This window comes from Pseudomonas sp. OV546, assembly GCF_900116845.1.
Taxonomy (GTDB): Bacteria; Pseudomonadota; Gammaproteobacteria; order Pseudomonadales; family Pseudomonadaceae; genus Aquipseudomonas; species Aquipseudomonas petroselini.
In genome coordinates this window covers 1-56,511 of record NZ_FPCE01000021.1, presented here as the reverse complement: position 1 = coordinate 56,511, position 56,511 = coordinate 1, and the positions used below count along the sequence as shown (strand labels likewise).

General features: G+C 61.0%; 52 protein-coding genes and 8 tRNA genes (1 of these 60 only partly in view). 32 read left to right on the top strand and 28 right to left on the bottom strand.

Features of this window, described 5'->3' with window-relative positions:
- The 3 genes from soxR to BM403_RS29695 form a co-directional block, all read left to right on the top strand.
- A protein-coding gene (gene soxR, locus BM403_RS29710) for a redox-sensitive transcriptional activator SoxR (RefSeq protein WP_012723299.1) crosses the window boundary here: on the top strand, window positions 1-25 show its end. 425 nt of this gene lie to the left of the window's left edge; only the last 25 of its 450 coding nucleotides appear in the window; its start codon lies off the left edge, out of view; it ends in the stop codon at window positions 23-25.
- A 335-nt stretch (window positions 26-360) separates the two neighbouring features.
- Window positions 361-1,236 carry an alpha/beta fold hydrolase gene (locus tag BM403_RS29700; protein WP_046036540.1) on the top strand — a complete coding sequence of 292 codons (876 nt, stop codon included), beginning with the start codon at window positions 361-363 and terminating at the stop codon, window positions 1,234-1,236.
- 54 nt (window positions 1,237-1,290) lie between these two features.
- Entirely contained in the window at window positions 1,291-2,205 is a 915-nt protein-coding gene (locus tag BM403_RS29695; RefSeq protein ID WP_218189873.1) for a LysR substrate-binding domain-containing protein, read from the top strand.
- A 126-nt stretch (window positions 2,206-2,331) separates the two neighbouring features.
- On the opposite strand, the gene leuD is transcribed toward BM403_RS29695, so the two are convergent.
- Complete coding sequence (leuD, locus tag BM403_RS29690) at window positions 2,332-2,946, bottom strand: 3-isopropylmalate dehydratase small subunit (protein ID WP_093546680.1); 615 nt, start codon at window positions 2,944-2,946, stop codon at window positions 2,332-2,334.
- Window positions 2,943-4,361, bottom strand: a complete 1,419-nt coding sequence (leuC, locus tag BM403_RS29685) for a 3-isopropylmalate dehydratase large subunit (protein ID WP_093546677.1) — start codon at window positions 4,359-4,361, stop codon at window positions 2,943-2,945. The genes leuD and leuC overlap by 4 nt, the downstream gene beginning before the upstream one ends.
- A 288-nt stretch (window positions 4,362-4,649) precedes the next feature.
- On the opposite strand from leuC, the gene BM403_RS29680 reads away from it, so the two are divergent.
- The 8 genes from BM403_RS29680 to BM403_RS29645 are packed head-to-tail and all read left to right on the top strand — an operon-like array spanning window position 4,650 to window position 10,806.
- Window positions 4,650-5,852, top strand: a complete 1,203-nt coding sequence (locus BM403_RS29680) for a PepSY-associated TM helix domain-containing protein (RefSeq protein ID WP_046036538.1) — start codon at window positions 4,650-4,652, stop codon at window positions 5,850-5,852.
- Window positions 5,849-6,385 (top strand): hypothetical protein, encoded by a 537-nt coding sequence (locus BM403_RS29675; protein ID WP_046036537.1) that lies wholly within the window; start codon window positions 5,849-5,851, stop codon window positions 6,383-6,385. The genes BM403_RS29680 and BM403_RS29675 overlap by 4 nt, the downstream gene beginning before the upstream one ends.
- The gene (locus BM403_RS29670) at window positions 6,382-6,711 is read left to right on the top strand and encodes a hypothetical protein (protein ID WP_012723292.1); all 330 of its coding nucleotides are present in this window, start codon (window positions 6,382-6,384) and stop codon (window positions 6,709-6,711) included. The genes BM403_RS29675 and BM403_RS29670 overlap by 4 nt, the downstream gene beginning before the upstream one ends.
- Window positions 6,708-7,268 (top strand): DUF6162 family protein, encoded by a 561-nt coding sequence (locus BM403_RS29665; RefSeq protein ID WP_046036536.1) that lies wholly within the window; start codon window positions 6,708-6,710, stop codon window positions 7,266-7,268. The genes BM403_RS29670 and BM403_RS29665 overlap by 4 nt, the downstream gene beginning before the upstream one ends.
- A gap of 19 nt (window positions 7,269-7,287) precedes the next feature.
- Window positions 7,288-8,208 carry a metal ABC transporter substrate-binding protein gene (locus tag BM403_RS29660; protein ID WP_093546674.1) on the top strand — a complete coding sequence of 307 codons (921 nt, stop codon included), beginning with the start codon at window positions 7,288-7,290 and terminating at the stop codon, window positions 8,206-8,208.
- Window positions 8,205-8,951 (top strand): metal ABC transporter ATP-binding protein, encoded by a 747-nt coding sequence (locus tag BM403_RS29655; RefSeq protein ID WP_093546671.1) that lies wholly within the window; start codon window positions 8,205-8,207, stop codon window positions 8,949-8,951. Before BM403_RS29660 ends, BM403_RS29655 begins: the two co-directional genes overlap by 4 nt.
- Complete coding sequence (locus BM403_RS29650; protein ID WP_012723288.1) at window positions 8,948-9,847, top strand: metal ABC transporter permease; 900 nt, start codon at window positions 8,948-8,950, stop codon at window positions 9,845-9,847. Before BM403_RS29655 ends, BM403_RS29650 begins: the two co-directional genes overlap by 4 nt.
- Window positions 9,847-10,806: a metal ABC transporter solute-binding protein, Zn/Mn family gene (locus tag BM403_RS29645; protein ID WP_093546668.1), complete on the top strand. Its 960-nt coding sequence runs from the start codon at window positions 9,847-9,849 to the stop codon at window positions 10,804-10,806. The genes BM403_RS29650 and BM403_RS29645 overlap by 1 nt, the downstream gene beginning before the upstream one ends.
- 156 nt (window positions 10,807-10,962) lie before the next feature.
- On the opposite strand, the gene BM403_RS29640 is transcribed toward BM403_RS29645, so the two are convergent.
- A complete protein-coding gene (locus BM403_RS29640; RefSeq protein WP_043205112.1) occupies window positions 10,963-11,676 on the bottom strand; it encodes a UTRA domain-containing protein in 714 nt (237 codons plus the stop codon).
- Between the two features lie 347 nt (window positions 11,677-12,023).
- Here BM403_RS29640 and BM403_RS29635 point away from each other — a divergent pair, with 347 nt between their 5' ends.
- The 6 genes from BM403_RS29635 to BM403_RS29610 all read left to right on the top strand — a co-directional run bounded on the left by BM403_RS29635 (window position 12,024) and on the right by BM403_RS29610 (window position 17,384).
- Entirely contained in the window at window positions 12,024-13,100 is a 1,077-nt protein-coding gene (locus BM403_RS29635; RefSeq protein ID WP_012723285.1) for an ABC transporter substrate-binding protein, read from the top strand.
- A gap of 187 nt (window positions 13,101-13,287) precedes the next feature.
- A complete protein-coding gene (locus tag BM403_RS29630; protein ID WP_043205111.1) occupies window positions 13,288-14,094 on the top strand; it encodes an alkaline phosphatase family protein in 807 nt (268 codons plus the stop codon).
- Window positions 14,091-14,927: an ABC transporter permease gene (locus tag BM403_RS29625; RefSeq protein ID WP_012723283.1), complete on the top strand. Its 837-nt coding sequence runs from the start codon at window positions 14,091-14,093 to the stop codon at window positions 14,925-14,927. The genes BM403_RS29630 and BM403_RS29625 overlap by 4 nt, the downstream gene beginning before the upstream one ends.
- A complete protein-coding gene (locus tag BM403_RS29620) occupies window positions 14,914-15,714 on the top strand; it encodes an ABC transporter permease (protein ID WP_093546665.1) in 801 nt (266 codons plus the stop codon). The genes BM403_RS29625 and BM403_RS29620 overlap by 14 nt, the downstream gene beginning before the upstream one ends.
- Window positions 15,711-16,700, top strand: coding sequence for an ABC transporter ATP-binding protein (locus tag BM403_RS29615; protein WP_093546662.1), 990 nt, complete (start codon window positions 15,711-15,713; stop codon window positions 16,698-16,700). Before BM403_RS29620 ends, BM403_RS29615 begins: the two co-directional genes overlap by 4 nt.
- Window positions 16,701-16,730: 30 nt before the next feature.
- The gene (locus tag BM403_RS29610; protein ID WP_093546659.1) at window positions 16,731-17,384 is read left to right on the top strand and encodes an HAD family hydrolase; all 654 of its coding nucleotides are present in this window, start codon (window positions 16,731-16,733) and stop codon (window positions 17,382-17,384) included.
- A gap of 133 nt (window positions 17,385-17,517) precedes the next feature.
- Here the strand turns inward: BM403_RS29610 and BM403_RS29605 are convergent, their stop codons facing one another.
- Entirely contained in the window at window positions 17,518-18,480 is a 963-nt protein-coding gene (locus tag BM403_RS29605; RefSeq protein WP_012723279.1) for a zinc-binding dehydrogenase, read from the bottom strand.
- Between the two features lie 138 nt (window positions 18,481-18,618).
- On the opposite strand from BM403_RS29605, the gene BM403_RS29600 reads away from it, so the two are divergent.
- Window positions 18,619-20,700 carry a carboxy terminal-processing peptidase gene (locus BM403_RS29600; RefSeq protein ID WP_012723278.1) on the top strand — a complete coding sequence of 694 codons (2,082 nt, stop codon included), beginning with the start codon at window positions 18,619-18,621 and terminating at the stop codon, window positions 20,698-20,700.
- A 118-nt stretch (window positions 20,701-20,818) separates the two neighbouring features.
- Window positions 20,819-22,588: a bifunctional diguanylate cyclase/phosphodiesterase gene (locus BM403_RS29595; RefSeq protein WP_012723277.1), complete on the top strand. Its 1,770-nt coding sequence runs from the start codon at window positions 20,819-20,821 to the stop codon at window positions 22,586-22,588.
- Here BM403_RS29595 and BM403_RS29590 read toward each other — a convergent pair.
- The 4 genes from BM403_RS29590 to BM403_RS29575 form a co-directional block, all read right to left on the bottom strand.
- Window positions 22,585-22,956 (bottom strand): hypothetical protein, encoded by a 372-nt coding sequence (locus BM403_RS29590; protein ID WP_005786715.1) that lies wholly within the window; start codon window positions 22,954-22,956, stop codon window positions 22,585-22,587. The genes BM403_RS29595 and BM403_RS29590 overlap by 4 nt on opposite strands.
- Entirely contained in the window at window positions 22,953-23,294 is a 342-nt protein-coding gene (locus tag BM403_RS29585) for a helix-turn-helix domain-containing protein (RefSeq protein WP_093546693.1), read from the bottom strand. The genes BM403_RS29590 and BM403_RS29585 overlap by 4 nt, the downstream gene beginning before the upstream one ends.
- Window positions 23,295-23,388: 94 nt before the next feature.
- A complete protein-coding gene (locus BM403_RS29580; protein ID WP_025859432.1) occupies window positions 23,389-23,847 on the bottom strand; it encodes a YkvA family protein in 459 nt (152 codons plus the stop codon).
- A gap of 387 nt (window positions 23,848-24,234) precedes the next feature.
- Window positions 24,235-24,966: a BamJ family beta-barrel-assembly machinery protein gene (locus BM403_RS29575; RefSeq protein ID WP_012723274.1), complete on the bottom strand. Its 732-nt coding sequence runs from the start codon at window positions 24,964-24,966 to the stop codon at window positions 24,235-24,237.
- A gap of 258 nt (window positions 24,967-25,224) precedes the next feature.
- Here BM403_RS29575 and BM403_RS29570 point away from each other — a divergent pair, with 258 nt between their 5' ends.
- The 3 genes from BM403_RS29570 (at window position 25,225) to BM403_RS32325 (ending at window position 28,428) form a co-directional block, all read left to right on the top strand.
- A complete protein-coding gene (locus BM403_RS29570; RefSeq protein WP_046036531.1) occupies window positions 25,225-27,033 on the top strand; it encodes a di-heme-cytochrome C peroxidase in 1,809 nt (602 codons plus the stop codon).
- Complete coding sequence (locus BM403_RS29565) at window positions 27,030-28,196, top strand: catalase family protein (RefSeq protein WP_012723272.1); 1,167 nt, start codon at window positions 27,030-27,032, stop codon at window positions 28,194-28,196. Before BM403_RS29570 ends, BM403_RS29565 begins: the two co-directional genes overlap by 4 nt.
- A gap of 109 nt (window positions 28,197-28,305) precedes the next feature.
- On the top strand, window positions 28,306-28,428 hold the full coding sequence (locus tag BM403_RS32325) for a hypothetical protein (protein ID WP_012723271.1): 123 nt from the start codon (window positions 28,306-28,308) through the stop codon (window positions 28,426-28,428).
- Here BM403_RS32325 and BM403_RS29560 read toward each other — a convergent pair.
- The 7 genes from BM403_RS29560 to BM403_RS29530 form a co-directional block, all read right to left on the bottom strand.
- Window positions 28,419-29,369 (bottom strand): LysR substrate-binding domain-containing protein, encoded by a 951-nt coding sequence (locus tag BM403_RS29560; protein ID WP_093546656.1) that lies wholly within the window; start codon window positions 29,367-29,369, stop codon window positions 28,419-28,421. The genes BM403_RS32325 and BM403_RS29560 overlap by 10 nt on opposite strands.
- A gap of 83 nt (window positions 29,370-29,452) precedes the next feature.
- Entirely contained in the window at window positions 29,453-31,462 is a 2,010-nt protein-coding gene (locus tag BM403_RS29555; protein WP_012723269.1) for a CocE/NonD family hydrolase, read from the bottom strand.
- 87 nt (window positions 31,463-31,549) lie between these two features.
- Window positions 31,550-33,133, bottom strand: a complete 1,584-nt coding sequence (locus BM403_RS29550; RefSeq protein WP_043205103.1) for a BCCT family transporter — start codon at window positions 33,131-33,133, stop codon at window positions 31,550-31,552.
- 305 nt (window positions 33,134-33,438) lie between these two features.
- Window positions 33,439-33,515 (bottom strand) — tRNA-Asp (locus BM403_RS29545).
- A gap of 19 nt (window positions 33,516-33,534) precedes the next feature.
- Window positions 33,535-33,610 (bottom strand) — tRNA-Val (locus BM403_RS29540).
- Between the two features lie 176 nt (window positions 33,611-33,786).
- Window positions 33,787-33,863, bottom strand: a tRNA-Asp gene (locus BM403_RS29535).
- Between the two features lie 19 nt (window positions 33,864-33,882).
- Window positions 33,883-33,958 (bottom strand) — tRNA-Val (locus tag BM403_RS29530).
- A 159-nt stretch (window positions 33,959-34,117) separates the two neighbouring features.
- On the opposite strand from BM403_RS29530, the gene rdgC reads away from it, so the two are divergent.
- The 3 genes from rdgC to sugE all read left to right on the top strand — a co-directional run bounded on the left by rdgC (window position 34,118) and on the right by sugE (window position 36,564).
- A complete protein-coding gene (gene rdgC, locus BM403_RS29525) occupies window positions 34,118-35,038 on the top strand; it encodes a recombination-associated protein RdgC (protein ID WP_093546653.1) in 921 nt (306 codons plus the stop codon).
- A 139-nt stretch (window positions 35,039-35,177) separates the two neighbouring features.
- Complete coding sequence (locus tag BM403_RS29520; protein WP_093546650.1) at window positions 35,178-36,143, top strand: bile acid:sodium symporter family protein; 966 nt, start codon at window positions 35,178-35,180, stop codon at window positions 36,141-36,143.
- A gap of 106 nt (window positions 36,144-36,249) precedes the next feature.
- Window positions 36,250-36,564: a quaternary ammonium compound efflux SMR transporter SugE gene (gene sugE, locus BM403_RS29515; protein WP_010211634.1), complete on the top strand. Its 315-nt coding sequence runs from the start codon at window positions 36,250-36,252 to the stop codon at window positions 36,562-36,564.
- A 110-nt stretch (window positions 36,565-36,674) separates the two neighbouring features.
- On the opposite strand, the gene BM403_RS29510 is transcribed toward sugE, so the two are convergent.
- The 4 genes from BM403_RS29510 to BM403_RS29495 all read right to left on the bottom strand — a co-directional run bounded on the left by BM403_RS29510 (window position 36,675) and on the right by BM403_RS29495 (window position 41,417).
- A complete protein-coding gene (locus BM403_RS29510) occupies window positions 36,675-38,543 on the bottom strand; it encodes an MFS transporter (RefSeq protein WP_093546647.1) in 1,869 nt (622 codons plus the stop codon).
- A 67-nt stretch (window positions 38,544-38,610) separates the two neighbouring features.
- Complete coding sequence (locus BM403_RS29505; RefSeq protein ID WP_093546644.1) at window positions 38,611-39,759, bottom strand: TDT family transporter; 1,149 nt, start codon at window positions 39,757-39,759, stop codon at window positions 38,611-38,613.
- 107 nt (window positions 39,760-39,866) lie between these two features.
- Window positions 39,867-40,178: a cupin domain-containing protein gene (locus BM403_RS29500; RefSeq protein WP_012723137.1), complete on the bottom strand. Its 312-nt coding sequence runs from the start codon at window positions 40,176-40,178 to the stop codon at window positions 39,867-39,869.
- 45 nt (window positions 40,179-40,223) lie between these two features.
- On the bottom strand, window positions 40,224-41,417 hold the full coding sequence (locus BM403_RS29495; protein ID WP_093546640.1) for an MFS transporter: 1,194 nt from the start codon (window positions 41,415-41,417) through the stop codon (window positions 40,224-40,226).
- Window positions 41,418-41,508: 91 nt separating this feature from the next.
- Between BM403_RS29495 and BM403_RS29490 the strand changes: the two genes are divergently transcribed.
- Window positions 41,509-42,048, top strand: coding sequence for a TetR/AcrR family transcriptional regulator (locus BM403_RS29490; protein WP_064052279.1), 540 nt, complete (start codon window positions 41,509-41,511; stop codon window positions 42,046-42,048).
- Window positions 42,049-42,179: 131 nt separating this feature from the next.
- Here BM403_RS29490 and BM403_RS29485 read toward each other — a convergent pair whose 3' ends face one another.
- The 4 genes from BM403_RS29485 to BM403_RS29470 all read right to left on the bottom strand — a co-directional run bounded on the left by BM403_RS29485 (window position 42,180) and on the right by BM403_RS29470 (window position 45,358).
- Window positions 42,180-42,959: an ABC transporter permease gene (locus BM403_RS29485; RefSeq protein ID WP_012723134.1), complete on the bottom strand. Its 780-nt coding sequence runs from the start codon at window positions 42,957-42,959 to the stop codon at window positions 42,180-42,182.
- Window positions 42,956-43,888 carry an ABC transporter ATP-binding protein gene (locus BM403_RS29480; protein WP_012723133.1) on the bottom strand — a complete coding sequence of 311 codons (933 nt, stop codon included), beginning with the start codon at window positions 43,886-43,888 and terminating at the stop codon, window positions 42,956-42,958. The genes BM403_RS29485 and BM403_RS29480 overlap by 4 nt, the downstream gene beginning before the upstream one ends.
- A gap of 135 nt (window positions 43,889-44,023) precedes the next feature.
- Complete coding sequence (locus tag BM403_RS29475) at window positions 44,024-44,641, bottom strand: glutathione S-transferase family protein (RefSeq protein ID WP_093546690.1); 618 nt, start codon at window positions 44,639-44,641, stop codon at window positions 44,024-44,026.
- Window positions 44,642-44,698: 57 nt separating this feature from the next.
- The gene (locus tag BM403_RS29470; protein ID WP_093546637.1) at window positions 44,699-45,358 is read right to left on the bottom strand and encodes a transglutaminase-like domain-containing protein; all 660 of its coding nucleotides are present in this window, start codon (window positions 45,356-45,358) and stop codon (window positions 44,699-44,701) included.
- 191 nt (window positions 45,359-45,549) lie between these two features.
- On the opposite strand from BM403_RS29470, the gene BM403_RS29465 reads away from it, so the two are divergent.
- Both BM403_RS29465 and BM403_RS29460 read left to right on the top strand, forming a co-directional pair.
- A complete protein-coding gene (locus BM403_RS29465; RefSeq protein ID WP_093546634.1) occupies window positions 45,550-47,997 on the top strand; it encodes an acyl-CoA dehydrogenase in 2,448 nt (815 codons plus the stop codon).
- 75 nt (window positions 47,998-48,072) lie between these two features.
- On the top strand, window positions 48,073-48,480 hold the full coding sequence (locus BM403_RS29460; protein WP_010211653.1) for a PA2817 family protein: 408 nt from the start codon (window positions 48,073-48,075) through the stop codon (window positions 48,478-48,480).
- A 106-nt stretch (window positions 48,481-48,586) separates the two neighbouring features.
- Here BM403_RS29460 and BM403_RS29455 read toward each other — a convergent pair whose 3' ends face one another.
- Window positions 48,587-49,570 carry a LysR family transcriptional regulator gene (locus BM403_RS29455; protein ID WP_093546631.1) on the bottom strand — a complete coding sequence of 328 codons (984 nt, stop codon included), beginning with the start codon at window positions 49,568-49,570 and terminating at the stop codon, window positions 48,587-48,589.
- Between the two features lie 89 nt (window positions 49,571-49,659).
- On the opposite strand from BM403_RS29455, the gene BM403_RS29450 reads away from it, so the two are divergent.
- The 3 genes from BM403_RS29450 (at window position 49,660) to BM403_RS29440 (ending at window position 54,291) form a co-directional block, all read left to right on the top strand.
- Window positions 49,660-50,286: an alanyl-tRNA editing protein gene (locus BM403_RS29450; protein WP_093546628.1), complete on the top strand. Its 627-nt coding sequence runs from the start codon at window positions 49,660-49,662 to the stop codon at window positions 50,284-50,286.
- Window positions 50,287-50,601: 315 nt separating this feature from the next.
- Window positions 50,602-52,341 carry a dipeptidase gene (locus tag BM403_RS29445; RefSeq protein ID WP_046036831.1) on the top strand — a complete coding sequence of 580 codons (1,740 nt, stop codon included), beginning with the start codon at window positions 50,602-50,604 and terminating at the stop codon, window positions 52,339-52,341.
- Window positions 52,342-52,554: 213 nt separating this feature from the next.
- Window positions 52,555-54,291, top strand: a complete 1,737-nt coding sequence (locus tag BM403_RS29440; protein ID WP_093546625.1) for a dipeptidase — start codon at window positions 52,555-52,557, stop codon at window positions 54,289-54,291.
- A gap of 100 nt (window positions 54,292-54,391) precedes the next feature.
- Here BM403_RS29440 and BM403_RS29435 read toward each other — a convergent pair.
- From BM403_RS29435 to BM403_RS29420, 4 genes are all read right to left on the bottom strand, one after another.
- Window positions 54,392-54,467: transfer RNA gene (locus tag BM403_RS29435), tRNA-Gly, on the bottom strand.
- A 3-nt stretch (window positions 54,468-54,470) separates the two neighbouring features.
- Window positions 54,471-54,546 (bottom strand) — tRNA-Glu (locus BM403_RS29430).
- A 104-nt stretch (window positions 54,547-54,650) separates the two neighbouring features.
- Window positions 54,651-54,726: transfer RNA gene (locus BM403_RS29425), tRNA-Gly, on the bottom strand.
- A 4-nt stretch (window positions 54,727-54,730) separates the two neighbouring features.
- Window positions 54,731-54,806 (bottom strand) — tRNA-Glu (locus BM403_RS29420).
- A 359-nt stretch (window positions 54,807-55,165) separates the two neighbouring features.
- On the opposite strand from BM403_RS29420, the gene BM403_RS29415 reads away from it, so the two are divergent.
- Entirely contained in the window at window positions 55,166-55,936 is a 771-nt protein-coding gene (locus BM403_RS29415) for a hypothetical protein (protein ID WP_012723124.1), read from the top strand.
- Window positions 55,937-56,511: the final 575 nt, after the last annotated feature.

The following is a 56,511-nucleotide window of genomic DNA, read 5'->3' as shown; positions in this document are numbered from 1 at the left end:
GCTGGAGCCCACTCCACACCGCTGACCCGTTCCCAGTGCTTGGAGAGCACCGCGTCGGTTGCCTATAGGCCGCGCAATACGTGGCCTATAGTGAAAAAGCCGTCCCTCCGCCACCACCGTCAAGGAGAACGATAGCGAGCCATGGAGAGGTTCAAGCAAAGCTGAGATCGGCTGCACACCACACACATTAACGGTGGGAGCGACGCACCGCCGCTCCCACAGGTGACCTCCATTGCTGGAAAGATCGAGTCGTCACTCACCGCGCCTACACACTTCATGAACACCCCCTCCACGCTTTCGCCCTTGCCCCGAACGCCGCGTGATTCCAGGATGCAAGCACTCATCACAAGGAGCCATTCCATGTTCGCCGGATTCCAGAAAGACCAGTGCCACGTCAACGGCGTCAGCATCAGTTACCGCACAGGCGGTACAGGTCCCGGCCTGCTCCTGTTGCACGGGCACCCGCAAACCCACGTCATCTGGCACAAAGTCGCCGAGCAACTGGCTGAACACTTCACGGTAGTGGCTGCCGACCTGCGCGGCTATGGCGACAGCAGCAAACCGCCCGCCAACGACGATCACTCCAACTATTCGAAACGGGAAATGGCCCGCGACAGCGTGGAGCTGATGAAAGCCCTTGGCTTCGAACAGTTCTCGGTGCTGGCCCACGACCGTGGCGCCCGCGTGGCCCATCGCCTGGCCCTGGACCATGCGGCCGCCGTGCAACGTATGGTGCTGTTGGATATCGCCCCCACCCTCTCGATGTATGCGCAAACCGACGAAGCCTTCGCCCGCGCCTACTGGCACTGGTTCTTCCTGATCCGCCCGGCGCCGCTGCCGGAGGCCTTGATCGAGAGCAACCCGCAGCTGTACCTGCGCAGCGTAATGGGCAGCCGCAGTGCCGGGCTCAAGCCGTTCACCGATGAAGCCTTCGCCGAATACCTGCGTTGCCTGAAACTGCCGGGCACCGCCACCGGCATCTGCGAAGACTACCGTGCCGCTGCCGGTATCGACCTTGAGCACGACCAGGCGGACATCGACGCCGGCCATCACCTGAACCTGCCGCTGCTGGTGATGTGGGGCGCCGAAGGCACCGTCGGCCGCTGTTTCGAGCCGCTCAAGGAATGGCAGAAAGTCGCCACTGATGTGCGCGGCAAGGCCTTGCCGGCCGGCCATTACATCGCCGAAGAAGCCCCAGAGTTGTTGCTGGGCGAAGTCCTGAGCTTCCTGCGCTGAGCCGTGGCCAGCGCGATGCTATTCTGGCGGCTCATGCCGCCACGCTTGTTTCTGATGACGAATAAGAAAGATACCGTGCCCCTACCTGAAGACCTGCGGGTGTTCCTGACCGTGATCCGCAAGGCCGGCTTCGCTGCGGCAGCTGATGAGCTCGGGTTATCGCCTGCGTATGTCAGCAAGCGCATTCAGATCCTTGAAACCACCCTGGCCACCCGCCTGCTGCACCGCACCAGCCGGCGCATCGCCCTGACCGAAGACGGTGAACGGGTGCAGCGCTGGGCCGTGCGCATCCTGGAAGACTTCCAGCAACTTTCCGATGAACTCAGCGACGCGCATGACAGCCCGCGTGGCCGCCTGCATATCTGCAGCACGTTCGGCTTTGGCCGCAACCATGTGGCGCCTGCCCTGTCGTTGCTGGCCGAGCAGTACCCGGACCTGGAGATCCGCCTGGACCTGCTCGACCGTGTGGTCGATATCGTCAGCGAAGGTTTCGACCTGGAGATCCGCGTGGGCGACGACATCCCCGGCCAGCACATCGGCCGTCGACTGGTGAGCAACCGTCGCGTGCTATGCGCCGCCCCGGCGTATCTGCAACGACGCGGCACACCGCACCAATTGAGCGACCTGGAGCAGCACGACTGCCTGGTCCTCAAGGAGCGCGACAACGCGTTTGGCATCTGGAACCTGGAACACGACGGCGCCCAGGAAAGCGTGCGCGTGCGGGGGCCGCTGTCGTCGAACAATGGCGAAATTGTGTTGCAGTGGGCGTTGGATGGGCGCGGGGTGTTATTGCGTTCGATGTGGGATGTAAAGCCGCTGCTGGAGCAAGGCCAGCTGGTGCAGGTGCTGCACGGTTATACCCAGAGCGCCAACGTGTGGGCGGTGTACCCGACACGGCTTGCCTATTCCGGGAAGCTACGCGCCTGCGTGGAATTCTTGCAGGCGCACTTCAAGGGGCTCTCAATCTGAGGTCACAAACCCAATCAAAAATGTGGGAGGGGGCTTGCCCCCGATTGCAGGGTGTCAGTCACTCAAAAGTTGACTGACCCACCGCCATCGGGGGCAAGCCCCCTCCCACATTTGGATTTAAGTGTGTCAGTTGAGCCAGGGATTGGCTTGCAGGTGGCGTTGTTCGAACGCTTTGATTTGCTCGCTGCGTTGTAACGTACTGCCGATGGCATCCAGGCCAAGCAACAACGCCGTCTTGCGCAGGGTATCGATCTGGAACGGGATCACCTGGCCATCCGCCAAGCGGATCTGCTGGACTTCAAGGTCGATACTGATCTGCGCCTGTTCCGCCTGGCTGACAGTCTTGCCCAACGACTGCAACACCGCCTCGTCCAGGGTGATCAACAGCACCCCGTTACGCTGGCAATTGTCATAGAAGATCCCGGCAAAGCTGCTGCCGATCAAGGCGCGGATGCCCATTTGCTTCAGCCCCCACACCGCATGCTCACGGCTGGAGCCGCAACCGAAGTTCGGCCCTACCACCATGAAACGTGCGCCCTGCCAGGCCGGCTGGTTCAGCACGAACTCGGGGTTGGGCTCGCCGGACGGTAGGAAGCGCAGGTCGAAGAACAGCCCCCGATCCAGGCCATTGCGGTCAATGCCCTTGAGGAACTGCTTGGGCATGATCACATCGGTGTCGATATTGGCCGCCAGCATCGGCGCGGCCTTGCAGGTGACCAGAGTGAAGGGTTGCAAGCTCATGGGCGTGCTCCAAAGTGGCGGACATCTGTGAGGCGGCCGGTAATGGCGGCAGCGGCAACCATCGCCGGGCTCATCAGGTGGGTGCGTGCGCCCGCGCCCTGGCGGCCTTCGAAGTTGCGGTTGGTGCTGGAGGCGCAGCGATCGCCGGGGGCCAGCACATCGTCGTTCATCGCCAGGCACATCGAGCAGCCGGACTGGCGCCATTCAAAGCCGGCGTCGATAAAAATCGCTGCCAACCCTTCGGCTTCAGCCTGGTCACGCACTTCAGTGGAGCCCGGCACGATCATCGCCCGTACGTGCTCGGCCACCTGCTTGCCGCGCACCACGCGGGCGGCGTCGCGCAGGTCTTCGATGCGGGCGTTGGTGCAGGAGCCGATAAACGCATGGCTGATGACGATATCGCTCAACGGCATGCCGGCTTCCAGGCCCATGTAGCTGAGGGCGCGGCGCATGTCCTGGCGCAGGATCAGGTCGCTGACCTCCTGCGGGTCGGGCACGCGGGCGCCGATGGGGGCGACTTGGTCGGGGCTGGTGCCCCAGGTGACCATGGGTTCCAGGGTGGCGACATCGAGTTGCACCTCATGGTCGAAGACCGCGTTGGCATCCGAGTGCAGCAAGCGCCAGCCCACCAGCGCCTGCTCCCACAGCGCGCCGTGTGGCGCGCGCGGCTTGCCCTTGAGGTAGGCGAAGACTTTTTCGTCCGGCGCCATGAACGCGCCGCGCGCCCCGGCTTCCACCGCCATGTTGCAGAGGGTCATGCGCGCCTCGACGCTCAGCGCATCGACAGTGGCGCCGCAAAACTCAATGGCATAACCGGTGGCACCCGAGGCGCCGATCTTGCCGATCAGCGCCATGATCACGTCCTTGGACGTCAGGCCTGGCGCCAGGTCGCCGTATACGCTCACGCGCATGGTTTTCAGGCGTTTGTAGACCAGGGTCTGGGAAGCCAGCAGGTGTTCGATTTCCGAGGTACCGATGCCAAAACCGAAGGCCCCCAGGGCGCCGTACGTGGTGGTGTGGCTGTCGCCGGCGGCAATCACCATGCCCGGCAGGATAAAGCCCTGTTCCGGGGCGACCACGTGTTCGATGCCTTGGCGCTTGTCGAGGATGTCCAGCAGTTCGATGCCGAAGTCGCGGCAATTCTCCGCCAGGTAAGACACTTGCCGCGCGCCGCCGGCATCCGGCATCGCCGCGATGCGCTTGGGCGTAGTCGGGTTCACATGGTCGACCACCGCCAGCGCCGTGCCCGGGCGCCAAACGTTGCGCCCGGCCTCACGCAAGCCGCTGAAGGCCTGGGGGCTGGTGTACTCGTTGATCACCTGGCGATCTATATAAAGCAGGACATGGCCCTGGTCATCCAGGGCACACACTGTGTGGGAATCGATGTGTTTGTCGTAGAGGGTTCTGGCAGTCATGTTCCTGGGCTCACTTTTGTAGGCGCTCGCTCAACGGCATGCGCCCATCCTACGCAGCCGCCCCGCCCCATCAATGCCGCCAGGGTGATGGCTTGGAACATGTTTCGTGTTCGATCGAGGCGTTAAAGCGCCCTGAATGTGAACCTGAAACATTTTCTTTCATATACGCCTTAGGGATTTCTCATTCTCATCCGTCTTAACTTAGATACAGCCTGTCGCGTCAGCAAAAGCTACGACTGGCCTTTTTCGGGCCTTCACTGCCCCCCTCCGATCAAGACCCTCATTCACATGTCGAAGAAGTCGCGCTCCAAACTCTGGTTTCTCGTGCATAGCTGGCTGGCATTGCCCATCTGGTTCTTTGTACTGATCGTCTGCGTCACCGGCACCCTGGCGGTGGTCAGCCAGGAGATCGTCTGGCTGGCCAACCCGGATATCCGTGCGAGCAAACCGTCGGATGACGCCGAACCGCTGAGCTTTGACCAGGTGATCGCCGCGATCAAGCGTGACGAGCCCCAGGTGATCGTCCGCTCGATCATCCGCCCCGACGAATCGCACTTTGCACTCAGCGTCGGCCTGAGCTACCCCGACGGGCGTTCGGTCGAGGCATACGCCAACCCCTACACCGGCGCGATCCAGGGCATCAGCCCGGCATTCAACTTCCAGCAATTCACGCGCGCACTGCACGGCTGGTGGCTGGTGCCGTTTACCAACGGCTATAGCTGGGGCTGGTACCTGGTGTCCTTCCTCGGCTTGCCGTTGTTGGCGTCACTGGTCACCGGGCTGGTGGTGTACAAGCGGTTCTGGAAAGGTTTTTTCCGGCCGACCCTGCGTATCCGCCACGGAGCGCGGATCTTCTGGGGCGACTTCCACCGCCTGAGCGGCATCTGGTCGATCTGGTTTATCGCGGTTATCTCGATTACCGGCACCTGGTTCCTGATCCAGGCATTCCTGGGGGACAACCAGATCTCCATCTCCAGCGAGCCGATTGTCCCGGTGATTGCCCGCGAGAAAGTGCCGACTTCCGCCCCTGGCGTACCGGCGCCCATGATCCCGCTCGACGACGCCATCAAGATCGCGACCCAACGCATTCCGGGCCTGGACGCAACGTTCGCGTTCCTACCGCTCAACGCTTACAGCCATCTGCAGATTGGCGGGCGCGGTTGGTACCCGCTGATGTTCCAGACCGCGCAACTGAACCCCTATAACGGTGAAATCGCCGTCTCGCACCTGCTCTCCGACCGCACCACCCTGGAGTTCGTCACCGAATCCATGCGCCCCCTGCACACCGGCGACTTCGGTGGCCTGTGGATCAAGCTGATCTGGGCATTTTTTGGCCTGGTACTGAGCATGATGGTGTTGAGTGGCCTGCTGATCTGGACCAAGCGCACCGCCCTGGCAACGCTCAATGCGCTCAAGCGTGAAGCCAAGGCCCAACACAAGCCCGTGGCCATCCCGGCCATGCAGGCTGAAACCTCGGAGGTCCACCGATGAGCAAGGTCGCTGCTGTACCGCCGTCGCCGTTGCGCGCCTTCTGGCTGAAATGGCGCTTCCATATCAATGTGCTGTTGTTGCTGGTGCCCCTGGGCTTCATGCCCAAGTACTTCGCCGATGCGGCGCTGTTTCGCGGCGATGCCGGCATCGGCGAGCGCGTGGCCGGCGAGGTGCAGGTCGGGCCCTGGAGCCTGACCCTCGCGGAATTTCGCAATGAAGGCCCGAGCCCCGACCCGGCCGGCCCGATGAAGTTTTTCAACGCATCCCTGTGCGACACCTGCGCCAACCAGGTCAAGGCCACCTACCTGCGTATCGGCAAACCGCGCAGCCTGCGGGCCGCTGGGGTGATCTTCTTCGGCACGCCGTACCGCATGGGCGCCGCCCTGCCGATTCCGGAACGCACGCCAGCCGATGCTGAAGTCTGGATCACCATGGAAGGCTGGGACGGCAGCATGCACCAGGGTTCCATCCCGTTGAGCCAGGCCTCGCCTGCCACTATTGCCTGGCTGAACAAGCAAGGAGTTAAACCATGACTTTGATGCGCCTGACCCGCGCCTGCGGCGTGCTGTTGCTGAGCGCCGGTTTCAGTACCGTCGCCCTGGCCCACAACCCGATGTGCGAGTGCAAGGAAATCCCCGGCGAGCAGATCCAGTGCAAAGGCGGTTTCTCCGACGGCAGCGGCGCGCCCGGCGTGACCCTGGATGTGATCGGCTACGACGAAACCATCCTGCTGCCCGGCAAGCTTGGCGAGGACTCCACGCTGACCTTCAAGAAGCCGTCCGCCGAGTTCTATGTGTTGTTTGATGCAGGCCCCGGCCACGTGGTGGAAATCGACCAAGCGGATATCCAGCCACAATGAGTACCACACAGGTTGTACGCCCCGCCGGTGCCGGTCACGAAACCCTCTACGTGCTGTTGTTGTGCCTGATCATCCTGGCGGTGGCGGGTTCGGTGATCGCGCTGCACGGTGAATCCCAGGAAGTGGCGGCCGTCCCCAGCCATCAATTGGACGCCCGCCGCGACCTGAGCGCCGCCGAGCAAGGCATCTACGCCGACCTGCGGGTGACCCTGGATGAGATCCAGCTGTTGCAGCAAGAGCAAAGCGCGCTACCCAGCCCGGCGCAATTGGCCGAAGAAGGCTTCGCGCCGTTTGCCCAGGACGCCAGCTCGGTCAGCCGTGGTGATCATCGTTGGCAATTGCTAGCCCCCTCGGCCTACCTGGGCTTGAGCCAGGCGCCGGGTACCAGCGGCTCGCTGCTGATGCGCGTGCACGGTGCCGAGCCGGATATCTGGCTCAACCGCCAAGCCAACCTCGCCGCCCCTTCCGACCTCTCTGACCAGGCGCTGATCGCAGCCGGCTGGCAGCAGGTGGTCGCGCAATTCGATGCCGGCGTCACTCGCCAGCACCGCCACTGAACGAGAAGACCGATTGCCCATGTCTACTTCATCCCCCCTGTTGCGCCTGTTGCTGGTTGGCCTGTTCAGCCTGATGCTCGCCCCGCTCGCCAATGCCGAAGCGAGTAAACGCCTGCGAATCGGCATCACCCTGCACCCTTATTACAGCTACGTGGCCAATATCGTCGGCGACAAAGCCGAGGTGGTGCCGCTGATTCCGGCCGGTTTCAACCCCCATGCCTACGAGCCACGCGCCGAAGACATCAAGCGCATCGGCACCCTGGACGTCATCGTGCTCAACGGCGTCGGCCATGATGACTTCGCCGACCGCATGATCGCCACCAGCGAACGCCCGGACATCCCGGTGGTCGAGGCCAACGCCAACGTGCCGCTGCTGGCCGCTACCGGCAATGCCGCACGCGGTGCGGGCAAGGTGGTCAACCCGCATACCTTCCTGTCGATCAGTGCGTCGATTGCCCAGGTCAACAACATCGCCCGCGAACTGGGCAAGCTCGACCCGGACAACGCCAAGGCCTACACCCAGAACGCCCGCGCCTACGGCAAGCGCCTGCGCCAGATGCGCGCCGATGCCCTGGCCAAGTTGACCAACGCCCCCAACCCCGACCTGCGCGTGGCCACCGTACACGCCGCCTACGACTACCTGCTGCGCGAATTCGGCCTGGAAGTCACCGCCGTGGTCGAACCGGCCCACGGCATCGAGCCCAGCCCCAGCCAGTTGAAGAAAACCATCGATGAACTGCGGGCCCTGGACGTGAAGGTGATCTTCTCGGAGATGGACTTCCCGTCCACCTACGTCGACACCATCCAGCGTGAATCCGGGGTCAAGCTGTACCCGCTGTCGCATATTTCCTACGGCGAATACAGCGCCGAGAAGTACGAAGTGGAAATGACCGGCAACCTCAATACCGTGGTGCGGGCGATTCAGGAGTCGGGCGCATGACGGCGGTGGAACAACTGAAGGCGGTCAGCGTCGGCCCGACGATTGAGTTCGATAAGGTCTCCCTGACCTTGGGTCGCACCGCGATCCTGAATGACGTGAGTTTCCAGGTACAGCCGGGCAGCATCCATGCGCTGGTCGGGCCGAACGGCGGCGGGAAAAGCTCGCTGATCAAGACATTGCTGGGGCAAACCCCGCATCAGGGCACGTTGAGCCTGCACTGGCCGACCACGCCCGGCACCATCGGTTATGTGCCCCAGGCCTTGGAGTTCGATCGGGGACTGCCGATGACCGTCGATGACTTCATGGCTGCCATGTGCCAGCGACGCCCGGCGTTTCTAGGCCTGTCCAAGCAGTACGCCGGTGCTATTGGCGAGGCGCTGGAGCGAATCGGCATGCAGGACAAACGCACGCGCCGCATGGGGGCGTTATCTGGCGGTGAGCGCCAGCGCGTGTTGCTGGCCCAGGGGCTGATCCCGGCGCCGCAATTGCTGGTGCTGGATGAGCCGATGTCGGCCCTCGACGAAGCCGGTATCCAGGTGTTCGAACGCCTGCTCAATGATTGGCGCCTGGCCGGGATCACCGTGCTGTGGATCGAGCACGACCTGGAAGCCGTGGGCCGCCTGGCCGACCGCGTCACCGGTCTCAACCGCCGTGTGCTGTTCGACGCCACGCCCAAGGAGGCGCTGACCCCGGACCGCCTGCTGACCCTGTTCTCCACCCACCCTCGGAGCCCGGCGCAATGAGTTATGAAGCCTTTCGCTTGATGGTCCAGGGCTGGGCCTCTTCCGGCTATTTGCCGGAGGCACTGGCCTACGGTTTTGTGGTCAACGCCCTGCTCGCCGGTCTGCTGATCGGCCCGGTGCTGGGCGGCCTGGGCACGCTGGTGGTGGTCAAGCGCTTCGCGTTTTTCTCCGAAGCGGTCGGCCACGCCGCGCTGACCGGGGTCGCCGTGGGCATTCTGCTCGGCGAACCCTACACCGGGCCCTACGGCAGCCTGTTCGGCTACTGCCTGTTGTTCGGCATCCTGCTCAACTACCTGCGCAACCGCACGGGCCTGGCGCCGGATACCTTGATCGGCGTGTTCCTGTCGGTGTCGCTGGCATTGGGGGCGAGCCTGTTGCTGATCCTGGCCGGCAAGATCAACGTGCATATCCTGGAAAACGTGCTGTTTGGCTCAGTGCTGACGGTCAATGGCAACGATCTGGCGGTGCTGGCAATTGTCGGCGCGCTGGTGATGGCCCTGGCGTTGCCCTTGTACAACCGCATCATGCTCGCCAGCTTCAACCCGCAACTGGCGGCAGTGCGCGGCGTGGCGGTCAAGACCCTGGATTACCTGTTCGTGATCCTGGTGACGCTGATCACCGTGGCGGCGGTCAAGGTGATCGGCGCGATCCTGGTAGGCGCGCTGTTGGTGATTCCGGCCGCAGCGGCGCGCCTGCTGAGCCAGTCGCTCAAAGGGTTCTTCTGGGTCTCGGTGGTGATTGCCACCGTCAGCACACTGTGCGGGATCCTGCTGCCGATCATCTTCGACCTGCCGATCCCATCCGGCGCCGCGATCATTCTGGTTGCCGGTATCGCCTTCGCCCTGGCCGCCATCGCGCGCGGCACCGTGCCCAGCCTCAAAGGGAATCTTGGATAATGCGCCCTGTCTTTCGTCCATTGGCCCTGGCCATCGCTTGTTTGATCAGCACTTCGGCACTGGCTGTCGACGGTGCAGAACCCAAGACCCTCAAAATCCATCCCGGCCTGGGTCACGCCGCCCTGAGCAAGGCCAAGTCTGTAAAACCGGTGAAGGTCCTTGCCTCGCTGCCGATCACCTACGGCCTGGCCGAGGTGCTGCTCAAAGGCACCGACGTGCAATTGGAGCGAGCCGCTCCGGCCAACTTGCCCGGTTCGCGCCAGGTGTCCTACTTCACCGGCCGCGGCGCGCAGGCCCTGAGCACGTTGGCGCTGGACGCCGACGCCGCCATCGGCCTGCGCTCGCTGTGGGCCGATGACCCGCTGTACCCAGTGGCGCGACGCAGCAATATCCGCATCGTTGAAGTCGACGCCGCCCGCCCGGTGGATGGCGGTTTGCCGGGCATCGCGGTGCAGCCAGGCGTCACCGATGGCCTGAACAGCCAGCCGTGGCAGTCGAGCAACAATATGGGCCGCATGGCCGATGTGCTGGCCGCCGACCTGAGCCGCCTGGCGCCCACCGCCAAGCCGAAGATCGACGCCAACCTCGCCGCCCTCAAGCAACGCCTGCTCAAGCTCACCGCCGACAGCGAAGCGCGACTGGCCAAGGCGGATAACCTGAGCGTGGTTAGCTTGAGTGATCACTTCGCGTACCTGGTCAGCGGTTTAAACCTGGAAGTGCTCAGCACCGACGCACGGCCTGACGCCGATTGGACACCCGAGGCGTTGCAGGCACTCAGTGCCGAGTTGAAGGACAACGACGTCGCGGTGGTGCTGCATCATCGCCAGCCGAATGAGGCGGTCAAGGCCGCGGTTGCAGCCGGCGGTTCGCAGTTGCTGGTGCTGAATGTCGACGGTGCGGAGCCGGTGACCGAGCTGGAAACCAATGTGGACCAGGTGATCAAGGCGCTCACACCCTAACATCTGAATAAGATTGTTGTAGTGAGCGGGCTTGCCCCGCGCTGGGTGGCGAAGCCGCCCCAAAACCCGACACCGCGGTGTACCTGACACACTGAAGGGGGCTCGGTTGGGGCGGCTTCGCCACCCAGCGCGGGGCAAGCCCGCTCACTACATGTCTCAGACCACATCCACGCCGACGTGGATGGCATCGTGCCGCCAGAACTCCAGGTCGCAGTCGATCAAACGCTGGTGCTGGTCATAGTTGACCCGGGCGATCCGCAAGCCTGGGCTGCCCACCGACACGCGTAATGCGGCGGCGGCTTCGACCGGCAGTGACGTCGGCACGATTTCAAAGCGTACGCGCCCGTAGTGCAGGTCGTACTTGCGCGCATACAGTTCGGTCATCGACTGATTCAAATCGCAGTCCAGAATCCCCGGAAAATACTGCGGGTTCAGGTAGTGCTCCACATACAACACCAAGCGCCCATCAATCCGCCGGCCCCGACAAATCTGGATCACGCTGGACAGCGCCGGCAGCTGCAACCACGCACACACCGCCGCCGAAGCCGGTTGCAGCCGTGCAGAGATCACTTCGGTGGACGCCACGCGCCCCTGATCGCTGACCATCGCGTGAAAATGGCTGCGCTGCATCAGGTTGTAGGCCAGTCGCGGCGGCGAGACAAACCAGCCGCGCCGCTCCTCGCGATAGATCTGGCCTTGGGCCTCAAGTTGTAACAAGGCTTCCCGCACCGTGATCCGAGTGGTACCAAACAACTCGCTGAGCTTGCGCTCGGCGGGCAGTTTGCTGGCAGGCGGCAACAGGCCGTGGTCAATCTGCTCTTGCAGCGCCAGGCCAATGGAGGTCACCGCCTTGATTGCCTCATCTCGCATCAACGTTACCTATCTGGACTAGACCAGCACCGATGAGGTGCACAAACCGCTCCGTAATCGGGCTTGCCTTACTGCGTGCCAGCCTAGGCATTACAGATGACCGACAGATGACAGTCCGTGTACATCTTCCACAGCACACCCTGCAATACATCGGCCAAGTCCAATCCCTACGGGCACTTGGGCATGGTCTACGCTAAGTCAGCGCGCAGCGACATCAGCGCTTTGAAAACGACATCGACATGAAACTGTCATCCATCGCGTCTAGATTGGCTCAGGTATTGCTCTGACCTAGACCAACAACACCGTCGAAACAAACGCCGCGTTGAAAACGCCCAAAGGAGCTTCGGATGAAACAGCTTTTCCTGGCATCACTGTTAGGCTCGACCATTGCCATGTGCACCGCCGCCATGGCCGCTGATACCGATCTAAAAACCCTGGAAGCTGCCGCTAAGGCAGAAGGCGCTGTAAACAGCGTCGGCATGCCCGATGACTGGGCCAACTGGAAAGGCACCTGGGAAGACCTGGCGTCGAAATACGGCCTCAAGCACATCGACACCGACATGAGCTCGGCCCAGGAAATCGCCAAGTTCAAGGCCGAGAAAGACAACGCCAGCGCCGACATCGGCGACGTCGGCGCGGCGTTCGGTCCAATCGCGGTGAAGCAGGAAGTCACCCAACCGTACAAACCGTCCACCTGGGCCCAGGTGCCGGATTGGGCTAAAGACAAAGACGGTCACTGGGCATTGGCCTACACCGGCACCATCGCGTTTATCGTCAACAAGAAGCTGCTGCACGGCTCTGAAGTACCTACAAGCTGGGCTGACCTGCAGAGCGGCAAGTACAAGGTCTCCATTGGTGACGTAAGCACCGCGGCACAAGCGGCCAACGGTGTACTGGCAGCCGCCATCGCCAACAAAGGCGACGAAAAGAACATCGCCCCCGGCCTGCAATTCTTCACCAAGATCGCCCAGCAAGGCCGTCTCTCGCTGTCCAACCCGACCATCGCCACCATGGAGAAAGGCGAAGTCGAAGTGGGCGTGGTCTGGGACTTCAACGGCCTGAGCTACAAGGCCAAGATGGCCAACCCGGATGACTACGTGGTGTTGATCCCATCGGACGGCTCGGTTAAATCCGGCTACACCACTATCATCAACAAATACGCCAAGCACCCGAACGCCGCCAAGCTGACCCGCGAGTACATCTTCAGCGATGCCGGCCAGCTCAACCTGGCGAAAGGCAATGCACGTCCGATCCGCGCTGAAACCGACCTGAAACTGCCGGCCGACATCGCCAAGAACCTGATCCCGGGCGAGCAGTACACCAAGGCCAACCCGCAGCCGATCAAGGATGCCGATGCGTGGGAAGCGACGTCCAAGAAGCTGCCGCAGCTGTGGAACGAGCAAGTCATCGTAGAGATGAAGTAAGCCGGTTACCCACATTGGAGCTCCACTGGAGATCCAATGTGGGAGGGGGCTTGCCCCCGATGGCGATGGATCAGTCACAGATATTCAAACTGACACGTCGCTATCGGGGGCAAGCCCCCTCCCACACTTGAACCCAGATGCTCCAGGAATATTGAGTCAAGTCCATCGTTGCGGAGCGCCAGCCCCCATGAAGCACAATGTCATCCTAGTCGTGCTCGACGGCCTGAACTTCGAGGTTGCCCGACACGCCATGGGGCACTTGCAGGCCTATGTCGGCGCAGGACGCGCAGCCCTCTACAAACTGGAATGTGAACTGCCCGCCCTGTCCCGCCCGCTGTATGAGTGCATCCTGACCGGCGTGCCTCCCATCCAGAGCGGCATCGTCCACAACAACGTCTCGCGCCTGTCCAACCAGCGCAGCATCTTCCATTACGCCACCGACGCCGGCCTTACCACGGCAGCGGCGGCCTACCATTGGGTCAGCGAGTTGTATAACCGCACGCCCTTTCTCGCCGCCCGCGACCGTCACACCGACGACACGGCGCTGGCGATCCAGCACGGGCATTTCTACTGGAATGACCACTACCCGGATTCCCACCTGTTTGCCGACGCCGAAAGCCTGCGCCTCAAGCACGCGCCGAACTTCCTGGTGGTGCACCCGATGAACATCGACGACGCCGGCCACAAGCACGGCCTCGATACGGCGCAATACCGCAACAGCGCACGCTCGGCCGACATCATCCTGGCCGATTACCTGCAAGCCTGGCTCGACGCCGGTTACCAAGTGCTGGTGACCGCCGACCACGGCATGAACAACGACCGCTCCCACAATGGCCTGCTGCCGGAAGAACGCGAAGTGCCGCTGTTTGTGCTCGGCGATGCCTTCAGCCTGGACACCCACGCTGCGCCGAAACAGACCGAGCTGTGCGGCACCGTCTGCGAACTGCTGGGCGCGCCCCACGACAAACCTGTGTGCCGGGAGCTGTTGAAATGATCCGTGGTAAATGGCTGGCACTGCTGTGCCTGGTGCCTTTCGCACTGTTCTTTATCGTGTTCGAAATCGCCCCGTTGGTGTGGGTACTGATCAACAGCCTGCAGACCGAGGAAGCCGGCTGGGGCCTGGAAAACTTCACGCGGATCTTCAGCTCGAAGTTCTACCTGCAAGCGATCCAGTTCAGCCTCGAGATCAGTTTCTACTCGAGTGTCTTCGGCATCATCATCGCCACCCTGGGCAGTTACTCCCTGCGCCGGGTGGATTCGCCGCTGCGCAATTTCGTCACCGCCTTCGCCAACATGACCAGCAACTTTGCCGGTGTGCCCCTGGCCTTTGCGTTCATCATCCTGCTGGGGTTCAACGGCAGCATCACCCTCATGCTCAAGCAGGCGGGGATCATCCAGGACTTCAACCTCTACTCCAAGACCGGGTTGATCATCCTTTACACCTACTTCCAGATTCCATTGGGCGTGCTGCTGCTGTACCCGGCCTTCGACGCGCTGCGCGAAGACTGGCGTGAGTCGGCGTCCCTGCTGGGTGCCAACGGCTGGCAGTTCTGGCGGCATATCGGCCTGCCGGTGCTCACCCCCGCCCTGCTCGGTACCTTCGTGATCCTGCTGGCCAATGCCCTCGGCGCCTATGCCACCGTCTACGCCTTGACCACCGGCAACTTCAACGTGTTGCCGATCCGCATTGCCGGGCTGGTGTCCGGTGATGTGTCGCTCGACCCGAACCTGGCCAGCGCCCTGGCCGTGGTGCTGGTGGCGTTGATGACCGTGGTCACCGTGGTCCATCAACTGCTGCTCAAGAGGAGCTACCATGTCTCGCGCTGAAGCCGGCCCGGCCTCCCTCTACCACCGCGTGGTGGTGTACCTGCTGTTTACGATCCTGGTGTTGCCGCTGATCGGCACCTTTGTCTATTCCATTGCCAGCAGTTGGTCAGCGACGATCCTGCCCGCCGGTTTCACCGTGAAATGGTACGTGCAGCTGTGGAGCGACCCGCGCTTCCTGATGGCCTTCGGGCAGTCATTGCTGGTGTGCGTGGGTGCGCTGATCCTCTCGGTAGTGTTGATTTTGCCGCTGCTGTTCGTGGTGCATTACCACTTCCCCCGGCTCGACGCGCTGATGAACATCCTCATCCTGCTGCCCTTCGCGGTGCCGCCGGTGGTGTCGTCGGTGGGCTTGCTGCAACTGTATGGCTCCGGGCCGATGGCGATGGTCGGCACGCCGTGGATCCTGATCGGCTGTTACTTCACCGTCGCACTGCCGTTCATGTACCGGGCGATCACCAACAACCTGCAGGCGATCAACCTGCGCGACCTGATGGACGCCTCGCAACTGCTCGGTGCCAGTACCTGGCAGGCGGCGATCCTGGTGGTGCTGCCGAACCTGCGCAAAGGCCTGATGGTGGCGCTGTTGCTGTCGTTCTCGTTCCTGTTCGGCGAGTTCGTGTTCGCCAACATCCTGGTGGGTACCCGCTACGAAACCCTGCAGGTGTACCTGAACAACATGCGCAACAGCAGCGGCCACTTCACCAGCGCCGTCGTGATTTCTTATTTCTTCTTTGTGCTGGTGCTGACCTGGGCCGCCAATATCTTGAACAAGGACAAAAGCCAATGAGCTTCGTCAGCGTCCAACACCTGCAAAAAGGCTACGCCGGCACCCCGGTGTTCAGTGATATCAACTGCGAGATCGCCAAGGGCGAATTCGTCACCTTGCTCGGCCCGTCCGGTTGCGGCAAGTCCACGCTGCTGCGCTGCATCGCCGGGCTGACTTCGGTCGACAGCGGGCAAATCCTGCTCGACGGCCAGGACATCGTCCCGCTGAGCCCGCAGAAACGCCATATCGGCATGGTGTTCCAGAGTTATGCGCTGTTTCCCAACATGACCGTGGAACAGAACGTCGCCTTTGGTCTGCGCATGCAAAAGGTCAACGCCGACGACAGCCACAAGCGCGTGCAGGAAGTGCTGCAACTGGTCGAACTCAATGACCTCGCCGGCCGCTACCCGCACCAGATGTCCGGCGGCCAGTGCCAGCGCGTGGCCCTGGCACGCTCCCTGGTGACCCGCCCGCGCCTGTTGCTGCTGGATGAGCCGCTGTCGGCGCTGGATGCACGGATCCGCAAGCACCTGCGCGAACAGATCCGCCAGATCCAGCGCGAACTGGGCCTGACCACCATCTTCGTGACCCACGATCAGGAAGAAGCCCTGACCATGTCCGACCGGATCTTCCTGATGAACCAAGGCAAGATCGTGCAAAGCGGCGATGCCGAGACCCTCTACACCGCACCGGTGGATGTATTCGCCGCCGGGTTTATCGGCAACTACAACCTGCTGGACGCCGACAAGGCCACCCAACTGCTGCAACGCCCGATCAACAGCCGTATCGCCATTCGCCCGGAGGCCATCGAGCTGAGCCGCAATGGCGAACTCGACGCCCTGGTGCGCAGCCACAGCCTGTTGGGCAACGTCATTCGCTACCGCATCGAAGCGCGCGGCGTGGAACTGGTGGTCGACGTGCTCAACCGCTCGGCCGACGACCTGCACCCGGACGGACAACGCCTGGCACTTTCCATCGACCCCAGTGCCCTGTGTGAAGTAGCCTGATGCAACGTTTTATTTGAGAGAGCATGACGGATGGCATTGGTAATTTTTGATCTGGACGACACCCTCATCCACGGCGACTGCGCCACCCTGTGGAGCGAGCAGATGGGCCGGCTGGGCTGGGTCGATCCCGAGTCGTTCATGCGCAAGAACCACGAATTGATGGATGCCTACAGCCGGGGCGAGCTGAAGATGGAAGACTTCATGGACTTCAGCCTGGAGCCGATGATCGGCCGCACACCGGCAGAAATCGAGCACTTGGTGGCGCCGTGGGTCGAGGATGTGATCGAGCCGTTGATCTACAGCGACGCCACCAAGACCATCGCCCGCCACCGTGCGAATGGCGACCGGATTCTGGTGATCTCCGCCTCGAGCACGCACTTGGTCACGCCGATTGCGGCGCGAATCGGCATCGATGAAGTGCTGGGGATTGAACTGGACGTCAGCCATGGCGTGTACAGCGGGCGTACCGTGGGTGTCCTGACGTATCGTGAAGGCAAGATCACGCGGTTGCTGGAATGGCTGGAGCAAGAAGGGGAAACATTGGAGGGCGCGTATTTCTATTCGGACTCGCGCAATGATTTGCCGTTGCTGAGTAAGGTGGAGTTTGCGCAAGTCGTTAACCCTGACCCGGTGCTACGCGCCCACGCCGAACAGGCAGGCTGGCCAATCCACCATTGGATCTGACTCTCTTGAAGTGAAATGCAATCAAATGCGGGAGGGGGCTTGCCCTCGATGGCGGTCTGTCAGATGAAACATTCTTCACTGACACACCGCTATCGGGGCAAGCCCCCTCCCACATTGTTCAACGCATCCCCATTCAGCTCAGGCTTTCGTCAATCACCAACACCAGCTTCCCGGAAATCTGATTCGTCGCCAGCGCTTCAAACGCCGCCTCAGCGTCCTGGATCGAGAAGGTCTTGGCCAATTGCGGGCTCAAGCGGCCCTCAACAAACAACGGCCACACGTGTTGGCTCAAATCACTGAACAGGTCCGCCTTGAACGAGTCGTCACGACTGCGCAGGGTCGAACCCAACAATTGAATGCGCTTGCCCAGCACCTGGGCCAAGTCCAACTGCGCGTCACGACCGCCCATCAAGCCGATCAATACCCAACGCCCATCCAGGGCCAGCAGCTTGAGGTCCAGCGCCGCATAGTTGCCGCCCACCGGGTCAAGAATCACATCGAACGGCCCGAAATCCCGTAGCCCTTCGATCCCGTCGGTCCGTACCACGCCGCCCTGGGCGCCGAGTTCCTCACAATAGGCCAGGCGCTCCGCCGAGCCGACACTGACCCAGCACGGGCTGCCAAATGCCTTGCACAACTGGATCGCCGCGGAACCCACGCCGCTGGCGCCAGCGTGCAACAGCACTTTTTCACCGGGTTTGAGGCCCGCCAGCTGGAACAGATTGAGCCACGCCGTGCTGTACACCTCAGGCAACGCGGCCGCTTCGATCAGCGACAGGCCTTCCGGGACCGGCAATACGTGGCGCGCATCCACCACCACTTCTTCGGCCATGCCGCCACCGGCGAGCAACGCGCAGACGCGGTCGCCGACTTGCCAGGATGAGCCCGCGCCCACTTCACTGATCACCCCGGAACACTCAAGGCCCAACACGTGACTGGCGCCCGGTGGCGGTGGATAGAGCCCCGCACGCTGTAATAAATCGGCGCGATTGAGGCCCGCTGCCGCCACACGAATGCGAACTTGCCCTACATCGCAGGTAGGACTGGGTTCTTCCAACCACTCCACATGACCGTCAACGCCTTGCAATGCTTTCACAGTGCCTCCATAGTGAGTCTGGACTGAGCCCGTAGCTGTATCGCCGGGCTTTTTGCATTATGCGACCGGACCATATGGAACCGGCTCCCTCAAAGACGGCCTAATATGCGTTATCAATTGCCCCCGCGTCGAATCAGCATGAAGCATTTGTTCCCCAGCACCGCCCTCGCTCTTTTCATTGGTCTCGGCTTCGCGTCGATGTCGACCAATACGTTCGCAGCCAACAGCTGGGACAACCTTCAGCCGGATCGCGATGAGGTGATTGCGAGCCTTAACGTCGTCGAACTGCTCAAGCGTCATCACTACAGCAAGCCGCCGCTGGACGACGCTCGCTCGGTGATCATCTATGACAGCTACCTCAAGCTGCTGGATCCGTCGCGCAGCTACTTCCTGGCCAGCGATATCGCTGAGTTCGACAAGTGGAAAACCCAGTTCGACGACTTCCTCAAGAGCGGCGACCTGCAGCCCGGCTTCACCATCTACAAGCGTTACCTGGACCGCGTCAAAGCGCGTCTGGACTTCGCCTTGGCCGAGCTGAACAAGGGTGTCGACAAACTCGACTTCACCCAGAAGGAATCCCTTCTGGTGGACCGCAAGGACGCCCCTTGGCTGACCAGCACCGCCGCACTCGACGACCTGTGGCGCAAACGCGTCAAGGACGAAGTGCTGCGTTTGAAGATCGCCGGCAAAGACCCCAAGGCTATCCAGGAGCTGTTGACCAAGCGCTATAAGAATCAGCTGGCACGTCTGGACCAGACCCGTGCCGAAGATATCTTCCAGGCTTACATCAACACCTTTGCGATGTCCTACGATCCGCACACCAATTATCTGTCGCCAGATAACGCGGAAAATTTCGATATCAATATGAGTCTGTCGCTGGAGGGCATCGGTGCCGTCCTGCAAAGCGACAATGACCAGGTCAAGATCGTGCGCCTGGTGCCGGCGGGTCCGGCGGACAAGACCAAGCAAGTGGCGCCTGCCGACAAGATCATCGGTGTGGCCCAAGCCGACAAAGAGATGGTTGATGTCGTCGGCTGGCGCCTGGACGAAGTGGTCAAGCTGATCCGTGGGCCGAAAGGCAGCGTGGTGCGCCTGGAAGTGATTCCGCACACCAATGCACCGAACGACCAGACCAGCAAGATCGTGTCCATCACCCGTGAAGCGGTGAAGCTCGAAGACCAGGCCGTGCAGAAGAAAGTCCTCAACCTCAAGCAGGATGGCAAGGACTACAAGCTGGGCGTGATCGAGATTCCGGCCTTCTACCTGGACTTCAAGGCGTTCCGTGCCGGTGATCCGGACTACAAGTCCACCACCCGCGACGTTAAGAAAATCCTCACCGAGCTGCAGAAGGAAAAAGTCGACGGCGTGGTCATCGACCTGCGTAACAACGGCGGTGGTTCCCTTCAGGAAGCCACCGAGCTGACCAGCCTGTTTATCGACAAAGGCCCGACGGTGTTGGTACGCAACGCTGACGGCCGCGTGGATGTGCTGGAAGACGAGAACCCGGGCGCCTTCTACAAAGGCCCGATGGCATTGCTGGTCAACCGCCTCTCGGCCTCGGCTTCGGAGATTTTCGCCGGTGCCATGCAGGACTACCACCGCGCCTTGATCATCGGCGGCCAGACCTTCGGTAAAGGCACCGTGCAGACCATTCAGCCGCTGAACCATGGTGAACTGAAGCTGACGCTGGCCAAGTTCTACCGGGTTTCCGGGCAGAGCACCCAGCATCAGGGCGTACTGCCGGACATCGATTTCCCGTCGATCATCGACACCAAGGAAATCGGCGAAAGCGCCCTGCCGGAAGCCATGCCGTGGGACACCATCCGCCCTGCGATCAAGCCGGCGTCGGATCCGTTCAAGCCATTCCTGGCGCAGTTGAAGGCTGATCACGACACCCGCTCCGCCAAGGACGCCGAGTTCGTGTTTATCCGCGACAAGCTGGCCCTGGCCAAGAAGCTGATGGAAGAAAAAACCGTCAGCCTCAACGAAGTCGACCGCCGCGCGCAGCACAGCGACATCGAAAACAAGCAACTTGCACTGGAAAACATCCGCCGCAAGGCCAAGGGTGAAGATCCACTCAAGGAGCTGAAGAAAGAAGATGAAGATGCGCTGCCGACCGAGGCCGACAAAACCAAGCCGGAAGACGACGCCTACCTGGCCGAGACTGGCCGGATTTTGCTGGACTACCTGAAAATCACCAAGCAGGTGGCCAAGCAGTAAATGATGGCGATTTAATGTGGTCGCTCCTCGGAGTGTCATCATATAGACATCATTCTGTCGTGAAATGAAGGACCGCAGGCTTCTCGCCTGCGGTCCTTTTTTTTCGATCGAGATCGCCATGACCATGACCGAACAGCTGAATGCACTGGGCTCTATCTTGGCTCAAGGCAGTTTGCACAGCCTGTTCCAACCGATCATCTGCCTCTCCGAACGACGAATCCTTGGCTACGAAGCCCTGAGCCGCGGCCCCTCCAACAGCCCCCTGCACTCCCCCGTCGCCCTCTTCTCGGTGGCCAGCCATGCGGGACGTCTCAGCGAACTGGAAATAGCTTGCCGCGAAAGCGCCTGCCGACGCTTCAGCGAACAGAAGCTGCCGGGCAAGCTGTTCCTGAACATCTCGCCGGAATCCTTGATGGAAACGGCGCACCAGCCGGGACGCACGCTGCAACTGCTGCGCGACTATGGCATTCCACCCAGCCAGGTCGTGATCGAACTCACCGAGCAAACACCCACTGACGACTTCGACCTGCTGCAAACCGCCCTGCATCACTACCGCGACATGGGCTTTGCCATCGCCCTCGATGACCTGGGCGCCGGCTATTCCAGCTTGCGGCTGTGGTCGGAGTTACGCCCGGATTACGTGAAGATCGACCGGCACTTCATCGACGGCATTCATCAGGATGCGCTCAAGCGCGAGTTTGTCGGCTCCATCCTGCAGATCGCCAAGGCTTCGCGTGCCCAGGTGATCGCCGAAGGCATCGAGTTGCCGGAGGAGTTGGCGGTGCTGACGGAGATGGGCGTGGACTTGGTCCAGGGCTACCTGCTCTGCCGCCCGCAGGAACACCCACCACAAGAAGCACGCAAGATGCTGCCCAAGCCCGACACAGCCAACATTACCCTCACGGAGGAAGGCAGCGACCTCAGCGCCTTGCTCAGCGAGCACCCCGCGGTGGACCAGGACACCGCCACCGCCCAAGTGCTCGAAGCGTTTCGTCGACAGGCCAACCTCAACTCCCTGGCCGTGCTGGACGGACGCGGGCAGCCGATCGGTATCGTCCATCGGCACTTATTGTCGGATGCGCTGCTCAAGCCGTTCGCCACCGACCTGTTTGCGCGCAAGCCCATCAGCCGCCTGATGAGCACCGACTTCCTGGCGGTGGAGTTGAGCCAGTCGCTGCAACAAGTCAGCCGCCTGCTCACCAGCCGCGCGCGGCAACGTATCGAAGAAGATTTCATCATCACGCTCAATGGCGACTACCTGGGCCTGGGCCGGGTGATCGACGTGCTCAAGCTGATCACCGAGCTGAAGATCCAGCAGGCGCGCTACGCTAACCCGCTGACCCTGCTGCCGGGCAACGTGCCGATCCAGCAGTGCCTCACACGCCTGCTGCAACAACAACGGGAGTCGGTGATCTGCTACGTGGATATCGACAGTTTCAAGCCGTTCAATGACATCTACGGCTACGGGCGTGGGGATGAGGTGTTGCTGTGCCTGGCGCAGTGCCTGAATGACCGCGTCGATCCCACCCGTGACTTTGTCGGGCATATCGGTGGCGATGACTTTTTGTTGGTGCTGGGTCCGCAGGATTGGCGCAAACGGCTCAATCAATTGCTGGATGACTTTCACACCCAATGCCGGCGCTTCTACCGCGCCGAACACCTCGACGCCGGCTGTTTCGTGGCGTTGAACCGCCAGGGTGTGCGCCAGGAGTTTGCGCTGCTGTCGCTGTCCATCGGCGTGGTGCATTTATATCCACAGGCCTGTGGACAACTCGATGCCAGCCAGTTGGCGGAACTGGCCTCGCAAGCCAAGCACCATGCCAAGGACGTGGCCGGTTACAGTATCCATGTGATCGACAGCATGGACGCCCTGCCCCAGGCGCTTTAGGCCTCGGCGGATTCCGGGTATTCGTATTCGAATACCCGCACCACTTCCGAGGCATGCCAGGAGGCAGCGGCCACGCCATCGGAGGGTCCGCTGAAACGGCCAAGCCGCTCCACACATTCAAAAAAACCGGTACGCGGCAAGCGGCTGGCGCCCTGGCTGATCACCAGTGAGCTGCGCAACGGCTGCTCGGCCTTGGCATCCAGCGCCGCCAGGTGTTCCAGGGCCGCGGCCAGGGTTTGCATGGCCGGCGTAGGAAATTGCAGGCGTTCCAGCAAGGCGCGGTACGTCAGCAGATGGCGCTGGCGACGCGCCTGGTCCAGTTCGTTGAGTAACCCATCCCAATGTTGACGGCTGATACGTAGGCTCAAGATTCATCCCTCCAACCTGCAACGCCCAATTCCCAGGCCAGGCTGCGGCGGATCGCGGCATCCGGCTGGCGTTCACCACTTTCAATCAATCCAAGATATGACGGGCTGATGCCCACGGTGCGGGCCAGGGTCTCGATAGCCAGGCCCTTGGCTTCGCGCAGGCCGCGCAGGTCTGCGGGCGGGCGCAGATCCTGTTCGGGGGCGGCTTGGGCAGTCGATATAGAAGGAGGTAGCGTCGGTTGTTGCTGACCGGCAGCTTTTAGCAGCGCCTGGTACTGATCCCATGGCAACACCGCGTATTCGGGTTCGCCATTCCGTGAAATTATCTGAATATCCATGACTGCCCCGTAGGATAACAACACTTACTAAGTAAGCTCTTTCCTTAGGAGTGTAATCCTAACAGCCACAAAGGTCGCAGGGGGATAACCCGTGTCATCGGTTTTTTTGCGGGTTTTCCTTGGACAGCAGCGCAGGCGTCGCAGGCAGGCGCTCAACCACGGCGAGCTTTTCCGGACGCTGGGCGTCACGCCAGGCGCGAAAGGCGCTCAGTTCGCCTTCCAGGGTCTTCATGACCCACGCTAACACAGCGATGTCGTCGAGCATGCCGAACATGGGGATAAAGTCCGGGATCGCATCGATCGGGCTCAGGAAATACATCAACCCCGCCACCACCGAGATCAGCGCTTTGGGACTGATCGCCCGGTATTCGCCGCGCCAGTACGCCAGGCACAACGCCTGAAGCAACTTGAGGTCATCCTTGAGCTTGCCCAGGCGATTCCCCTGGCTCGAGCCTTTGGCGGCGACCGCGAACAACAGCGTCGGCAGACGGCCGCGCCCCAGAAGACGCGCGGCCATGGGCAGGAAACGGGTGAAATTGAAGGGTGGTTTCATTTGTCACTCCAGTTCCAGGCGACATGAAAGGTTATCCACACAAATTGTGGATAACCTTGTGAACAGAGCCCATTTTCCGGGCTGAAAGCCACGGATTACATGGCTTTCAGTCAGATCGGGCGTTTTTTGCGCACTGAAGAAAAACCCAAGATTTCATTGACTTGGCGTTGATGTGCGGATAGCCATGCTCAGGTTTTATATCAGACTGTTGCCCGCTACAGACGTTCGTTCGGATCTGCAGAGGCTTCAATGTGGGAGGGGGCTTGCTCCCGATAGCAAGGGATCAGCCACTGCATAAGGTGACTGATCCACCGCCATCGGGGGCAAGCCCCCTCCCACAAACAACAACGCCCCGTCGAGACGGGGCGTTGTGTGTTCAGGCGCCGATTACTTCTTGGCGGCTGGTGCTGCAGGAGCTTCAGCCTTGGCTGGGTCCTTGATGGCCAGCAGTTCCAGGTCGAATACCAGCACGGAGTTGGCTGGAATCGCTGGGCTCGGGCTCTGTGCGCCGTAGGCCAGGTCGGAAGGAATGTACAACTCGACCTTCTCGCCGACGTGCATCAGTTGCAGGCCTTCGACCCAACCCGGGATCACGCCGCTGACCGGCAGGTCAATCGGGCTACCGCGATCTACGGAGCTGTCAAAGGTAGTGCCGTTGGTGAGCTTACCGGTGTAGTGCACAGTCACCACGTCAGTCGGCTTAGGCTGAGGGCCATCGGCTTTCTTGGTGATCTTGTACTGCAGACCGGAAGCAGTGGTGACGACGCCGTCTTTCTTGGCGTTGTCTTCGAGGAATTTCTTGCCGGCGGCTGCCGACTCTTCGCTCATCTTGGTCATGCGTTCTTCAGCACGCTTTTGCAAAGCGGCAAACGCTTCAACCAGCTCGTCATCTTTGAGCTTCTGTTCTTTCTTGCCGACGGCATCTTCGATGCCTTGGGCTACTGCTTTGGAATCCAGGTCATCCATGCCTTCTTGGGCAAGGCTCTTGCCCATGTTCAGGCCGATGCCATAGGAAGCTTTCTGCGCCGGGGTTTTCAGCTCTACGCTGGTCTGCGAATCACAACCCGCAAGTACCAGGCTAACCAGGGCCACCGCCGCCGCCAACCGATGCTGTTTCATGCTATTTCCTTGTTCATGCGCCAAAAGGGCAATCGAATAAAGTCGCGAGCTTATCAGGCGGCCACGACCAATGGCTACCGGCATCTGAGCAGGAAACTTCTGATAAGTTCACGTGTTTAAAAGCATTTTCATTCATGATGGGGTCCCGCGAAGGATCGTGGGACCGCCGACTACCAGGCTCATGGCCACTTGCCGCACTTGTGGCGTAGTGGCATAACAACGCGACCCGTCGACAAGACCGAGACAAGGATAGCCATCTTGCGCATTTTTTCCCGTGTTTTACTCCTGATACTCGCCGCACTCGGCCTGATTCTGGCCGTGGTGCTCTATTACACCCTCAACCCCAAGCTACCGGACTACGTGCCTGTGGAGCAGGTGCACTACCAGGACCAATGGAGTGCCGCCGACCGCCAGACCTATTACTTCACGCCCCAGGGCACTCAAGTAAAAGGCCTGCACTACGACTGGTTCACCGCCCTGGAACTGCCGTTTTCCGAACAACGCTTCGCCACGCCGGAGTATCTGGCGCGCTTCGGTTTCCTGGTCGACCCCAAGCAGGTGCCCACCGCGCAAAACCCCGGCAACCTGCCCGTGGGTTTCGCCCGGCATAAAAACGCCGACAGCAACGTCGACTACCTGGATATCACCTGCGCCGCCTGCCATACCGGCGAATTGCATTTCAAAGGCCAGGCCCTGCGCATTGACGGCGGCTCGGCCCAGCATGTGCTGCCCTCCAGCGTCCCCACCCTGCGCGGCGGCAGTTTCGGCCAGGCCCTGGTCGCCAGCCTCGCCGCCACCTATTACAACCCGTGGAAGTTCGAACGCTTCGCCCGCCAGGTGCTGGGCGACCGCTACGACGCAGAGCACAAGCAACTGCGCCAGGACTTCAAGCAGTCACTGAACAAGTTCCTCAAGGTGGCCTGGAACGACACCCACCGCGGCCTCTACCCCACCGAAGAAGGCCCCGGCCGCACGGACGCCTTTGGCCGTATCGCCAACGCCAGCTTTGGCGATGCCATTTCCCCGGACAATTATCGCGTCGCCAATGCGCCGGTGGACTACCCGCAATTGTGGGATATCTGGACCTTCGACTGGGTGCAATGGAACGGTTCGGCGCAGCAGCCCATGGCGCGCAATATCGGTGAAGCCCTGGGCGTGGGCGCGACCCTGACCTTTTTCGACGCTGCCGGCCAGCCGCTCCAGGGCGATGCACGCTACCCGTCGAGCGTACGCGTGCGCGACCTCAACCTGATTGAAGAAACCTTGCAGCGCCTCAAGCCGCCGACCTGGCCCGAGGACTTGTTCGGCGCCATCGATAAGCCGCTCGCCGCCCAAGGCCGTGCACTCTTCGCCGAAAACTGCGCCGGCTGCCACGTCCCCAGCGTCACCCAGGAAAACGGCCGCCCGGTGCAACAGCTGAAAATGCTGCCGGTGGACTACATCGGCACCGACCCCGGCACCGCCAGCAACATCGCCGACCAGCGCTATGACCTCAGCGCCCTGCAATGGGACCCGGCGGAACTGGCCACACTCAACGTCGAACTGCACCCCACGCCGACCGAGCCGCTGGACCTGAAAAAGATGTCCGTGGCCAAGGGCCTCGCCTACGTCACTGCCTTCGTCGAAGCGCATGCCTACCGCGCCGCCGGCGTGACCCCGGCTGAGCGCCCGCGCCTGGACGGGTACGGCCTGCCCATCGGCGTGCGCGAGCTGCGCGCCTACAAAGCGCGGCCACTGGCCGGCGTGTGGGCGACACCGCCGTTCTTGCATAACGGCTCGGTGCCGACGATCTACCAGTTGCTCTCGCCTCAGGACGAGCGCAGCGCCACCTTCTATAAAGGCACCTTCAACTACGACCCGCGCCATCTCGGCTTCGAGACCGCGGCATTCAAGAACGCCTTTCTGTTCGATACCAAAATCACCGGCAACCACAACAGCGGCCACGAATTCCGTGCAGGCGCTCGTGGCAATGGCGTCATCGGCCGTGGCCTGCTACCGCAGGAACGCTGGGCGCTGCTGGAATACCTCAAAGTGCTGGGCGGCCCGTTGGAGCAACAACTGCCATGATGATTCGATCCCGATACGACCAACCTTCCCTGCTCGCCCGTCTCTGGCTGCGCATCGGCAGGTTTCTCGGCAAGACCTTACTGTGGCTGGTTGGCCTCGGCCTGCTCGGCTGGCTGGGCGCCAGCGCCTGGTACGCCTGGCAGCACAGCGGCCCGGTGTCGCCGAACGAGCAGATCCCGCCCGGCGAAGCGGCAATGACCCAAGGCATCATCCAAACGGCCGTGCGCATCGTCGACCAGCATCGCGAAGGCACGCGCTACCTGCGTGATGCCCACGCCAAGGCCCATGGCTGCGTGAAGGCCGAAGTCAGCGTGCCGGCCGATCTAGACCCGACGCTGCGCCAGGGCGTGTTTGCCGAGCCGGGCAAGACTTGGCAGGCGCTGATGCGCCTGTCCAACGGCAACGCCTACCCGCAGTTCGACAGCATCCGTGATGCGCGCGGCATGGCGCTCAAGCTGCTGGACGTGCCGGGCAAGCAACTGCTGGCCGACCAGCAGACACGCACGGAACAGGACTTCGTGATGTTCAGCCACCCGAACTTCTTTGTCAGCGATGTGGCGGAATACGCGCAGAACATCGGTGCGCAGGCGGACGGCAAAAAAGTCCTGGCGTTTTTCCCCAAGGTCGACCCGCGCAGTTGGCAGGTGCGTCATTTGTTTATCGCCCTGGCCACGCTGGCGCCAGCGCCGGCCAGCCCGACGCAGACCACCTACTTTTCAGTCTCGCCCTACAAGTTCGGCAGCGCCAACGCCAAGTTTCGCGTCGCACCCGACCCGCAGAGCTGCCCGGAATATCAACTGCCCAAACAAAACCAGGACCTGCCGAATTTCCTGCGTAGCGCGTTGAGCCAGCAGTTGTCCACCGATCGCAAGCCTGCGTGTTTCGTGTTGCAGATCCAGCGGCAGAACCCGCAGAAATTCATGCCGATCGAAGACACCAGCATCGAATGGAAGGAGAGCGATGCGCCGTATGAAACCGTGGCCAAGGTGCGTATCCCGGCGCAGGACTTCGACACGCCCGAGCAGAACCTGGCGTGCGACAACCAGTCGTTCAACCCTTGGTTCGGCATTGCGGACCACCGTCCCATCGGCGGCATCAACCGCTTGCGCAAAGCCGTGTATGAAGCGGTCAGCGATTACCGCCACAGCCGTAACGCCCCGTAAAGAGTGCATAACAATGGGCCCGACGGCGTAAGGATTGCGTCGGGTCTATTGAGCCGTTTTCACCCCGCCACTACCGTGAATACCTACCCATCACCCGTAGGAAATCACCGTGGAAAACTCAACCCTCGGCATGCTCGTACTCACCCTTATTGCGGTGTTCGGCACCGCGTCTTTTTGCTTTGAACACCTGGCGACACGCCAGACCAAGAAGAAAAAAACGGCTCAGCCTTGACCCTCAGTCAACGCGCCCCCCGCCTCAGCGGCCTGAGCCAGCAACCATTGACGAAAACTGCGCACCGCCAACGGCGGGTTGCGGTGGTGGGGTTGCATAAAATGCAGGCGGCCGCGGCTATGCATGGTGTGGGGCAAGGCCATTTGCAGGCGCCCGGAATCAAGGTCACTTTCCAGCAAGCTCTTCCAGCCCAGCGCGACGCCGTGCCCCATCACCGCCGATTGCATCAACAGTTGATAGCTGTTGGTACGCAAGGCATGGCGCGGGGTGTAGTAGTCGGCGCCGATGTCAGCGAACCAGTCGGTCCAGGTCAGCCAGTCGTGATAGTGGTCTTCCACGATCAGCAAGGTGTGGGCATGCAGCAGATGGTGCGCATCGCGAATCGGGCCGTGGCGCTCGATGTAGCCAGGGCTGCACACGGTGATGACCTGTTCGCTGTCGAACACCGGTGACAGTTCCAGGCCGTGGGGCGCCGGGAGTTCGTCCAGGTGATAGAACAAGCCCAGGTCATATTCACTCACATCCAGGCGGCCGGGGTTATCGCTGCACAGGATGCGGATATCCAGGTCCGGGTGTTCGCGCTGGAAGTCTGGCAATAAACCGGCAAGCCAGATAGAGCTGATGGTAGGCGTGCTGGCCAGGGTCAACTGACGATCGGCGCCGCGACGGCGCAGCTCGGCGGACTCACGGTCCAGTTCGCGCAACAGGCGCTGGATGGTGCGGAAGTAACGCACCCCGGCAGGGGTCAGGCTCAGGCCCTGGGCCAGCCGATAAAACAGCGGCCGGGCCAGGTCCTCCTCGAGTCGCTTGACCTGGCGGCTGACCGCGCTCTGGGTCAGGTTCAGTTCATGGGCGGCCTGGGTGAAGCTCAAATGACGGGCCGCCGCTTCGAAGGTCTGCAGGCAGTTGAGCGGGGGAAGATCGACGTTTCGGCGCGACATGAGCAATTCCATTGGCAATTACGGGCCTGGGTTTGCCCAGGCCCGCAGAGATCACGTTGGCAGGCATCCTGCCAGTTGCTCGCTCAGAGCGCGACCCTGGCCACACGTTTACTCCATTGCCGGCGGTGTTCCAGTTGGCCGTTTTCCCAGGCTGTCTGTTCTGCTTCGAGGTAGAACCACTCGGCATCGGCGTGCACGCTCAAGTGGCTTTCCACTTCCACCGTCCACTGGTCACGGCCGACACGGTAGTGCCATTCAATATCGGCACGGGTCGACAGCGGGTCCCAGGGCAAGGTGTGATATTGCTCGGTGCAACGTTGGTCCACCCATAGGCCATGGTCGGTAAAGCGCATCGCGCCCAGGTCATCTTCGATCTTCACGCAGACTTCGCCACTGCCGACGTCTTCGATCAAGGTGCGTTTCGGCGCGGCGGCGCGCAGTACCTCCAGGTTCGCCGGGGTCGACGATTGTGGCACTTCGAACGGGCACTCCACCGCGTCGCCGGTGAACACCGGCAACTGCAGGCTGTGCAGGGTCGGCAGCAAGGTCAGCGTGGTCAGTTCGCGGCTCGGCCACAGCAGCGGGAAACTCGCGGTGCTCAGCGCCAGGCGCAAACGGTAGCCGGCGGGCAGGCGCATGCCGATGTGGTCGAGGTTCAGGTGCACGTCCATCGCTTCACCCGGCACGACCGGTGTTACCTGGGAAAGGTCCTCGCGAAGCGTGAGATTAAGCACACCGTAGCTGATCTGCGTGACCTGGCCGTCCGGCGCCACCGCATTCAGGCGCGCGACCAATTGCCCGCAGGCGGTGTCGCTGGCCAGACGCAGCGTGAGGCGCGCATCGCCAAGCAGCGCCAGGGGCTCGGTCAGCGGTTGGGAATCGAAGCACAGCGAGTTGGCGTCATCGCGGCGCTGGTCCGTCGGGCCATCGGGGCCAAACCAGATGGCACAGTATTCGCCCTGATGCAGGCCGGTGGTCAGCGGCGAGCAGATACTGCGCGGCGTGACCAAGGGCTGCGCGCCGGCAGTCAGGCCGTGCTCGCCGAGGCTGAAATCGGTCCATTGCACCTGCGGATCCGGCCAGCCCGACGTCTGCACCCAGATCCCCGGCCGCTCAGCGTAACTGCCCTTCGGCGGCAGAATATCCTGTAGGTAAAAGGTGCAAGATGCGTCATCCATCACCCCGTTATCGATGCCCTTTAACCAGTGATCCCACCAGCGTTTGGCTTCTTGCAGAAAGCCGATGGCCGGATTGGGCACGGCGAAATGCGGGTATTTGTGAATCCATGGGCCGATCATGGCTTTCTTCGGCCCTGGCAGGTTTTCCATCAGGCGCGAAACGGTATTGCGGTAGGCGTCCCCCCAACCGCCCACCGCGTAGACGGCGGCTTTGATCTGCGAGTAGTCCTCGCACACCGAGCCGTGGCGCCAGTAGTCATCACGGGTCTGGTGGTGCAGCCAGGTTTCGGCGAGCAGCGGCATGGCTTCCAGGCGTTGGTGCCAGAGGGTTTTCCAGTCGTCGCCAACCAACAGAGGATCAGGCACCGCCGCGCTGAAGTTGAGCATGGTGGCGGCCCAGCCGAAGTTCTCCATCAACAGGTTGCCGCCCTTGTAATGGATGTCGTCGGCGAAGCGGTCATCGGTGGAGCAGAGGGTAATGATTGCCTTCAGCGCCTCGGGCTGGCGCGCCGCGACTTGCAGGCCGTTGAAACCGCCCCAGGAGATACCCATCATGCCGACGTTGCCGTCGCACCAAGGCTGGCGGCACAGCCAATCGATCACCTCGAGGGCGTCCTCCTGCTCCTGCAGCAGGTACTCATCGGCCATCAGCCCTTGGGACTCGCCATTGCCGCGCATATCGACGCGCACGCACACATAGCCCTGCCCCGCCATCCACGGGTGGGTCAGCGCATCGCGCACGGCGGTGCCATCGCGTTTGCGGTACGGCAGGTACTCCAGAATCGCCGGGAAGGTTTGCGGGCCGGCGACTTCCGGCAGCCAGATGCGTGCGGCCAATTGCGTGCCGTCCTTCAAGGGGATCAGGCAGTGCTCGATTTCACGAATCTTGTAGGCAAACTCGGTAACGATTTCCATCGGTAACTCCAAACGCGTTTATTGCAAACAAACGGCTCCCCCGCGCCCGGAGGGGAGCGTACGGGGGAGACACACAGGTTGTCGGGCTTAGCGGGCGAATGCCGCGACGGGGCTGGCGCCACGCAGCTCGGGCTCGGTGGTCGGCCTGAGGTTTTTCACATCGAGCAGCGCCGGGTTCTTCAGCCAGAAGATCAGCGAGGTACTGGCCAGCAACACCAGGATCATCCCGGGCAAGCCACCGAGGTTGGAAAGCATCTTCACGCCATCGACACCGACAAACGCGACCATCACCCACGATACCGAGCCGATGATCAGGCCCCAGATGATCTTCAGCAGCGGGTTGCCGTCCAGGTCGGAATCGGCGGTCACGCCTTTGCTGCACAGGTTGGCGATCACATCGGTGCTGGAGTCTGCCGCGGTGACGAACGAGATAAACGCCACGAACAGCAGGAACGCGATCATCAAGCCGCTGGCCGGCAATTGCTGGAACATCTGGTACAGCACGTGCTCCACGCCCTGCTCGTTCAACACACGGTTGAGGCTGCCATCACCCAGCGCGTCGAAGTAGAGGCTGGTGCCGGAGAAGATGCAGATCCACACCGCCGTGAACAACGCCGGGTAGAGCATGTTGATGTGGATGAATTCGCGCACGGTGTAGCCGCGGCCGATCTTGCCGAGGAACAGCGCACTCACCGGGGCCCAGGCAAACCACACCGACCAATAGAACACGGTCCAGCTGTGCGGCCAGGTGTCGCCACTGGCGGCGCCGGTGAACAGGCTGCGGCTGAAGAAGGTGTCGAGGTACACGCCGAGGGACTCGACGCCCAAGCTGAACATGTAAAGGGTCGGCCCGCACAGCAGCACGAACAGCCCCAAGGCGAGCATGATCCAGGTGTTGAACGACGACAACATCACAATACCGCGCTGCAAGCCGCTGGCGGCCGAGGCGACAAAGGTGATGACGATGATCGTGATGATGATGGCCAGGCGCAATGGGGTGGTTTCACCGCCGATGTATTGGGCCATGCCACCGGCCAAGGTCAGCGCGCCGGTGCCCAGGGACGAGGCCATGCCGGCCACCAGCGCGAACATCGCCAGGGTGTCGATCAGCCCGGCATAGCGCTTGACTCGCGCTGCGCCCAGCAGCGGCTCGAGCATGGCGCCGATGGAGAAGTTACTGCGGCGGTTATAGAACACCAGCGCAAACACCAGCGACGGCACCAGGTAGATGGCGTACGGAGTGATGGTCCAGTGCAGGAACATCGTCGACATGGCAAAGCTCTTGGCCGCCGAGCTGCCCGCTTCGATCGGCAGGCTGGTGGGTGGGCCGTACAGGTGGTAGAGCGGTTCGGCGGTGGTCCAGAACAGCACGCCCACTGCCAGCGTGGTGCAGAGCGCCACCATGAACCAGCGCCATTTGCTCAGCAAAGGCTGGGCGTCTTCACCGCCGATACGCACTTTGCCCAGCGCGGAGAAGTAGACGATAGCGGTCAGCACCACCATGGCAAACGAGCCGGCGCTGAACAGCCATGAGAAGTTTTTCAGGATCAGGTTGTTGAGCTGTTTGCTGACCGCAAGGAATGCATTCAGGTCGACGTAGCTGGCGATCACCGCCGCCAGCAGGATCAGGAAAGTTGGCCAGAACACCAACGGACGCAGTGGATATTTCATGTAGAGCCATTCCCCTTGCAGACTATTTTTTGTGTTAGAGAGCGGGCACCGCAGCATCCTGCTGCAGTGAGTCGCCTGGAAGTCTTTCGCGTGGCTATAGATAAACGTTTAACCGGCCAAGGGCGCAATCAACCAATGTGCATAGGGGTATTCCCCCACGTCATGACGCACCCGCACAGTTCAGGGCGAATAGGCAGTGCACAATGGCAAGGCACTAGGAGGATAAATCGCAGACGAAAAAAAGCCCGCTCAATGAGCGGGCTTCTTGTGGTGACCTGGCGTTCAGCGTTCCAAGTAACCGAATATGGCGCAGCGGACGGGACTCGAACCCGCGACCCCCGGCGTGACAGGCCGGTATTCTAACCGACTGAACTACCGCTGCGCGTAACACGTGAAGCGAATGGTGGGTGATGACGGGATCGAACCGCCGACCCTCTGCTTGTAAGGCAGATGCTCTCCCAGCTGAGCTAATCACCCTTCGTTTCGGTGTGGGCGCATCATACACCAAAAAATCGTAATGTCTTGATTTAAATGTACTTTATTTAAAAAAAGTTTACCGCGCGATTTTTTCCATATCCCGGACAGCAAAAAGCCCGCTCATTGAGCGGGCTTTCTGTGGTGACCTGGCGTTCAGCGTTCCAGGTAACCGAATATGGCGCAGCGGACGGGACTCGAACCCGCGACCCCCGGCGTGACAGGCCGGTATTCTAACCGACTGAACTACCGCTGCGCGTAACACATGAAGCGAATGGTGGGTGATGACGGGATCGAACCGCCGACCCTCTGCTTGTAAGGCAGATGCTCTCCCAGCTGAGCTAATCACCCTTCGTTTCGGTGTGGCGCGCATTCTACGGAGCGACCCAGGGTCTGGCAAGCACTTTCTTAAATCTTTTTTTTGATAGCTTCCAATGGCTTAGGCAGGGTTGGCCTGGGGCGTGATCAAGAGAATAATGCCCCCCTTTGTATAAAGGAGAGACTCACCCCATGTGGTTCAAGAACCTGCTTATCTATCGCCTGACCCAAGATCTGCCTGTTGATGCCGAGGCGTTGGAAGCGGCCATGGCCACCAAACTGGCGCGCCCTTGTGCAAGCCAGGAGTTGACCACTTACGGTTTCGTCGCACCTTTTGGTAAAGGTGAAGACGCTCCCCTGGTTCACGTCAGCGGTGACTTCCTGCTGATCGCCGCGCGCAAGGAAGAACGCATCCTGCCGGGCAGCGTGGTGCGTGACGCACTCAAAGAGAAAGTCGAAGAGATCGAGGCCGAGCAAATGCGCAAGGTCTATAAGAAGGAACGCGACCAGATCAAGGATGAAATCATCCAGGCCTTCCTGCCGCGCGCCTTTATCCGTCGTTCGTCGACCTTCGCCGCCATCGCGCCGAAACAAGGCCTGATCCTGGTCAACTCCGCCAGCCCGAAACGCGCCGAAGACCTGCTGTCGACCCTGCGTGAAGTGATCGGCACCCTGCCGGTTCGCCCACTGACGGTGAAAACCGCACCGACAGCGATCATGACCGACTGGGTCACCACCCAGAAACCGGCCGATGACTTCTTCGTCCTCGACGAATGCGAACTGCGCGACACCCACGAAGACGGCGGCATCGTGCGTTGCAAGCGCCAGGACCTGACCAGCGAAGAAATCCAGCTGCACCTGACCACCGGCAAAGTCGTGACCCAACTGTCCCTGGCCTGGCAGGACAAGCTGTCCTTCATGCTCGACGACAAGATGACCGTCAAGCGCCTGAAGTTCGAAGACCTGCTGCAAGACCAGGCGGAACAGGACGGCGGTGAAGAAGCCCTGGGCCAACTGGACGCGAGCTTTACCCTGATGATGCTGACGTTCGGCGACTTCCTGCCGGCGTTGCTTGAAGCGCTGGGCGGTGAAGAGACGCCGCAGGGCATCTAAACCATGTGAAAATCAAAATGTGAGAGGGGGCTTGCTCCCGATAGCGTTCTGTCAGTTAAAACACCTATGACTGACAGACTGCAATCGGGGGCAAGCCCCCTCCCACATTTGATTCAATCCAACAACAAAGGACACCCCCATGCGTGCACTCGCCGCCTTGAGCCGCTTCGTCGGCAACACCTTCGCCTACTGGGTGTTGATTTTCGCCGTCGTCGCCTTCCTCGAACCCGGTTGGTTCATCGGCCTCAAAAGCGCCATCGTCCCGTTGCTGGGCCTGGTGATGTTCGGCATGGGGCTGACGCTCAAACTCGATGACTTCGCCGAAGTCGCCCGCCATCCATGGCGCGTGGCGCTGGGCGTGGTCGCACATTTTGTGATCATGCCGGGCGTGGCCTGGTTGCTGTGCCAGGCCTTTCACTTGCCGCCGGAAGTTGCCGTCGGTGTGATCCTGGTCGGTTGCTGCCCAAGCGGCACCTCGTCCAACGTGATGACCTGGCTGGCCCGGGGCGACCTGGCGCTGTCGGTGGCCATCGCCGCCGTCACCACCCTCCTCGCCCCGCTGCTCACCCCGGCGTTGATCTGGCTGCTGGCCTCGGCCTGGCTGCCGGTGTCGTTCATGGAGTTGTTCTGGTCGATCCTGCAAGTGGTGCTGCTGCCGATCGTGCTCGGCGTAATGGCGCAACGCGTGCTCGGTGATCGGGTTCGCCACGCGGTAGACGTGCTGCCACTGGTGTCGGTGGTGAGCATCGTGATCATCGTCGCGGCGGTAGTCGCCGCCAGCCAGGCGAAGATCGCCGAGTCGGGCCTGTTGATCATGGCCGTGGTGATGCTGCACAACAGCTTCGGTTACCTGCTGGGTTACTTCACCGGCCGCGTGTTCAAGCTGCCGTTGGCGCAGCGCAAGTCGCTGGCACTGGAAGTGGGCATGCAGAACTCCGGGCTGGGCGCCGCGCTGGCCAGTGCGCACTTTTCACCGCTGGCGGCGGTGCCGAGTGCGTTGTTCAGCGTCTGGCACAATATTTCCGGGGCGTTGCTGTCGACTTACTTCCGTCGCATGAGCGAAAAGGAAGACCGTCGGGCCCTGGAGAACACGCCGCAAACTTGATCAGCCGAGCACTTTTCGGCACTCTACCGGGCTTCGCGGGGACGACCCCGCGACGCTCTCAAGCGCCTAATCCGGGGACGACCCCACCTAATATTAGGAGGTCATCATGTCCTGGATCATTCTGTTTTTTGCGGGTCTGTTTGAAGTCGGCTGGGCCGTCGGCCTGAAGTACACCGACGGTTTCAGCAAGCCGCTGCCCACCGCCCTGACGATTGCCGCCATGGCCGTCAGCCTCGGCCTGCTCGGGCTGGCCATGAAGGAACTGCCACTCGGCACCGCCTATGCCATCTGGACCGGCGTGGGCGCGGTAGGCACCGTGATTGCCGGGATTATCCTGTTTGGCGAGTCTATGGCGTTGTTTCGACTGGCCAGTGTGGCGTTGATCATTTGTGGGCTGATTGGGCTCAAGATCAGCACCTGAGCCACTACCGCCATCGGGGGCAAGCCCTCTCCCACCGTTTGAATGTATTCACAGATCAAAATATGGGAGGGGGCTTGCCCCCGATGAGGCCGGTATAGCCAAAACCAACACTACCTGACACTCCCCCGCAACCCACCGACCAACTCCTGCAACCTGGCAGGTGTCGGCCCATCCACCGGCTCACCCGCCACCAACACCACCCGCGACCAGATGCGATGGAAGAAGCCCTTCTTCGGATCGCGACTGAAGAAACTTCCCCACAACCCCTGCAACGCCATCGGAATCACCGGCACCGCCGTCTCTTCCAGAATCCGCGTTACGCCACCGCGAAACTCGTTGATCTCGCCATCGGCGGTCAATTTGCCCTCCGGGAAGATGCACACCAACTCCCCTTCCTTCAGATACTGCGCGATACGCGTGAAGGCTTTTTCGTAGATCTGGATGTCTTCGTTGCGCCCCGCAATCGGAATCGCCCCAGCGGTGCGGAAGATGAAGTTAAGCACCGGCAAACGATAGATCTTGTAGTACGTCACAAAGCGAATCGGCCGACGCACCGCGCCGCCAATCAGCAATGCATCGACAAACGACACATGGTTGCACACCAGCAACGCCGCGCCTTCGTCCGGGATCGCCTGCAGGTTGCGATGCTCCACGCGGTACATGGAGTGGCTGAGCAGCCAGATCATGAAACGCATGGTGAACTCGGGGACGATCTTGAAGATGTAGGTGTTGACCGCGATGTTGAGCAGCGACACCACCAGGAACAATTCCGGGATCGACAGCTTGGCCACGCTCAGCAACAGGATCGACACGATGGCCGAGACCACCATGAACAGCGCATTGAGAATGTTGTTGGCGGCGATCACGCGCGCGCGTTCGTTCTCGGCGGTACGCGACTGGATCAGCGCATACAGCGGCACAATATAGAAACCGCCGAACACACCGAGGCCGAGGATATCGAACAACACCCACCAGGCCTGACCGTAGCTGAGCACGGCGAGCCAGTCGTTGGCCTGCACGTTCTGCGGGAAACCGCCGGAGTGCCACCACAGCAACAGACCGAACACGGTCAGGCCGAATGAACCGAACGGTACCAGGCCGATTTCGACCTTACGGCCGGAGAGTTTTTCGCAGAGCATCGAACCCAGCGCGATACCCACCGAGAACACGGTAAGGATCAGCGTCACCACCGTCTCGTCGCCGTACAACCACTCTTTGGCGTACGCCGGGATCTGCGTCAGGTAGATCGCGCCGACAAACCAGAACCACGAGTTGCCGACGATGGAGCGCGAAACGGCTGGCGTCTGCCCCAGGCCCAGACGCAGGGTGGCCCAGGATTCGCTGAAGATATTCCAGTTCAGGCGCAGTTGCGGGGTCGACGCCGCCGCGCGCGGAATGCTGCGACTGGCCAGGTAACCCAACACCGCCACGCCGACAATCGCCACGGACACCACCGGTGCGTAATGAGTGGACGACATCATGATCCCGGCGCCGATGGTGCCGGCCAGGATCGCCAGGAACGTGCCCATTTCCACCAGGCCGTTGCCACCGACCAGCTCATCGTCGTGCAACGCCTGGGGCATGATCGAGTACTTCACCGGGCCGAACAGTGCCGAGTGCGTGCCCATGGCAAACAGCGCCAGCAGCATCAGTTCCAGGTGGTTGGTCAGGAAGCCCGTCGCGCCGACGGCCATGATCACGATCTCGCCGATCTTGATCGCGCGGATCAACGCATCCTTGTTGAACTTCTCGCCAAACTGCCCGGCCAGGGCCGAGAACAGGAAGAACGGCAGGATGAACAGCAACGCACAGAGGTTGACCCAGATCGAGCGGTCACCGTCGAGGGTGAGCTTGTAGAGAATGGCGAGGATCAGCGATTGCTTGAAGATGTTGTCGTTGAAAGCCCCCAGCAACTGGGTGATGAAGAACGGCAGGAAACGCCGTGTGCGCAGCAAAGTGAATTGCGAGGGGTGGCTCATCGTCCGTGTTCCTGCGTGGCCTATTTTTTTGTAAAAGCATTCAGGCCACGACTTTACCTAATCCTGCTTACTTATTCGCTAGTCCCGCAATGCACGGTGAAACAAAAAGCTCACCTTTATAGGCGCCCTGCACGGTGCGCTTGGCGACGATCAGCCACATCAGCGTCAACGCCACCACCAGCACGCTACCGAACACACTGAAAAACGCCAGGTGCAACAGGCTCGCCAGTTTGAGCGTAGCCAGGGCATACACCCCGAGTGGGAAGGTAAACCCCCACCAGCCGAGGTTGAACGGGATACCGGCGCGCAGGTAACGCAGGGTGATCAATACCGCGATCAGCATCCACCACAGGCCAAAGCCCCACAGCGCAATGCCCGCCACCAGCCCGAGGCCGTTGGCTATTTCACCGACACCCGGCAGGCCATTGGCCGCGAAGATCGCCGGCGCATCGCCCCCCAGCAGCAACATGCCCAGCGCCCCCGTGCCGATGGGACCCAGCGCCAACCAGCTCGACGCGGCCATATTGGCGTGAGGCAGTTTATGCAAGGCCATGCGCAGCATCAGGATGGTCAGGATGCTGAACGCCACCGGCAGGGAAAACGCCCACAGCACGTAGCTGGTCACCAGCATCACCAGCTGCGAATGCGCGTCCGCCAAGTGCGGTGCCAGCAGCCCACCGCTGGCGGCGGCGACTTCGGCGGCGACCACGGGCAGCAGCCAGACGGCGGTCATCTGGTCGATGCTGTGTTCCTGGCGGGTGAACATCATGAACGGGATGAGCACGCCGCAGGCCACGGCCATGGCCACGTCCAACCACCATAGCGCCTCGGCCAGCGGTATCACATCGGTACCCCAGCGCGGCAGGCCGAATAACAGCAAGCCGTTGAGGATCGTCGCGAGCCCCATGGGGATAGTGCCGAAGAACATCGACACCGTGGAGTGCCCGAAAATCCGCCGCGCCTCGTGGAAAAACATCACCCAACGGGCTGCGTACAACCCGCTGAACAGCACAAACAGGCCTAGGGTGAAAAACCACAGCGCTTCGGCGATGGCGTGCACGCCTGGCAGAGGGACCGGCAGTTGCGCCAGGGCCAGCGCCAGCACGCCGGTGCCCATGGTGGCGGCAAACCAGTTCGGTGTGAACTGGCGGATCACTTCCCGTGGACGGGTGAGGTGACTGAAAGGCTTATAGCTGAGGGTATTCGAGCAGGTCATGATGGCAATCCTCTTCCTCGCATGAGGTTGAGACCATGGTAGAACCGTATCGAATATCTATATAACGGGTAATATCTCTATCTGTTATCTACTTTGCCAATATAGCGTCAAACACTGCCTTCGCATTCGATCACCAGAATGCGCGCCTGCCCTTGGGGATGGGCCACATGCTCGGTGCCGACACTGGCATAGAAGATGTCTCCGACTTCTAACTCCGCCACCCGTTCGAAGCCATTATCGCGGTAATGCATGTGCACCCGGCCATCCAGCACCACAAACACTTCTTCGCCGTCATTGATATGCCAGCGATAGGGCTGGTCGGTCCAGTGCAGGCGCGTGGTGATGCCATTCATAGTGGCGATGTCCAGCGCTTCCCAGGCACGGCTGCCGGTGAAGTCCTTGCTGCGGATGATCTTCATGCTTGAATCTCGATCAGGCCAATACGGAGCACCGATTATTACCCATCAGCCGCCTGTCGTCGCCCTGACCCGCGCCGAATCCTGCAGCAGCAATGCGATCAACGCACCGAGGGACAACAGGATCAGGACTGCGCCGTAGCCGTCGGTGGTCGCGATCAGGCCAAAGCTGCGAATCAGGTTCCCCGCCAACAATGAGGGCAGGCAGAACGCCAGGTAGCTCAGCACATAGAACGCCGACATCAAGCCTGCCCGCTCACGGGGTAACGCCAGCGGCACCACACTGCGCAAGGCGCCGAGGAAACCCGCGCCAAAGCCACTGCCGGCGATCAGGGTGGCGATGAAGAACAATGGCAGGCTGGCGCTGTGCACCGCCGTGAGGATCAGCGTTACCCCGATGGCCAGCAACCCGGCGCCGAGCCGTAATACCTTATCGGCCGGGCGATTGCGCAGGGTAAAAATCATCAGTGCGCCGCTCAGGGTCAACACCGCCACCAGGCCGCCACCGATCAGGTTGGAGGTCGACCCGGTGGCCGCCCGCACCAGCGACGGCGCGAGGGACAGGTAGAACCCGCCCATCGCCCACACCGCCACATCCACCGGCAACGACAACCACAACGCCCGGCGCGCCTGGGGCGGTACATGCAAGGTCGGACGCAGCGACGCCAGAGCACCGGGGATACGGCCCACGGTTTCCGGCAGGCGCCATACATAGAGGGCCTGCAACAGCATCAAGGCCAGCAACGTCCAATAGATCAACTGGGTCGGCAATGGCGCGAACTCCACCAACAAACTGCTGCCCATCGCCCCGCACGCCATACCCAGAAGCGGTGCCACGCTGTTGACCAGCGGGCCTTGCTGGCGATCGGTGTCGAGCAGTGCCGCGCCCAACACGGCGGTGGCCATGCCGGTGGCAAACCCTTGCAAGGTCCGCGCGGCAATCAGCCAGGCCACGCTGTCTTCGTGGATAAACAGCAGCATCGCCAGCATATCCAGGACCAGTGCGGCAAAAATCACCGGCTTGCGCCCCAGGTGGTCCGACAATGAACCGACGGTCAACAGCGCCGCCAGCAGGCTCAAGGCGTAGACACCGAAAATCAGCGTGAGCATGCCCGCCGAAAAATGCAGGCCTTCCTGATACAGGTGGTACAACGGCGTCGGCGCGCTGGAAGCGGCCAGGAAGGTCAGCAAGGTGATCGCGAGGAACACCAGGCTGGAACGATGGGAAACAGGACTGGACATGCACACGCTCCGCTAAAGCTAAGATTTTGCTTTTGCAGAGTGTGCTACCCGTCAGCGCTTAAAGCAAATTCTTTGTGTTAAGGTCACAAACATGGCGATAAAAGAAGGCCTTCGCCCGGGGGGCCGCAGTGCCCGGGTACAAGAATCCGTCCATTCGGCGGTGCGTGAACTGCTGGAAACCCATGAGCGTTCCAGCGTCACCGTGCCGATGATTGCCGCGCGCGCAGGCGTCACACCGTCGACCATCTACCGACGCTGGGGCGACCTCTCGGTGCTGCTCGCGGACGTGGCCCTGGCACGCATGCGACCCGACAGCGAGCCGGCCAACACCGGCAGCCTGCGCGGCGATTTGCAGGCCTGGGCCGAGCAATACCTGGATGAAATGAGTTCGGAGCCGGGGCGCAACATGATGCGCGACCTGCAGTGCATGATCACGCCGGGGTACTGCGTGAGCATCTTGAGTGGGCAGTTGCAGGCGATTGTCGATCGCTATCCGGACCCGGCGCCACCGAGCGTGGACCATTTGATCAACCTGATCGCAGCGCCCACAGTGTTTCGCATTCTGTTCTCGACCGAGCCGCTGACAGTGGAAGCGCTGCATGGGCTGATCGAACTGGCACTCAATTCCTGACGTTACGCCAATACAAATGTGGGAGGGGGCTTGCCCCCGATAGCGATCTGTCAGTCACTCATGCACTGACTGATCCACTGCTATCGGGAGCGAGCCCCCTCCCACATTTTTGACCACGTACATCCGTTGAGTCAGGTACGCATCCCGCGCCCGCTCACCAGCAGCTTCGCACAGCCGATGTACAGCACCACGGTCGCCACCAACATGAACGTGATCGCCACGCTGATCTTGATGTCCGACACGCCCAGGATGCCGTAGCGGAAGGCGTTGACCATGTGCAACACCGGGTTGGCCAACGACACGGTCTGCCAGAACGGTGGCAGCAGGGTGATGGAGTAGAACACCCCGCCCAGGTAGGTCAGCGGCGTCAGCACGAACGTCGGGATGATCGAAATATCATCGAAGTTGCGTGCAAACACGGCGTTGATGAAGCCCAGCAACGAGAAGATCGTCGCCGTCAGCACCACCACCAGAATGGTGACCCCGAGGTGATGCACCTGCAGGTGCGTGAAGAACAGCGACAGCAGGGTCACGATCACGCCGACCATCAAACCACGCAGCACGCCACCCAAGGTGTAGCCGATCAGGATGGTGTGAGGCGAGACCGGCGACACCATCAGTTCTTCGATGGAGCGCTGGAACTTGCTGCCGAAGAAGCTGGAGACCACGTTGCCGTAGGAGTTGGTGATCACCGACATCATGATCAGGCCCGGCACGATGTACTCCATGTAGGTGAAGCCACCCATGTCGCCGATCTGCCGGCCGATCAGGTTACCGAAGATTACGAAGTACAAGACCATGGTGATCGCGGGCGGCAGCAGGGTCTGCGGCCAGATCCGGGTAAAGCGTTTCACTTCGCGATAAACGATGGTTTGCAGCGCGACGAGGTTGGGTTGCAGTTCGGAACTCATACCGCCACCTTCGCCAGATTTTTCTCCACCAGGGACACGAACAACTCCTCAAGGCGATTGGTTTTATTGCGCAGGCTCAGCACTTCGATGTTCTGGGTCGCCAACTGCGTGAACAACGCGGTGATGCCCATGGCTTTGTCCACCTGCACTTCCAGGGTGTGGCTGTCGACAAGACGGCTCGGGTAGCCGAGCAATTGCGGCGGCACCGACAGGTTGTTCTTCAGGTCGAGCAAAAAGGTTTCCACATGCAACTGGCCCAGCAGGTTACGCATGCTGGTGTTCTCGACGATGGTGCCGTGGTCGATGATGCCGATGTTGCGGCACAGCTGCTCAGCCTCTTCCAGGTAATGGGTGGTGAGGATGATGGTGATGCCCTTCTCGTTCAACTCGGTGAGAAAGGTCCACATCGAACGGCGCAGTTCGATGTCCACGCCGGCGGTGGGCTCATCGAGAATCAGCAGGCGTGGCTCGTGCACCAGTGCGCGGGCGATCATCAGGCGGCGTTTCATGCCGCCGGACAACGAACGCGAAGGCACATCGCGCTTGTCCCACAGGCCCAACTGGGTCAGGTACTGCTCGGCGCGTTCCTTGGCGACTTTCGCCGGAATGCCGTAGTAGCCCGCCTGGGTCACAACAATATCGAAGGTCTTTTCAAACTGGTTGAAGTTGAATTCCTGGGGCACCACGCCGATCGAACGCTTGAGCGCCGCCGGGGATTTGTCCAGGTCATGGCCGAAGATATTCACCGTGCCGCTGGTCTTGTTGACCAGCGTGGAGAGGATACCGATGGTGGTGGACTTGCCGGCGCCGTTAGGGCCGAGCAAGGCGAAGAAGTCACCTTCGGCAACGTCCAGATCGATACCACTCAGGGCCTGGAAACCGTTGCCGTAGGTTTTGGTTAGCTGCCGGATGGACAGAGCGGAACTCATATCGGATTACGCACCAAAAGAAGGGAATAGAAAGAGTAGATGAGGGCGCAGCCCAGGTAGTTCAACGGCGGCGCATGACGGGCATGGTGCTTGCCCGCGCCGCACAAGTACAGTCACCCGTATTAATAGTGGGTATTAAGTCAACGCAGTCATCACCGCTTTGCGGTAGGCCGGCCGTTGTTGCAGGCGCTGGTACCAGGCCTCTAGATGGGGCATTGCAGGCCGTTCGATAGGCATTTCAAACCAGGCGTAGATGAAGCTGCCCAAGGGGATATCGCCCATGCCGATCTCTTCACCCGACAGATACGGCTGTGTGGCGAGTGCCTGATCAACCGTCTTGAGCACATCGATACAGGCCTGGCGACCGGCGCGGATGCTGTCCCAGTTCTGTTTTTCCGCAGGGGTGCGCAGCACGCCCCAGAACACGATCTTGAACGGTTCAGCGAAGGTCGAGGTGGTCCAGTCCATCCACTTTTCCGCGCTGGCGCGGGCCTTCAGGTCACCGGGATACCAGCTCGAAGCCTGCTTGGCGCAGAGGTAGCGCACGATGGTGTTGGACTCCCACAGCACAAAGTCGCCGTCCTCGATCATCGGCACCCGACCGTTGGGGTTCAACGCCCGGTAATGCGGCGTGTCGACCACACCAAAAGCCCCGCCCGCATCAATTGCTTCATAGTCCAGGCCGAGTTCCTCGGCGCACCACAGTGCTTTCCTGACGTTTGATGAATTTTTACGACCCCAGATTTTCAGCATGACCGCGCCTTTATTGTTGATGAACATGGCTGGATGAACGCAGCAGCATACGCCGGTTCACGCGCGGCTTAAATCGCTCTGCAGATCACCCAGCAGGGTCGGCATGTCCTCGGCAAACAGGTGCGGGTAACACTGCCGGATATGGGCGAAGAAAAACGCCTCGGGCACGTCAGGAAATTGCCCGTGGTCGATGATGTATTCCATCGAACGCTGGCCCTGGCGGTTGAACGCGTGGAAGACACTGTCGTTGATCCCGTCGAACGCCAGCGGCGGTACATCGAACACATCGCACAGTTGCTGGTTGAACGCGGGCGTGGCCTTGACCCAACGATCATGCAGGTACAGTTCGGTGTAGCCGTGCATGGCGAACACATCACTCTTGAGCAAGGCGAGCAGGCGCGGCGTCGATAAATGATTGCGCACGTCCGCCAGGCCGATGCGCGCCGGGATACCGCAGTGGCGGGCGCATGCGGCAAGCAAGGTGGCCTTGGGCACACAATAGCTTTCGCCGGTGGCCAGGGCGAAGCTGGCGTTCAAGGTGTCGGGATCACGGCTGAAGGTGTAGGGGTTGTAGCGAATCGCCTCACGCACGGCATAGTAAAGGCTGACTGCCTGGTCACTTGCAGCCGCGCGGGTTCCGCGATGTTTTTCGGCGAACTCCACCACCGCAGGGTGGTCACTATCGATGAAGCGGCTGGGACTCAGGTACGTATCCATGAGCGTGATCTCCGGGGGAAGCCTGGAGTTTAACGACAGGTCTGCCACAGAGATAACGACGATTCGGCCAAATGTCGGCGCCTGCTGCCAGGTGCTCCCAGTACAACTTGTAACACCCTGATCACCCCGCTTGCTCGGATGCCGACTAAGCTCCCTGGTGGTTTCGCCCCTGGTTTCACGGAGGATTGAATATGCTGTTGTTGTGGATACTGGTTCTGGTGGTCGGCATTGCCTACCTCGCGCACCGCCGCGTCGCCCCCCTGCCCGCCCTGGGTGTGGTGGCTGTCTATCTGCTGGCGATGGGTGCCTGGAGCCACGCACCGGGTTGGCTGCTGCTGATCTTCTGGGTGTTGATTGCCGTTGTCCCCGCGCCGCTGCTGCTCCCCGACCTGCGCCGCCAATACTTCACCAAGCCGCTGTTCAGTTGGTTCCAGAAAGTCCTGCCGCCGATGTCCGAGACCGAGCGCGACGCCATCGACGCCGGCACCGTGTGGTGGGACGGCGAGCTGTTCAGTGGTCGCCCCGATTGGGACAAGTTGCTGGCCTACCCCAAGGTCCAACTGACCGAAGAAGAACAGGCGTTTATCGACGGCCCGACCGAAGAACTCTGTGCCATGGTCAGCGACTGGGAAATCGGCCAGGCCATGGACCTGCCGCCCGCTGCCTGGGAACACATCAAGACTCACGGTTTCTTCGCCCTGATCATTCCCAAGGAATATGGCGGCAAGGGCTTCTCCGCCTATGCCCACTCCCAGGTCGCAATGAAGCTCGCCACCCGCAGCGGCGACCTGGCCTCGACCGTGATGGTGCCCAACTCCCTCGGCCCGGCCGAGCTGCTGCTGCACTACGGCACCGACGAACAGCGTAACCATTACCTGCCGCGCCTGGCCCGTGGCGATGACATCCCCTGCTTTGCCCTCACCGGCCCGCTGGCCGGCTCCGATGCCGGCGCCATGCCCGACACCGGCGTGATCTGCAAAGGTGAATGGGAAGGCAAGGAAACCCTCGGCCTGCGCCTGAACTGGGAAAAACGCTACATCACTCTCGGCCCGGTCGCGACGCTGCTGGGCCTGGCCTTCAAGGCCCATGACCCGGACCACCTGCTGGGCGAAGAGGAAGACCTGGGCATCAGCCTGGCGCTCATCCCGACCGACACCCCGGGTGTAGAAATCGGCCGTCGCCACCTGCCCCTGGGCGCCGCGTTCATGAACGGTCCCAATTCCGGCAAGGATGTGTTCATTCCCCTGGAGTTCCTGATCGGCGGCCAGGAAATGCTCGGCAAGGGCTGGATGATGCTGATGAACTGCCTCTCCGTGGGCCGTTCGATTTCCCTGCCTGCGGTCGGCACCGGCGCGGCCAAGTTCACCAGCCTGGTGACCGGCCAATACGCCCAGGTGCGCGAGCAATTCAATGTGCCTCTGTCGGCCTTCGAGGGTATCCAGGAAGCGCTTGCGCGTATTGGCGGCAACGCCTGGCTGATGGACAGTGCGCGCATGCTCACCGCCAATGCCGTGGACCTGGGGGAAAAACCCTCGGTGCTGTCTGCGATCCTCAAGTACCACCTGACCGAGCGCGGTCGCGAGTGCATCAGCCACGCCATGGACGTGCACGGCGGCAAGGGCATCATCATGGGCCCGAACAACTACCTGGGTCGCAGCTGGCAAGGCGCGCCGATCTTCATCACCGTTGAAGGCGCGAATATCCTCTCGCGCAACCTGATGATCTTCGGCCAGGGCGCGATCCGTTGCCATCCGTTCGTGCTCAAGGAAATGGCCCTGGCCGGTCGCGAAGACCATGATCAGGCGCTGAAGGAATTCGATGGTCTGTTGATGCAACACATCGGCTTCGCCGTGAGCAACGCCGCCAGCACCTTGGTGCTGAACCTCGGCGTGGGTCATTTCGAGAAGGCGCCGGGCAACCGTTTGAGCCAGGGTTATTTCCGCGCACTCAACCGTCAGGCTGCCGCGTTCGCGCTGCTGGCCGACTTGAGCATGATGCTGCTGGGTGGCGAGTTGAAGCGCCGCGAACGCCTGTCGGCACGCTTGGGTGATGTGCTGAGCCATATGTACCTGGCCTCGGCGGCACTCAAGCGTTATCACGACCTGGACTCACCGGACCACCTGGAACCGCTGTTCGCCTGGGCCATGGAAGAAAGCCTCGGCGAATCGGAACGTGCCCTGGATGAACTGCTCAGCAACTTCCCGAACAAGGTACTGGGCTGCCTGCTGCGGGTCATCGTGTTCCCGTTCGGGCGTCGCCATACCGGGCCGTCCGATGCGCTGGATGCCGAAGTGGCGGCGGTGATCGGCCGCGCCAAAGGCGATCCGACCCTGGAAGAGTTGCTGGCCGGCTGCTACCGCCCGCAGTCCGTGGAAGACCCGGTGGGCGCCCTGCAACATGCCTACGACCTGCTCGGCGCCAGCCATCCGCTGCAGAAGAAACTGCACAGCGCGCTCAAAAGCGGCCAGGTCAAACCGACGGCCGGGGAACACGCCATCGATGCGGCCCTGCACGCCGGCGTGCTGCAACCCGCCGAAGCGCAAACCCTGCGTGACGCTGAAGCAGCGCGGCGCAAGGTGATCGACGTGGATGATTTCAGCAAGGAAGAGCTGACCCAGGCTGAGGGTAAAGTCCGCTGATACAGGCGGTCATATAAATACGGGCGCGAGAGGCATATACTCTCGCGCCCGTTTTTGCTTTAGAGGACTTATCTCGTGTCCAACGTCGTTGCCGATCATCTCGTCTTGCTCGACCATTTGCGCAGCATCCTGGTTGCCGTCGGCGAAGCCGAACAGGTGCCCGAGGAAAGCCATTCGCTGTTCCTGGAGCGCTTCGACGAATTGCGCGCCCTGCTGCCGATCGACCCGATCGAAAGCCAGTACCTGGGCCAGGACCTGATGAGCCAGGTCATCCTGCGCTACCCGCAAATTGCCCACCTGGTGCCGCGCGACCTGCTGTGGTTCTTTGGTGGTGACTGCCTGCACTTCATGCCCGATGAAGAACTGGACCTGTACCAGGCCCTGGAAGAACGTCGCTTCGAAGCCGAACAGAACGACGAACCGTTCGACTGGAACCAGGAAAAACAGCTGCTGGCCATGCCGGACGACCAGAGCAAGCACTGATCAGCAGAACATCACGTCGCGGCTTACTGCCGTGAGCGGGCTTGCCCCGCGCTGGGCTGCGTAGCAGCCCCATTGCCAACACCTAGTCAGATCTCAGTTGCCTGTTCTAGGGCCGCTTCGAACCCAAGCGCGGGCCGTGCGACGATTCCACAAGCCCGCTCACCCCACGCAGTGTCGGTTCGCGCGCCATACACGCCACCAGATAATCGATAAACACCCGCAACTTCGGCGGCAAATACCGCGTGGGTGAATGCAGCAACCACGCCTCGCCATGGTAAGACGCAATAAAGTCCCACGCCGGCAACACCTGCACCAACCGCCCCTCCTCCAATGCATGCCGCGCCGTAAAGTACGGCAAGCTGCCAATCCCCACATGCTGCAACACCGCATCCAGCCGCACACCGGTGTGGTTCGCCGCATACCGCCCGCGCACTGAGACCGTCACAGCCTTGCCGGCCTGGCGAAATTTCCAGCGGGAATCCCCCGGCGTTTCTCCCAGATAGATGCAACTGTGTTCCAGCAAATCATGGGGGTGGCTCGGCGTACCGTGCTCCGCCAAATACTGCGGCGTCGCACACAACAGATGCTCGATGGGTAACAACTGCCGACCGACCAAACCCGGCGGCGGGCTGTCAGTGATGCGGATGCTGAGGTCGACATTGTCATCAATCATGTCCACCTGCCGATCCTCCAGAATCAGCTGCACGTCCACCTTGGGATAACGCCGCAGGAACTCCGGCATATGCGGGTGCACCACGAATCGCCCCACCGCCTTGGGCACGCTGACCCGCACCAGCCCTTCGGCTTCATGATTGAACTGGCCGCTGATCTCCATCACCGAATGCGCGGCGTTGACCATCTCCTGGCAACGCTTGAACACCTCTTCCCCGCCCTCGCTCAGGCGCAACTTGCGCGTGGTGCGCTGCAGCAACCGTGTCGCCAGGGCCTTCTCCAATCGCGAGATACTGCGACTCACCGATGAAGGCGACGCGCCCATCTGCCGAGCGGCCTCGGAGAAGCTGCCGGCTTCCACCACGTTGACGAAAATCGCCATTTCGCCCAACAGCGACAACGGTAGATTGATGCTCATGGTGCACAGGTCCATTGATAGTTGAGTGGATTATCACCGATGTACGCACTATTTATACTGCCGGCAGAACCCTGATGCGGATGTAGATCATGACCGAGCGCCTGTTTTTCACCCACGACCACCTGACTGCCGAGCTGGAAGTGCTGAGTTGCACACCCCATGAGGGCCAGTTTGCGGTCATCCTGCAGTCGACGATTTTTCACCCACAGGGCGGTGGGCAACCTTTCGATACGGGTTGGCTCGGTGAGAGTTCAGTGCTGCGCGTGACCCAGGAAGCCGATCGCGTGGTGCACTACGTCGACCGCCCGCTGGAGCTTGGCCCAGTCACAGCTAGGGTCGATGAACAGCGCCGTGCGTTGCACAGCCGATTGCATTCCGCCGGGCATTTGATCGGTAACGTGGGTGAAACCTTGGGCTGGATGCCGATCAAAGCCCATCACTGGCCCGGCGAAGGCAAGATCACCTTCATCCGTGGCGAAGCCGCGCAGGCGATGGAGGCCGAGACGATCCAGCAGCAGGTCAACCAATGGATCGCCGCAGACTACCCGCGCCACATGAACTTGGAAGACGGCACCCGCCAAGTAGCCTTCGGCGAACTCCCCGCGTACGCCTGCGGCGGAACTCATGTGCACACGTTGGGCGAGCTGGGCCGCGTCAGCATCCTCGCGATGTCGGAGAAAAAGGGCGCGCTGTCGGTGCGCTACGAGATCGACTGAGACGACACCTTATCTGTGTGTGATGAGCGAGCCCTCCCAGGGAAAGGCTGATGCGCTACCAGGCGTGTGGCTCCCTTGTCGTCGGTAACTTCCGAGCCACGACCCGATGGAACATTCAAGCAGACCTTGTATCGGGTGCCACAGTAAGTGGTAAACACGCCGTTCGTAATGAACGGCGCTTTCGCATGAAAAGCAGGACATTTCCTTCATTCAGATCTCCCCCCCCTTTCCTTCAGAGTGGTAGTGTGTGGAAATATTTCTGACAGTTCGATCAGAAACACCCTACTCACCACCTGCAAAGGAATGCCTCCAGCAATGCACTTTCCACTCAAGCAACTGGCCGCGGCCACCCTGTTCGCGGCGAGCCTCTCAGCCATCACCAGCCCCGCTTTCGCCAACATCACCGCAGAGCAAAGCACGGCAATCATCAAGCGTTTCAACGAAACGTCCGTCACCGACTTTCGGGGTTTCCTCGGTACCCTGGCCAAGGGCGATCTGGGCAAAACCAGCGATGTGGGCCCGGCGATCAGTGCCTTCCTTGATAACAAATCCTTGAGCGCCGACCAGCAGAACGAAATCAATCGCCTGCTGGGCATCTATACCCGAGTGAAATACGGCAAGGCCGCCACTGAGACGCTGCGCGAGCTGGTGGAAATCCCGACCTTTAACGTGGACGGTCTACCACAGTACAAAAACCCGGAATTCATCAAGATCGCCGGCAAGATCCAGGACTTGGCCAAGGCCTTTAACCTGAACTTCCGCAATATCGATAACCGCGTGTACGAAATCTCCTTGGAAGGCAGCGGCGACGAAGTCGTCGGCATCCACGCCCACGCCGATGTGGTGCCGGTGACACCGGAGAATTGGGTGCTGAAGGACGGCACCCAACTCGACCCGTTCAAAGTCACGCTGATCGGCGACCGCATGTACGGCCGGGGCACCGAGGATGACAAGAACGGCATCGTGGTGGCCATGTATGCCATGAAGGTGATCAAGGAAGAGAAGCTGCCGCTGGCGCGCAACTTCAAGCTGCTGGTGGACACCACAGAGGAAACCTCCGGCGACGCCATTCCCTATTACTTCGAAAAGAACCCGACACCGCAGTACAACCTGGCACTGGACGGCGGCTACCCGGTGGTGATTGCCGAGAAAGGCTACGGCACGGTGATGGCGACGTTCCCGCGGCGCAAGGGTGAAGGCAAAGGCGCGGAAATCATCTCGATGACCGGTGGCATGGCGACCAACCAGATTCCGTCGGCATCCGTTGCCACGTTCGTAAGCGACAAGCCTGCGGAATTGGCCGCCAGCCTGCAAAAGGCCGGGACTGAATATGCCAAAGGCAACGGCGGTGATTTTGAAGTCGCCGCCAAGGTCGACGGCAAGCACGTCAAACTGACGGTCACCGGCGTGTCCGCTCACTCGTCCGAGCCGGAATCCGGAGTCAACCCGGTATCGCGCATGCTGGAGCTGATCCACAGCCTCGACGGCAAGATCGCCCTCAAGCACAACCACATCACCGATGCCGCACGGTATGCGTCCGACAACTGGGGGCTGGATTACTTGGGCGGTAAATTGGGCGTGGGCTTTTCCGATGCGTTCATGGGCCCGCTGACCACCTCGCTGACGTTTGTCGGCCTGGATGACAAAGCGTTCAAGCTGGCGGTGAACCTGCGCGTGCCGAAGGGAAAATCCCCGGAAAAGCTCAAGGCCGAGATTGCCGACAAACTGAGCGCCTGGGACAAGAAAACCAAGGTCAACGTGGACTTCACCTACTCGATCGCCGAGCCGATGTACCGCAACCCGGAAGGTGAATGGGTCAAAGCCCTATTGGCGGTGGCCAGCGAAAACCTGGGCATGGAACACAAGTTCGGCACTTCGGCCGGTGCGACCTCCGTGCATGAATTGCCCAACGGCGTGCAATTCGGCCTGGCGCGCCCGGAAGTGAAATACACCGGGCACACCGACAACGAGTTCAAGACCGTCGACCAGTTCTTGCTGGACCTGCAGATCGTTACCGAAATGATGGGCCGCATCGGGCAATTGCCGAAGCTCTGAGCCCCCTCGGATCCGCCGTCCTGGCGGGTCCATCGCGTTGGCTGCCTGGCTGCGCACACACAAAAACGCCGCCCGTGACCGAGCGGCGTTTTTGCATGGGTAAGACGCTCGTAGGAAATATCTCATTTTGTTTTGAGCAGCTCTCCTTCTACCTCACGGTGTTAGCTTCGGCAGGCAACCTCAACTGCCTACGAAGATAGGAGTGCCACAACAATGAAGTCATCACTTAAGCACCTGCTCATCGCTGCCCTGCTAGCCCCCCTTGCAGCATTCACCCTGCCCGTACAGGCCAATATTTCCCCGCAACAAAGCCGCGCCATCCTCACGCACTTCAGTGAGACATCGCCCACTGACTTCCGTGAGTTCCTGAGACAGCTGGGCGTGAGTGCCCCCCCCATGAGCAGCGACCTCGGCGCGGCAATCAGCGGTTTCCTTGACGGCAAGGCACTTTCCACCGCGCAGCAAAACCAGATTCATCGCCTGCTTGGCCTCTATGCCCGATTGAAGTACGGCGACGCCGCCATGGGCACCCTGCGCGAACTGGTGGCCATTCCGACCTTTCGTGTGGAGGGTGTTGCCCAGCACGATAACCCCGAATTCATCAAGATGGGCAACACACTCAAGACGTTGGCAGAATCATTCAACCTCTCCTTTCGCAACATCGACAACCGTGTTTTCGAGGTCTCGCTCAACGGCACCGGCGATGAAATCGTGGGCATTCACGCGCATGCCGACGTCGTGCCTGCCAATCCGCAGGACTGGGTATTGGAAGACGGCACCCGGCTTGACCCCTTCAAGGTCTCCCAGGTCGGCAACCGCTTGTATGGCCGAGGCACGGAAGATGACAAGAACGGCATCGTGGTGGCGCTCTACGCCATGAAGGTCATCCAGGAGGAGCGGCTACCGCTGGCGAGAAACTTCAAGCTGCTGGTCGATACCACTGAGGAAATCGCCGGCGATGCAATCGCCTACTACTTTGAACGCAACCCGACGCCCCACTACAACGTGGCTCTGGATGGCGGTTATCCGGTGGTCATTGCCGAGAAAGGCTATGGCACTGTCACCGCGAACTTTGCCCGACGTACTGCACAGGGCGACGGCGCCGAAATCATCTCCATGACCGGAGGCCTCGCCGCCAACCAGATCCCGCTGACCTCGGTTGCCATACTGGTGGGGGAAAATCCGATTGAATTGGCAGCCCGCCTGCAAAAGGCGGGTAACGAATATGCGAGGCGCAATGGCGATAATTTCAACGTAATCGCCCAAGTCATCGGCAAGGAAGTCCAACTGACCGTTACCGGCGTGTCTGCGCATTCATCAGAACCCGAATCCGGTGTGAACCCCGTCGCCAGGATGTTGGGCTTCATCCACAGCCTGGACGGGAACATCGCACTCAAGCAAAACCCTATTTCCGATGCCGCGCGCTACGCTGCCGACAACTGGGGGCTGGATTACCTGGGAGGCAAACTGGGTATTGGCTTTTCGGATGCATTCATGGGGCCTCTGACTACATCACTGACCTTTATCGGCATGGATGAAAAGACCTTCACGCTGACGGTCAACCTACGCGTACCAAAGGGAAAACGCTTGGACGTGCTGAAAGCCGAGATTGCCGACAAGTTGGGCGCCTGGAGCACGAAGAACGCCATTGCAATGGACGTGGACTACTTGATGACCGAACCGATGCTCCGCGACCCTGAGGGTGAGTGGGTCAAGGCGTTGCTGGACGTCGCCAGCGAAAACCTCGACATGCCGCGAAAATTCGGCGCCTCTGCCGGCTCAACCTCCGTGCATGACCTGCCCAATGGCGTGCAGTTCGGCCTGGCCAGGCTCGACGTTAAGTACACCGGCCACACCAATAAAGAGTTCAAGACCGTCGACCAGTTCTTGCTGGACCTGCAGATCGTTACTGAAATGATGGGGCGTATCGGGCAGTTGCCGAAGCTCTGATAGCCGAATGAGCCCGTCGCGATGGCGTTTTTTTTCGTCCGGCATAAATCCAACGCAAACAAAAACGCCGATCATCACTGATCGGCGTTTTCGTTGAATATGGAGCGGGAAACGAGACTCGAACTCGCGACCCCGACCTTGGCAAGGTCGTGCTCTACCAACTGAGCTATTCCCGCAAATGGCGTCCCCTAGGGGACTCGAACCCCTGTTACCGCCGTGAAAGGGCGGTGTCCTAGGCCACTAGACGAAGGGGACACACAACTGAAACACATGGTGTGTATTTCAGTGTCCAGAGATTAAATCCGAAGATTATGCCCTGGTTTCACTCAGTACCACCCGAAGGCAATACCGCTTAAATTTGGAGCGGGAAACGAGACTCGAACTCGCGACCCCGACCTTGGCAAGGTCGTGCTCTACCAACTGAGCTATTCCCGCATATTGGCGTCCCCTAGGGGACTCGAACCCCTGTTACCGCCGTGAAAGGGCGGTGTCCTAGGCCACTAGACGAAGGGGACACACGTACAACATTCACTCCCTACCGCGTTTCGCTGTGTGCTTTACGCTGTAAGTGGCGCGCATTCTATGGATGGATTGAAAGGTCGTCAACCCCCAAGGATAAATTTATTTAAATCAATGACTTCGCCCTGCTTTCCGGGCTTATGGGAGGATTGTGCCCGCCCAGGCTTTGGCGCCTATATTCTGGCGTCCGACAAGGCGCTATAGTTCGCTCCGACAAATGATGGCAATGTGCATCCATTTAACGGACGCCTATCTATAGAGAAGCAAACTACCTGGGCAACTGGTCGATCAGCCCTATCCGCCGGATGGCCCAGTCACTACACTCCACTGTAAACCCTATAAAGAGGTCACACCGGTGACACCACTCATGATCACCCTGCTGGTAATAGCCGGGATCGTAATACTGATCGCCATTGGCTATATGAACCACGTGGTGGAAAACAACAAGCTGGAAAAGAAGCGCACCGAGATCGAGCTTAACGATCGCCTGCGCCGTTGCGGTGAAATCACCGAGACCTTCCCCGGCCAGTTGATGTCCCCGGCGCTCAAGTTGTTGCTTACCCGACTGGAACTCAACGTCAACCAGCGCCTGTTGAACCTCAACAAGACCAGCGCCCCCATCAAGGCCCGCATCGCCGAACTCAATACGCTGGTGGCTCAGGGCGAATCGATCCCGGTGAACAACCCACCCGCGCCGATCCAGACCGAAGCCAAGGCCAAGGACGTGCGCTTCCTGCTCGAAGCCCTACATGGTCAGGTCACCCGCGCCGCACAAGACGGTTTCCTGCCGGCCAACGAAGCCAAGCACTGGATCAAGGAAATCCGCCATATCCTGGTGTTGCTGCATATCGAGTTCTTCAACAACCTCGGCCAGCACGCCCTGCAACAAGGCCAGCCAGGCCAGGCGCGCCTGGCCTTCGAACGTGGCGTGCAGTACCTGCGCAAACAGCCTGAACCGGTCATCTACAGCGCACAGCTGCAACAGCTGGAAGGCCAACTGGCCCGCGCCAACTCCACGGTGCTGACCAACAGCAAGCCGGCCGAAGACGAAGTCAACGAACTGACCGAAGGCCTCAAAGTGGTCGACGCCGACGCCGAGTGGAAGAAGAAAGTCATCTACGACTGATGCCCCTCTCCTTATACATAGGTATCTACACAACGCTGTAGCAACCAGCCTAACCACGATGCGAAGCGAGCCGCTCTTGATCTTGATCTCGCTTTTGATCTCGCTTTTGATCTCAGGCGCCCCGTCAAACACGCTGGCCGGAATTCGACAGGGATTTGGGGGGTAAACCGGCAGGGATGCCGGTTTAGCCGCCCCGCGCCATGGATGGCGCGTGGCGGCGGCCCCCCAAATACCTGTCGGATTACGGGCACACCGAGCGTGAGCGAGGTGCCGAGTGTTGGGGCGAAGGCTTTTTGCTTACTTTTGGGCCTCTCCAAAAGTGAGTCGCTGTAAGAGCGAAACCATAAACAGCCGTTACCGCAGCAACGGATATGTACTCATTCCACTCCAGCATCCTGGTCGGCTGTCAGGCCGCCGGCGGGAGCAAGCTCCCTCGCCACAGGTCCTGCGCCATACCCAGAATTGTGTAGATACCGATGTCCCGATGGCGCTGAATCAGTCACCTGATGAATCGACTGACACACCGCTATCGGGGGCAAGCCCCCTCCCACATTTGGATCGCGGTCTAACCGTTA

Coding starts and splice junctions, on each gene's coding strand:
- BM403_RS29700 (WP_046036540.1), top strand. CDS start 361: ATGTTCGCCGGATTCCAGAAAGACCAGTGCCACGTCAACGGCGTCAGC.
- BM403_RS29695 (WP_218189873.1), top strand. CDS start 1,291: ATGACGAATAAGAAAGATACCGTGCCCCTACCTGAAGACCTGCGGGTG.
- leuD (WP_093546680.1), bottom strand. CDS start 2,946: ATGAGCTTGCAACCCTTCACTCTGGTCACCTGCAAGGCCGCGCCGATG.
- leuC (WP_093546677.1), bottom strand. CDS start 4,361: ATGACTGCCAGAACCCTCTACGACAAACACATCGATTCCCACACAGTG.
- BM403_RS29680 (WP_046036538.1), top strand. CDS start 4,650: ATGTCGAAGAAGTCGCGCTCCAAACTCTGGTTTCTCGTGCATAGCTGG.
- BM403_RS29675 (WP_046036537.1), top strand. CDS start 5,849: ATGAGCAAGGTCGCTGCTGTACCGCCGTCGCCGTTGCGCGCCTTCTGG.
- BM403_RS29670 (WP_012723292.1), top strand. CDS start 6,382: ATGACTTTGATGCGCCTGACCCGCGCCTGCGGCGTGCTGTTGCTGAGC.
- BM403_RS29665 (WP_046036536.1), top strand. CDS start 6,708: ATGAGTACCACACAGGTTGTACGCCCCGCCGGTGCCGGTCACGAAACC.
- BM403_RS29660 (WP_093546674.1), top strand. CDS start 7,288: ATGTCTACTTCATCCCCCCTGTTGCGCCTGTTGCTGGTTGGCCTGTTC.
- BM403_RS29655 (WP_093546671.1), top strand. CDS start 8,205: ATGACGGCGGTGGAACAACTGAAGGCGGTCAGCGTCGGCCCGACGATT.
- BM403_RS29650 (WP_012723288.1), top strand. CDS start 8,948: ATGAGTTATGAAGCCTTTCGCTTGATGGTCCAGGGCTGGGCCTCTTCC.
- BM403_RS29645 (WP_093546668.1), top strand. CDS start 9,847: ATGCGCCCTGTCTTTCGTCCATTGGCCCTGGCCATCGCTTGTTTGATC.
- BM403_RS29640 (WP_043205112.1), bottom strand. CDS start 11,676: ATGCGAGATGAGGCAATCAAGGCGGTGACCTCCATTGGCCTGGCGCTG.
- BM403_RS29635 (WP_012723285.1), top strand. CDS start 12,024: ATGAAACAGCTTTTCCTGGCATCACTGTTAGGCTCGACCATTGCCATG.
- BM403_RS29630 (WP_043205111.1), top strand. CDS start 13,288: ATGAAGCACAATGTCATCCTAGTCGTGCTCGACGGCCTGAACTTCGAG.
- BM403_RS29625 (WP_012723283.1), top strand. CDS start 14,091: ATGATCCGTGGTAAATGGCTGGCACTGCTGTGCCTGGTGCCTTTCGCA.
- BM403_RS29620 (WP_093546665.1), top strand. CDS start 14,914: ATGTCTCGCGCTGAAGCCGGCCCGGCCTCCCTCTACCACCGCGTGGTG.
- BM403_RS29615 (WP_093546662.1), top strand. CDS start 15,711: ATGAGCTTCGTCAGCGTCCAACACCTGCAAAAAGGCTACGCCGGCACC.
- BM403_RS29610 (WP_093546659.1), top strand. CDS start 16,731: ATGGCATTGGTAATTTTTGATCTGGACGACACCCTCATCCACGGCGAC.
- BM403_RS29600 (WP_012723278.1), top strand. CDS start 18,619: ATGAAGCATTTGTTCCCCAGCACCGCCCTCGCTCTTTTCATTGGTCTC.
- BM403_RS29595 (WP_012723277.1), top strand. CDS start 20,819: ATGACCATGACCGAACAGCTGAATGCACTGGGCTCTATCTTGGCTCAA.
- BM403_RS29585 (WP_093546693.1), bottom strand. CDS start 23,294: ATGGATATTCAGATAATTTCACGGAATGGCGAACCCGAATACGCGGTG.
- BM403_RS29580 (WP_025859432.1), bottom strand. CDS start 23,847: ATGAAACCACCCTTCAATTTCACCCGTTTCCTGCCCATGGCCGCGCGT.
- BM403_RS29575 (WP_012723274.1), bottom strand. CDS start 24,966: ATGAAACAGCATCGGTTGGCGGCGGCGGTGGCCCTGGTTAGCCTGGTA.
- BM403_RS29565 (WP_012723272.1), top strand. CDS start 27,030: ATGATGATTCGATCCCGATACGACCAACCTTCCCTGCTCGCCCGTCTC.
- BM403_RS29560 (WP_093546656.1), bottom strand. CDS start 29,369: ATGTCGCGCCGAAACGTCGATCTTCCCCCGCTCAACTGCCTGCAGACC.
- BM403_RS29555 (WP_012723269.1), bottom strand. CDS start 31,462: ATGGAAATCGTTACCGAGTTTGCCTACAAGATTCGTGAAATCGAGCAC.
- BM403_RS29550 (WP_043205103.1), bottom strand. CDS start 33,133: ATGAAATATCCACTGCGTCCGTTGGTGTTCTGGCCAACTTTCCTGATC.
- rdgC (WP_093546653.1), top strand. CDS start 34,118: ATGTGGTTCAAGAACCTGCTTATCTATCGCCTGACCCAAGATCTGCCT.
- BM403_RS29520 (WP_093546650.1), top strand. CDS start 35,178: ATGCGTGCACTCGCCGCCTTGAGCCGCTTCGTCGGCAACACCTTCGCC.
- sugE (WP_010211634.1), top strand. CDS start 36,250: ATGTCCTGGATCATTCTGTTTTTTGCGGGTCTGTTTGAAGTCGGCTGG.
- BM403_RS29510 (WP_093546647.1), bottom strand. CDS start 38,543: ATGAGCCACCCCTCGCAATTCACTTTGCTGCGCACACGGCGTTTCCTG.
- BM403_RS29505 (WP_093546644.1), bottom strand. CDS start 39,759: ATGACCTGCTCGAATACCCTCAGCTATAAGCCTTTCAGTCACCTCACC.
- BM403_RS29500 (WP_012723137.1), bottom strand. CDS start 40,178: ATGAAGATCATCCGCAGCAAGGACTTCACCGGCAGCCGTGCCTGGGAA.
- BM403_RS29495 (WP_093546640.1), bottom strand. CDS start 41,417: ATGTCCAGTCCTGTTTCCCATCGTTCCAGCCTGGTGTTCCTCGCGATC.
- BM403_RS29490 (WP_064052279.1), top strand. CDS start 41,509: ATGGCGATAAAAGAAGGCCTTCGCCCGGGGGGCCGCAGTGCCCGGGTA.
- BM403_RS29485 (WP_012723134.1), bottom strand. CDS start 42,959: ATGAGTTCCGAACTGCAACCCAACCTCGTCGCGCTGCAAACCATCGTT.
- BM403_RS29480 (WP_012723133.1), bottom strand. CDS start 43,888: ATGAGTTCCGCTCTGTCCATCCGGCAGCTAACCAAAACCTACGGCAAC.
- BM403_RS29475 (WP_093546690.1), bottom strand. CDS start 44,641: ATGCTGAAAATCTGGGGTCGTAAAAATTCATCAAACGTCAGGAAAGCA.
- BM403_RS29470 (WP_093546637.1), bottom strand. CDS start 45,358: ATGGATACGTACCTGAGTCCCAGCCGCTTCATCGATAGTGACCACCCT.
- BM403_RS29465 (WP_093546634.1), top strand. CDS start 45,550: ATGCTGTTGTTGTGGATACTGGTTCTGGTGGTCGGCATTGCCTACCTC.
- BM403_RS29455 (WP_093546631.1), bottom strand. CDS start 49,570: ATGAGCATCAATCTACCGTTGTCGCTGTTGGGCGAAATGGCGATTTTC.
- BM403_RS29450 (WP_093546628.1), top strand. CDS start 49,660: ATGACCGAGCGCCTGTTTTTCACCCACGACCACCTGACTGCCGAGCTG.
- BM403_RS29445 (WP_046036831.1), top strand. CDS start 50,602: ATGCACTTTCCACTCAAGCAACTGGCCGCGGCCACCCTGTTCGCGGCG.
- BM403_RS29440 (WP_093546625.1), top strand. CDS start 52,555: ATGAAGTCATCACTTAAGCACCTGCTCATCGCTGCCCTGCTAGCCCCC.